At 62.6% G+C, this 55,065-nt stretch carries 53 protein-coding genes and 1 riboswitch (2 of these 54 only partly in view); of the genes, 16 read left to right on the forward strand and 37 right to left on the reverse strand.

The window, feature by feature from the left end:
- The 4 genes in view from ACJJVH_RS16820 to ACJJVH_RS16835 are tightly spaced (at most 46 nt apart) and all read right to left on the reverse strand, a layout consistent with a single transcriptional unit that may run on beyond the window.
- A protein-coding gene (locus ACJJVH_RS16820; protein WP_412064384.1) for an ABC transporter ATP-binding protein crosses the window boundary here: on the reverse strand, positions 1 to 259 show its 5' portion. It extends 800 nt beyond the left edge of the window; 259 of the gene's 1,059 nt are visible here — the first part of the coding sequence; the start codon lies at positions 257 to 259; the stop codon falls past the left edge of the window.
- A 6-nt stretch (positions 260 to 265) separates the two neighbouring features.
- Positions 266 to 1,054, reverse strand: a complete 789-nt coding sequence (locus ACJJVH_RS16825) for an ABC transporter permease (protein WP_112801558.1) — start codon at positions 1,052 to 1,054, stop codon at positions 266 to 268.
- A 1-nt stretch (position 1,055) separates the two neighbouring features.
- A complete protein-coding gene (locus tag ACJJVH_RS16830) occupies positions 1,056 to 1,880 on the reverse strand; it encodes an ABC transporter permease (RefSeq protein ID WP_113356045.1) in 825 nt (274 codons plus the stop codon).
- Between the two features lie 46 nt (positions 1,881 to 1,926).
- Complete coding sequence (locus ACJJVH_RS16835) at positions 1,927 to 2,964, reverse strand: ABC transporter substrate-binding protein (RefSeq protein WP_113356046.1); 1,038 nt, start codon at positions 2,962 to 2,964, stop codon at positions 1,927 to 1,929.
- A gap of 271 nt (positions 2,965 to 3,235) precedes the next feature.
- Between ACJJVH_RS16835 and ACJJVH_RS16840 the strand changes: the two genes are divergently transcribed.
- From ACJJVH_RS16840 to ACJJVH_RS16855, 4 genes are all read left to right on the forward strand, one after another.
- Complete coding sequence (locus ACJJVH_RS16840; RefSeq protein ID WP_412064385.1) at positions 3,236 to 5,113, forward strand: adenine deaminase; 1,878 nt, start codon at positions 3,236 to 3,238, stop codon at positions 5,111 to 5,113.
- Positions 5,114 to 5,332: 219 nt separating this feature from the next.
- Positions 5,333 to 6,181 (forward strand): sugar phosphate isomerase/epimerase family protein, encoded by an 849-nt coding sequence (locus tag ACJJVH_RS16845; RefSeq protein ID WP_412064386.1) that lies wholly within the window; start codon positions 5,333 to 5,335, stop codon positions 6,179 to 6,181.
- Positions 6,182 to 6,504: 323 nt separating this feature from the next.
- Complete coding sequence (locus tag ACJJVH_RS16850; protein WP_412064387.1) at positions 6,505 to 7,293, forward strand: EAL domain-containing protein; 789 nt, start codon at positions 6,505 to 6,507, stop codon at positions 7,291 to 7,293.
- 228 nt (positions 7,294 to 7,521) lie between these two features.
- Positions 7,522 to 7,971, forward strand: coding sequence for a MucR family transcriptional regulator (locus ACJJVH_RS16855; RefSeq protein WP_113392629.1), 450 nt, complete (start codon positions 7,522 to 7,524; stop codon positions 7,969 to 7,971).
- Positions 7,972 to 8,294: 323 nt separating this feature from the next.
- On the opposite strand, the gene ACJJVH_RS16860 is transcribed toward ACJJVH_RS16855, so the two are convergent.
- The gene (locus tag ACJJVH_RS16860; RefSeq protein ID WP_412064388.1) at positions 8,295 to 9,902 is read right to left on the reverse strand and encodes an inorganic phosphate transporter; all 1,608 of its coding nucleotides are present in this window, start codon (positions 9,900 to 9,902) and stop codon (positions 8,295 to 8,297) included.
- 239 nt (positions 9,903 to 10,141) lie between these two features.
- On the opposite strand from ACJJVH_RS16860, the gene ACJJVH_RS16865 reads away from it, so the two are divergent.
- Entirely contained in the window at positions 10,142 to 10,441 is a 300-nt protein-coding gene (locus tag ACJJVH_RS16865) for a GCG_CRPN prefix-to-repeats domain-containing protein (RefSeq protein WP_412064389.1), read from the forward strand.
- Positions 10,442 to 10,622: 181 nt separating this feature from the next.
- Here the strand turns inward: ACJJVH_RS16865 and ACJJVH_RS16870 are convergent, their stop codons facing one another.
- From ACJJVH_RS16870 to ACJJVH_RS16880, 3 genes are read right to left on the reverse strand one after another with little or no spacing between them, the layout of a single operon-like run.
- A complete protein-coding gene (locus tag ACJJVH_RS16870; protein WP_412064390.1) occupies positions 10,623 to 11,249 on the reverse strand; it encodes a hypothetical protein in 627 nt (208 codons plus the stop codon).
- Positions 11,250 to 11,283: 34 nt separating this feature from the next.
- Positions 11,284 to 12,024, reverse strand: a complete 741-nt coding sequence (locus ACJJVH_RS16875) for a CbtA family protein (protein WP_113371823.1) — start codon at positions 12,022 to 12,024, stop codon at positions 11,284 to 11,286.
- 12 nt (positions 12,025 to 12,036) lie between these two features.
- A complete protein-coding gene (locus ACJJVH_RS16880) occupies positions 12,037 to 12,246 on the reverse strand; it encodes a CbtB domain-containing protein (protein WP_112801541.1) in 210 nt (69 codons plus the stop codon).
- A 56-nt stretch (positions 12,247 to 12,302) separates the two neighbouring features.
- A riboswitch (cobalamin riboswitch) is annotated at positions 12,303 to 12,375 on the reverse strand.
- 99 nt (positions 12,376 to 12,474) lie between these two features.
- Here ACJJVH_RS16880 and ACJJVH_RS16885 point away from each other — a divergent pair.
- Positions 12,475 to 13,041, forward strand: a complete 567-nt coding sequence (locus ACJJVH_RS16885) for a histidine phosphatase family protein (RefSeq protein ID WP_113435859.1) — start codon at positions 12,475 to 12,477, stop codon at positions 13,039 to 13,041.
- 3 nt (positions 13,042 to 13,044) lie between these two features.
- Here ACJJVH_RS16885 and ACJJVH_RS16890 read toward each other — a convergent pair whose 3' ends face one another.
- Positions 13,045 to 13,809, reverse strand: coding sequence for an SURF1 family protein (locus ACJJVH_RS16890; protein ID WP_112801537.1), 765 nt, complete (start codon positions 13,807 to 13,809; stop codon positions 13,045 to 13,047).
- On the opposite strand from ACJJVH_RS16890, the gene ACJJVH_RS16895 reads away from it, so the two are divergent.
- Positions 13,808 to 14,059 (forward strand): hypothetical protein, encoded by a 252-nt coding sequence (locus ACJJVH_RS16895; protein WP_162761000.1) that lies wholly within the window; start codon positions 13,808 to 13,810, stop codon positions 14,057 to 14,059. The two genes, ACJJVH_RS16890 and ACJJVH_RS16895, sit on opposite strands and share 2 nt — an antisense overlap.
- Here ACJJVH_RS16895 and cyoD read toward each other — a convergent pair.
- Genes cyoD through cyoA form a run of 4 tightly spaced genes read right to left on the reverse strand, consistent with a single transcriptional unit; the run spans position 14,002 to position 18,219 of the window.
- Entirely contained in the window at positions 14,002 to 14,406 is a 405-nt protein-coding gene (cyoD, locus tag ACJJVH_RS16900) for a cytochrome o ubiquinol oxidase subunit IV (RefSeq protein WP_112801535.1), read from the reverse strand. The two genes, ACJJVH_RS16895 and cyoD, sit on opposite strands and share 58 nt — an antisense overlap.
- A complete protein-coding gene (gene cyoC, locus ACJJVH_RS16905) occupies positions 14,403 to 15,032 on the reverse strand; it encodes a cytochrome o ubiquinol oxidase subunit III (RefSeq protein ID WP_112801533.1) in 630 nt (209 codons plus the stop codon). Before cyoC ends, cyoD begins: the two co-directional genes overlap by 4 nt.
- Positions 15,033 to 15,037: 5 nt before the next feature.
- On the reverse strand, positions 15,038 to 17,041 hold the full coding sequence (gene cyoB / locus ACJJVH_RS16910; RefSeq protein ID WP_112801531.1) for a cytochrome o ubiquinol oxidase subunit I: 2,004 nt from the start codon (positions 17,039 to 17,041) through the stop codon (positions 15,038 to 15,040).
- A gap of 47 nt (positions 17,042 to 17,088) precedes the next feature.
- On the reverse strand, positions 17,089 to 18,219 hold the full coding sequence (gene cyoA, locus ACJJVH_RS16915) for a ubiquinol oxidase subunit II (RefSeq protein WP_112801529.1): 1,131 nt from the start codon (positions 18,217 to 18,219) through the stop codon (positions 17,089 to 17,091).
- 392 nt (positions 18,220 to 18,611) lie between these two features.
- Between cyoA and ACJJVH_RS16920 the strand changes: the two genes are divergently transcribed.
- Positions 18,612 to 19,949: an MFS transporter gene (locus ACJJVH_RS16920; RefSeq protein WP_112801527.1), complete on the forward strand. Its 1,338-nt coding sequence runs from the start codon at positions 18,612 to 18,614 to the stop codon at positions 19,947 to 19,949.
- Between the two features lie 71 nt (positions 19,950 to 20,020).
- Here ACJJVH_RS16920 and ACJJVH_RS16925 read toward each other — a convergent pair whose 3' ends face one another.
- Both ACJJVH_RS16925 and ACJJVH_RS16930 read right to left on the reverse strand, forming a co-directional pair.
- Entirely contained in the window at positions 20,021 to 20,725 is a 705-nt protein-coding gene (locus ACJJVH_RS16925) for an LrgB family protein (RefSeq protein WP_112801525.1), read from the reverse strand.
- Positions 20,712 to 21,119 carry a CidA/LrgA family protein gene (locus ACJJVH_RS16930; protein WP_412064391.1) on the reverse strand — a complete coding sequence of 136 codons (408 nt, stop codon included), beginning with the start codon at positions 21,117 to 21,119 and terminating at the stop codon, positions 20,712 to 20,714. Before ACJJVH_RS16930 ends, ACJJVH_RS16925 begins: the two co-directional genes overlap by 14 nt.
- Before the next feature lie 99 nt (positions 21,120 to 21,218).
- Between ACJJVH_RS16930 and ACJJVH_RS16935 the strand changes: the two genes are divergently transcribed.
- The 5 genes from ACJJVH_RS16935 to ACJJVH_RS16955 all read left to right on the forward strand — a co-directional run bounded on the left by ACJJVH_RS16935 (position 21,219) and on the right by ACJJVH_RS16955 (position 27,314).
- A complete protein-coding gene (locus ACJJVH_RS16935) occupies positions 21,219 to 22,103 on the forward strand; it encodes a LysR family transcriptional regulator (protein ID WP_412064392.1) in 885 nt (294 codons plus the stop codon).
- 118 nt (positions 22,104 to 22,221) lie between these two features.
- A complete protein-coding gene (locus tag ACJJVH_RS16940; RefSeq protein ID WP_112801638.1) occupies positions 22,222 to 23,238 on the forward strand; it encodes an iron ABC transporter substrate-binding protein in 1,017 nt (338 codons plus the stop codon).
- Between the two features lie 88 nt (positions 23,239 to 23,326).
- Positions 23,327 to 25,000, forward strand: a complete 1,674-nt coding sequence (locus ACJJVH_RS16945) for an ABC transporter permease (protein WP_412064393.1) — start codon at positions 23,327 to 23,329, stop codon at positions 24,998 to 25,000.
- Positions 24,997 to 26,058 (forward strand): ABC transporter ATP-binding protein, encoded by a 1,062-nt coding sequence (locus ACJJVH_RS16950; protein ID WP_412064394.1) that lies wholly within the window; start codon positions 24,997 to 24,999, stop codon positions 26,056 to 26,058. The genes ACJJVH_RS16945 and ACJJVH_RS16950 overlap by 4 nt, the downstream gene beginning before the upstream one ends.
- A gap of 80 nt (positions 26,059 to 26,138) precedes the next feature.
- Complete coding sequence (locus tag ACJJVH_RS16955; protein WP_113501956.1) at positions 26,139 to 27,314, forward strand: M20 aminoacylase family protein; 1,176 nt, start codon at positions 26,139 to 26,141, stop codon at positions 27,312 to 27,314.
- An 88-nt stretch (positions 27,315 to 27,402) separates the two neighbouring features.
- On the opposite strand, the gene ACJJVH_RS16960 is transcribed toward ACJJVH_RS16955, so the two are convergent.
- A complete protein-coding gene (locus ACJJVH_RS16960) occupies positions 27,403 to 28,326 on the reverse strand; it encodes a nucleoside hydrolase (protein ID WP_113371830.1) in 924 nt (307 codons plus the stop codon).
- Positions 28,327 to 28,460: 134 nt separating this feature from the next.
- A complete protein-coding gene (locus ACJJVH_RS16965; protein ID WP_412064395.1) occupies positions 28,461 to 29,849 on the reverse strand; it encodes a M20/M25/M40 family metallo-hydrolase in 1,389 nt (462 codons plus the stop codon).
- 199 nt (positions 29,850 to 30,048) lie between these two features.
- Here ACJJVH_RS16965 and ACJJVH_RS16970 point away from each other — a divergent pair, with 199 nt between their 5' ends.
- Positions 30,049 to 32,376, forward strand: coding sequence for an EAL domain-containing protein (locus tag ACJJVH_RS16970; protein WP_412064396.1), 2,328 nt, complete (start codon positions 30,049 to 30,051; stop codon positions 32,374 to 32,376).
- Here the strand turns inward: ACJJVH_RS16970 and ACJJVH_RS16975 are convergent.
- On the reverse strand, positions 32,373 to 32,795 hold the full coding sequence (locus tag ACJJVH_RS16975) for a MarR family transcriptional regulator (protein ID WP_113501953.1): 423 nt from the start codon (positions 32,793 to 32,795) through the stop codon (positions 32,373 to 32,375). The two genes, ACJJVH_RS16970 and ACJJVH_RS16975, sit on opposite strands and share 4 nt — an antisense overlap.
- Positions 32,796 to 33,234: 439 nt before the next feature.
- Here ACJJVH_RS16975 and polA point away from each other — a divergent pair, with 439 nt between their 5' ends.
- Positions 33,235 to 36,237, forward strand: coding sequence for a DNA polymerase I (gene polA, locus ACJJVH_RS16980; protein WP_113385949.1), 3,003 nt, complete (start codon positions 33,235 to 33,237; stop codon positions 36,235 to 36,237).
- A 224-nt stretch (positions 36,238 to 36,461) separates the two neighbouring features.
- Here polA and phnN read toward each other — a convergent pair whose 3' ends face one another.
- The 15 genes from phnN to phnG form a co-directional block, all read right to left on the reverse strand.
- On the reverse strand, positions 36,462 to 37,067 hold the full coding sequence (gene phnN / locus ACJJVH_RS16985) for a phosphonate metabolism protein/1,5-bisphosphokinase (PRPP-forming) PhnN (protein ID WP_412064397.1): 606 nt from the start codon (positions 37,065 to 37,067) through the stop codon (positions 36,462 to 36,464).
- Positions 37,064 to 38,203 carry an alpha-D-ribose 1-methylphosphonate 5-triphosphate diphosphatase gene (locus ACJJVH_RS16990; RefSeq protein ID WP_112801502.1) on the reverse strand — a complete coding sequence of 380 codons (1,140 nt, stop codon included), beginning with the start codon at positions 38,201 to 38,203 and terminating at the stop codon, positions 37,064 to 37,066. Before ACJJVH_RS16990 ends, phnN begins: the two co-directional genes overlap by 4 nt.
- A 13-nt stretch (positions 38,204 to 38,216) precedes the next feature.
- Positions 38,217 to 38,906, reverse strand: a complete 690-nt coding sequence (locus ACJJVH_RS16995; protein ID WP_112801500.1) for a DUF1045 domain-containing protein — start codon at positions 38,904 to 38,906, stop codon at positions 38,217 to 38,219.
- Positions 38,907 to 39,094: 188 nt separating this feature from the next.
- On the reverse strand, positions 39,095 to 40,441 hold the full coding sequence (gene phnE / locus ACJJVH_RS17000) for a phosphonate ABC transporter, permease protein PhnE (RefSeq protein ID WP_412064398.1): 1,347 nt from the start codon (positions 40,439 to 40,441) through the stop codon (positions 39,095 to 39,097).
- Positions 40,442 to 40,449: 8 nt separating this feature from the next.
- A complete protein-coding gene (phnE, locus tag ACJJVH_RS17005) occupies positions 40,450 to 41,430 on the reverse strand; it encodes a phosphonate ABC transporter, permease protein PhnE (RefSeq protein WP_113371834.1) in 981 nt (326 codons plus the stop codon).
- A gap of 65 nt (positions 41,431 to 41,495) precedes the next feature.
- Positions 41,496 to 42,401 carry a phosphonate ABC transporter substrate-binding protein gene (gene phnD, locus ACJJVH_RS17010; protein WP_112801494.1) on the reverse strand — a complete coding sequence of 302 codons (906 nt, stop codon included), beginning with the start codon at positions 42,399 to 42,401 and terminating at the stop codon, positions 41,496 to 41,498.
- Between the two features lie 92 nt (positions 42,402 to 42,493).
- Positions 42,494 to 43,348 (reverse strand): phosphonate ABC transporter ATP-binding protein, encoded by an 855-nt coding sequence (phnC, locus tag ACJJVH_RS17015; RefSeq protein ID WP_412064399.1) that lies wholly within the window; start codon positions 43,346 to 43,348, stop codon positions 42,494 to 42,496.
- Between the two features lie 223 nt (positions 43,349 to 43,571).
- On the reverse strand, positions 43,572 to 44,126 hold the full coding sequence (locus ACJJVH_RS17020) for a pyridoxamine 5'-phosphate oxidase family protein (protein ID WP_113371836.1): 555 nt from the start codon (positions 44,124 to 44,126) through the stop codon (positions 43,572 to 43,574).
- A gap of 93 nt (positions 44,127 to 44,219) precedes the next feature.
- Positions 44,220 to 44,837, reverse strand: a complete 618-nt coding sequence (locus ACJJVH_RS17025; RefSeq protein ID WP_412064400.1) for a DapH/DapD/GlmU-related protein — start codon at positions 44,835 to 44,837, stop codon at positions 44,220 to 44,222.
- Positions 44,834 to 45,541 carry a phosphonate C-P lyase system protein PhnL gene (gene phnL / locus ACJJVH_RS17030; RefSeq protein WP_113356064.1) on the reverse strand — a complete coding sequence of 236 codons (708 nt, stop codon included), beginning with the start codon at positions 45,539 to 45,541 and terminating at the stop codon, positions 44,834 to 44,836. Before phnL ends, ACJJVH_RS17025 begins: the two co-directional genes overlap by 4 nt.
- Before the next feature lie 9 nt (positions 45,542 to 45,550).
- The gene (gene phnK, locus ACJJVH_RS17035; RefSeq protein ID WP_112801483.1) at positions 45,551 to 46,327 is read right to left on the reverse strand and encodes a phosphonate C-P lyase system protein PhnK; all 777 of its coding nucleotides are present in this window, start codon (positions 46,325 to 46,327) and stop codon (positions 45,551 to 45,553) included.
- Positions 46,324 to 47,235, reverse strand: coding sequence for an alpha-D-ribose 1-methylphosphonate 5-phosphate C-P-lyase PhnJ (locus tag ACJJVH_RS17040; RefSeq protein WP_113435866.1), 912 nt, complete (start codon positions 47,233 to 47,235; stop codon positions 46,324 to 46,326). The genes phnK and ACJJVH_RS17040 overlap by 4 nt, the downstream gene beginning before the upstream one ends.
- Positions 47,232 to 48,341 (reverse strand): carbon-phosphorus lyase complex subunit PhnI, encoded by a 1,110-nt coding sequence (locus tag ACJJVH_RS17045; RefSeq protein ID WP_112801479.1) that lies wholly within the window; start codon positions 48,339 to 48,341, stop codon positions 47,232 to 47,234. The genes ACJJVH_RS17040 and ACJJVH_RS17045 overlap by 4 nt, the downstream gene beginning before the upstream one ends.
- A 3-nt stretch (positions 48,342 to 48,344) precedes the next feature.
- The gene (gene phnH / locus ACJJVH_RS17050; RefSeq protein ID WP_412064401.1) at positions 48,345 to 48,971 is read right to left on the reverse strand and encodes a phosphonate C-P lyase system protein PhnH; all 627 of its coding nucleotides are present in this window, start codon (positions 48,969 to 48,971) and stop codon (positions 48,345 to 48,347) included.
- Entirely contained in the window at positions 48,971 to 49,447 is a 477-nt protein-coding gene (gene phnG / locus ACJJVH_RS17055; protein WP_112801634.1) for a phosphonate C-P lyase system protein PhnG, read from the reverse strand. Before phnG ends, phnH begins: the two co-directional genes overlap by 1 nt.
- Positions 49,448 to 49,547: 100 nt before the next feature.
- On the opposite strand from phnG, the gene phnF reads away from it, so the two are divergent.
- Entirely contained in the window at positions 49,548 to 50,282 is a 735-nt protein-coding gene (gene phnF, locus ACJJVH_RS17060) for a phosphonate metabolism transcriptional regulator PhnF (RefSeq protein ID WP_112801475.1), read from the forward strand.
- A 190-nt stretch (positions 50,283 to 50,472) separates the two neighbouring features.
- Here the strand turns inward: phnF and ACJJVH_RS17065 are convergent, their stop codons facing one another.
- The 4 genes from ACJJVH_RS17065 to ACJJVH_RS17080 form a co-directional block, all read right to left on the reverse strand.
- On the reverse strand, positions 50,473 to 51,108 hold the full coding sequence (locus ACJJVH_RS17065) for a 2,3-bisphosphoglycerate-dependent phosphoglycerate mutase (protein ID WP_113371841.1): 636 nt from the start codon (positions 51,106 to 51,108) through the stop codon (positions 50,473 to 50,475).
- 122 nt (positions 51,109 to 51,230) lie between these two features.
- Positions 51,231 to 52,055, reverse strand: a complete 825-nt coding sequence (gene dapB, locus ACJJVH_RS17070) for a 4-hydroxy-tetrahydrodipicolinate reductase (RefSeq protein WP_412064402.1) — start codon at positions 52,053 to 52,055, stop codon at positions 51,231 to 51,233.
- Between the two features lie 14 nt (positions 52,056 to 52,069).
- Positions 52,070 to 53,863 carry an ABC transporter ATP-binding protein gene (locus ACJJVH_RS17075; protein WP_112801469.1) on the reverse strand — a complete coding sequence of 598 codons (1,794 nt, stop codon included), beginning with the start codon at positions 53,861 to 53,863 and terminating at the stop codon, positions 52,070 to 52,072.
- A gap of 210 nt (positions 53,864 to 54,073) precedes the next feature.
- Positions 54,074 to 55,065 carry the 3' portion of a glucokinase gene (locus ACJJVH_RS17080; protein WP_412064403.1) on the reverse strand. Its footprint extends 31 nt past the window's final position, so the window shows 992 of its 1,023 coding nt (coding positions 32-1,023); the start codon falls outside the window, past its right edge — the gene reads right to left on this strand; it ends in the stop codon at positions 54,074 to 54,076.

Genomic DNA, 55,065 nt, shown 5'->3' on the forward strand with positions numbered 1-55,065 from the left:
GCGCATAGTTCTGGAACACCAGGCCGATATCCCTTGCATGCGCCGGCAGCGTCGTCAGGTCACGGTCGCCGAGCTTGATGGTGCCGCTCGTCGGCTGCAGGAAGCCGGCGACGAGCCGCAAGGTCGTCGTCTTGCCGCAACCGCTGGAGCCGAGCAGCGACACGAGCTCGCCGGCCGCGACGGAAAGCGAAAGATCCTGCAGGACGGCCGTCTTGCCGTAATGGGCGCTGATGGAATTGATGGAGAGCGATACGGTCACGGGCAGCTACTTTGTCAGGAAGGTGAGGCCCAGGGTCGCTTCGACGATCGCCATGACGGCGACGGTCACGAGCATCAGCAGCACGGAAACCGAGGCGATGGTCGGGTCGAAGAACTGCTCCATATGGGCAAGAATCTGGATGGGAAGTGTGGAGATGCCGGGTCCCGTCAGGAAGACCGAGACGGACACGTCGTTGATCGAAGTGATGAAGGCAAGGATGAAGGCGGCGATGACGCCGGCGCGGATATTCGGCAGCACCACCGTCAGGAAGGTTTTCAGGGGCGGGCAGCCCAGACTGATCGCAGCTTCCTCGATCGAGAAATCGAAGCTTGCGAGGCTGGCGCTGACGACGCGCACCGAATAGGGCAGCACCAGCAGCGCATGGCCGATCAGGAGGCTGGGGAAGATCGGCAATCCCAGCCCGATGGTGATCGATTTCATCAGCGAGAAGCCGAAGACGATTTCCGGAACGAGGATCGGCAGGACGAAGAGCGTCGAAAGCCAGCGCGGCAGTTCCACCCTGTACCGGCTGATGGCATAGGCGGCGGGAACGCCGATCAGCAGCGACAGGCCCGTTCCGAGAAAGGCGAGTTCCAGGCTGGTGATCGCCGTGGTGCGGAAGGCCTCGATCTGGAAGATGTTCGAGAACCAGTGCAGCGTCAGGCCCTGCGGCGGGAAGGTCAGGTAGGTCGTATCGCTGAAGGCGGCACCGATGATGATGACGAGCGGCGCGAGCAGAAACAGGAAGGTAAGAGCCGTGAAGGCGATGAGGGCGGGGTGGACCGATCTTGCCATGTCACACCGCCATCGGGTTCAGCTGTCGTGCGAGACGACTCATGATTGCTACGATGCCGATCGTCACGACGACCATGATGGCCGCGATCGTCGAGGCGCCGACCCAATCGAAAGTGACCATGGCGCGCTGGTAGAGGAAGGTGCCCATCATCATCTGCTTTTCGCCGCCCAGCAGCTGCGGCGTGGCATAGGAGGTGAAGCTGCCGGTGAAGACAAGCACGGCGCCGACGATAAGGCCCGGCGTGGCAAGCGGCAGGATCACTTGCCGGAACGTCGCGGCCGGCGTGGCGCCCAGAGAGGTCGCCGCCTGAATGAGATCCTGCGGTATGCCTTCGAGCACGCCGACGAGGGTGAGGATCATCAACGGCACGAAAAGATAGACCATCGCGACGATCACCGAACCTTCGGTGTAGAGCATCGAGAGCGGCTCGCCGATCACGCCGACGGACAGCAGGATCGTGTTGAGAATGCCGTTCTTGCCGAGAATGATCAGCCAGGCGAAGGAGCGCACGACGACGCCGGTCAACAGCGGAAAGACGGCGGCGATGATCATCACGCTTTTTGCCCGGCCCGGCATCTGCGCGATCACATAGGCGGCGACGAAGCCGATGATCAGCGAAATCGCCGTCGTGATCAGGGCAATCTCGATCGTCCTGAAGAGCACCGTGCGGCGAAAGCCGCTGGCGAAGAAGGCGACATAGGGGGAAAATACCCCCTTGGCTTCGCCGAAGGTCGCCGCGATCGTAATGATCACGGGAACGAGCAGGAAGAGCGTTACGGCCAGGATCGCCGGCGTCGCCAAACCCCATTTCATCAAATGCTTCATCAACAAAATTCCGTGAGAATGCCGCGGGAATTTGCGGCATGCCCTGTTACATGCCGAAAATCTCGTTCCAGCGGTCGACCCAGTCCGACTGTGCGTCGATCAGCTTTTCGTAGTCGATGCGGCTGAGCTTGCCGATCATCTCGGCGCCATAGGTCCAGAGCTTGGCCTTTTCGGGCGGCAGCACCACCTTGGTCGAAACCGGTGCATCGACGCCCTGTTCGGCTTCCGCCTGCTGCACGTCCTTCGACAGGACGAAGTTGATGAACTGATGCGCAAGCTCGACGTTTTCCGAGCCCTTGGGGATGTTGACCGTATTGAGGACGGCGATATCGCCTTCCTTCAGATCGGCCCAGGCCATCGTCGGAACCGCTGATTGCAGCGATGTCAGAACGAAATCCTGTGTCATCGCCACCTTGGCCTCGCCTGTCGAGATCAGGTTCACCAGCTCGGAGCCGGTGTTATAGTTCTTGGCCACGTTCGGCTTCAGCGCCTCGATGGCTTCAAAGGCTTTGTCGGCATCGGCATAGGGATCGACGCCGGCATGCTTGCCGGCTTCGAGCACGGTCAGCGGTCCGCCAGTCGTGGTGATGCCGGGCAGCGAAACGGCGCCCTTCAGGTCGTCGCGCCAGAGATCGTTCCAGGAGGTGATCGGCGGGTTCACCTTTGCCGTATCGTAGACGATGCCCACGCGGCCGATCGTGTAGGCGGGGCCGTAATTGCCCTGCGGCGCCTTGGCGATATCATAGAGATCGGCAAGGTTCGGGATCTTGCTGCGGTCAATTTCCTGGAAAAGACCCTGCTGGATGCCGAGCTGCGAATAGCTGTCCGTGAGATAGATGACGTCGACGCCCTTGCCGCCGCGCAATTTCAGCTTGTTGAGGCGGTCGGCATTGTTGCCGGTTTCGAAGACGACGTCGCAGCCGCAGAGCTTCTTGAACGGCTCGATGATGTTGGCCTGCATCTTCTCGCCGTTATAGCCCCACCAGGAAATGGTCAGCGTCTTTGCCTGGGCGTAGGCCGGCATGGCGGTTGCCGTGGCAAGGAGAGCAAATCCCGCAGCGCGGACGAGTGTGAGGCCCCTCATTATCGAAATCCTTTTTGGTCAATGAAGTCAGGCATATGCTTCAAGCTTGCAGGGATAGTATTTTTCGAGCAGCGGCTTTACAAGCCCAACGAATGGGCAGGATGGCGGTTTCTGTTTATAGAGCGGTGAATATCTGCGTCGTCACGTTGCATCGGCCTGCCCGGGGCAAACTTCTGAGATTACCCGGCTTCCGGCGAGATCCGGACGGCTTTACACGCGGGTTCGTCATCTCTACCCTCGGCCGATCGAATTTATTGCAGGCATGCTTCTCATGACATCCCCGATAGCAAACCTTCCCGACGATCTGCTTGTCAACGCGGCAGACGAAGTGCTGATCCGTCAGGATCTGACCCTGACGGCGCTCGGTCGCCGCCCTGCCGACCGGCTGCTGCGCGTCGGCCGGTTGCTGGACGTGCATAGCCGCACCTGGCTGGAAGATCAGGAGATCGTCATCAAGGGCAGGCGGATCGCCTATGTCGGCCCGGCCGGCAGCTACAAGGGAGAGGTGAGCGAGCGCGTGCACGAGCCGGACCTTGTCGCCGTCCCGGGCTTCGGCGAGGCGCACAAGCATATCGAAAGCTCGCATCTGACGCCGGAATGGGAAGCGGCCCTGGTCATGCCGCACGGCGTCACCTGGACCTGCGAGGCGAGTCATGAATTTTCCAATGTGAACGGCGCCCGCAATCTGGAATTCTGGCTGGAGGCGCGCCGTCGCGGCTCGCCGATGAAGATTTTTCCCCTGCCGGGATCGGCCGTGCCGCCGACCGCCTACGAATGGGGCGGCGGCCATTTCGGTTATGACGAGCAGAAGTCGTTTCTCGGCGAAAGCCTGATGGTGGCTGGCCTTGACGAGGTCATGGACTGGCCCTCGGTCAGCAATCCGGAGAATCCGGCTTACGATCGTCTGTGGGGCATGATCCGCGCCACGTTCGAGCAGCGCGGCGTCGTCGAGGGGCATGGTGCCGGCCTGCGCGATCTGGCGTCGATCAATGCCTTTGCCGGCGCCGGTCTCGCCTCCGATCACGAAGGCTGGTTCCTGGACGAGATCTGGGAAAAGCTGACACACGGCCTGTTCATCGAATTGAGGCCGCATTCCCTGCCCGAGGTCATCAAGGGGCTGATTGAGAAAGGCTTGTCCGATTGGTCGCAGTTTGCCTTCGTCACCGATGATCGCAGCGCCAGCGATACGCTGAAGATGGGCGCTACGGACTACAATGTCCGGCTTGCGATGGAGAATGGACTGGCACCTGAAATCGCCATCCAGTGCGTGACGATCAATCCCGCCCGGCACATGCGTCTGACGCCCTGGGTCGGCTCGATCGCGCCCGGCCGTTTCGCCGATATCGTGCTGCTGGACGACGTGAAGACGCTGTCGATCGCCAAGGTCTGGGCCGATGGCAGGCCGGCGTCCGAGGGCCAGACTTTCGTCGGCGTCCGGCCCGAGATCGACTGGCCGGACTGGGCGACGAAGACGGTGCGGATCGACAGGGTCGTCACGGCGGAAGATTTTCGCATTGCCGCGCCGGCGGAAACCGCCACGGCAAAGGCGGCGCTGCTGCGGCCGTTCCATTGGGCCGACGATTTCATCACCATGGATCTGCCCGTCAGCAACGGCGCCGTGCAGCGCGATTCCGATCGCAACGTCACGAAATTTGCCATCGTCGATCGCTTTTCCGGCGAAGCCAAGGTCGCTCGCATGTTCTGGCTCGGCACCGGGCCACGCACGCCGGATACCGCGCTTGGCGCCACGCTCGGCCATGACAAGCACAATATCTGGGTCGTGGGTTCCTCCGACGACGCCATGGCGATGGTCGTCAATGCGCTCAAGGAGCAGCAGGGCGGCTGGGTGCTGGTAACGGGCGGCAAGGTCGTCGCCCGCGTTCGCTACGAAGTGGGCGGCCTGATGACGGCGCGATCGGCCGAAGCGCTGGATGCGGAAATGCAGGCGCTCTATCACGCCGGCGCCGAGATCGATTGGATGTACGAGCCGACCTTCTCGCCCCGCTGGTGGCCCGGTTTTCCCGAGCGGCTTTCTTTTGCGACATTGACCTGCGCGCCCTGGCGCTGGGTTCTCGTCGCACCGTCCGACAGGGCGCCAGAAGGCTTCGTCAACGTCGCGACCGGCGAAACGCACCCGATCGTGTGGTAGGGGATATCTCTTTTCTCTTTGAGGATATCCATCCGTTCGATACGGTGATGGCGAATGATCCCGGCTGATGATGCCGCCGGCGCCATCGGCCCTTGACGGCGCTCGCCGGTTCCTTAATTATCCATTTGGTTACTTATGTCGCGGATCGGGCGCCGGCCGGGTGGAGCGTACCCGTCCTCGCGTCGGGCGGCGGCATTGGAAAACCAGGCGGAGGAGGACGTGGTGACTGCCGTTCAGAACGATATGCCCCCGGTGACGTCGGCATTCTCCACACTGGGATGTGCCGATCTCGAATTGGATGAAGCCCTCGGGCTGGCGGCACGCCATGATCTCGACGCCATCGAACTCCGCGCGCTCGGCGGCACGATCGATCTGGTCGCTTATTTCACCGAAAGATTCGGTTCTCCCTCCGGCCTTGCCGAGGCGCTGAAAACCTCTCGGGTAGGGCTGTGCGCCTTCGATACTTCGCTGCGCCTTGTCGGTGCGACACGGCAGGCAAAGGAAGAGTTTTTGCGCTACCTTCCCTGGGCGGAGGCCGCCGGCGTCAAGTCGCTGCGGGTTTTCGACGGCGGCGAGACCGGCGATGACGGCGAGCTGGCCGAAGCGCTGTCGACGCTGGACTGGTGGCGTGAGACGGCCGAGCGTGAGGGGTTCGAAGCCGAGATGGTCATCGAGACGCATGATTTTCTTGCGCTGCCGGATGCCATTCCCCGCTTCATCGAAGCGGCCCCCGGTTGCGCGCTTCTTTGGGACACGCATCACACCTGGCGGAAAGGAGGACAGAACCCCGTCGATACCTGGAAGCAGGTTCGGCGCAATACGCGCCATCTCCATATCAAGGACAGCGTCTCCAGGCCGGGGCCGAGGCTGCCGTACAGCTATGTGGTGCCGGGCAGCGGCGAGTTTCCCATGGCCGCACTCCTCTCCGCACTCGCTGCGGATCGCTATGCCGGCGTCATGAGCCTGGAATGGGAGAAATTGTGGCATACCGAATTGCCGCCGCTGGAGCTGGCTCTTCAGGCGGCTCGGCAAAACGAATGGTGGTCGTTGGCGCGATCTGGCAAATAGCTGTTGAAGCTCCTTTAGCTATATGTGGGGAGGGGATTTGAAGATTGTCTTTTGCAGACGCTCATCAATTAGTGTATTAGCAATATTAAATAATAGTTTTGCCGGCGCATCTGCGCAGGTTGACTATGATCTATGGAGCAATATCTCCAGCTTTATGAAGGGAGACCTCGGCGATACGAGGTTCGAGGGTGTCTAGACGATGGAAGACGTGGATTCCAGGCACCAGAAACCCGATGCTTCGGAGCTATGTACGCGATTTTCATCCCGCGTTTTCAGCGTCCGAAGCTGTATCGGCGGCAAATTCCCTGACGAAGGGAGGTTGGATGAACGGTAGTGCAAGCCGCGGAGAGGAGAGGCACGGCGCGCTGATCTTAAAGGCGATCGCCGAGGGCGGCCTGGGTTTTGCGGCTCAGTGGATCCATGATGCGGGGAATGCCGGCGAGGTATTCTATGCGGAGAGCCTGGCACGCGTCAGGGATTCGGGTGGAACCGTGCATACGGCCGGCACATTCGTTTCGCTGCTTGAGCGGCAGGACCGCTGGTTCGATCTCGATCTGCGCATTCTCGACATGGTGCTGTCGGACCTTGCGGCGGATAAGACGCTTGTCCTCGGCTTCAATCTTTCCGCTACCAGCTTGTCGCGCTCCGAACGGTTCGCCGATGTTTTCGGTCGCATTACCCGTCAGCCGGAGCTTGCATCCCGGCTTATCGTCGAGATCACGGAAAGCTATCCGCTCGTTGGTGCCGCTGTCGAGCGCATAAAGATGATCCGCGCGCTCGGCTGCCGCATCGCCATTGACGATTTCGGAGCCGGTTTTGCCACGCCGGCATCGCTGTTGCAGGTGGCTGCCGATATCGTCAAGATCGACGCAGCCTTCATACGGGACAACCGGCGCAGCCGTGACGGAAGCGACAGCCTTTCCCATCTCGTCGGTTTCGCGGCCTGTTTTGCCCCTTATGTGGTCGTCGAAGGCATCGAAACGAGCGCTCAGCTCGAGGCGGCGCGAGAGGCCGATGCAACGCATGTGCAGGGTTTTCTTCTGTCGAAGCCGGTTTCGCTGGCGCAGCTTCGCCGCCGCAAGGGCAAGATCGTGCTGCGGGGGGTGGGATGAGCATTTCAACCATAGTTCCGCCGAACGCGACCATCGCCTTGATTGGCGTTGGTGACGGGGGCCTGCCGCTTGCATGGCATCATTATAGGTTGCCCTGTCCTTGAATCAGGGTCGAGCGCCGGAGACGGCACGATTTGAAACGGTGTGGCGCCCGGCAACGGACGTCACCCACGATGCTCTTCGAGCGAGGCGGCGCCCGAAGAGCCAAATGAGATCCGGGAAAAGATCATGGATTCTTTCAGCAACAGACCACCACCCGTTTCATCGGGAACGCAATCCCTGCTCGAAGGCTGCGCAAGGATCGTCTCGGCCTATGTCAGTTATAATGCGGTTCCGGCCAGCAGCCTCCCCCGGCTGATCAACGATATTCACGGGGCGCTGCAGGCTTTGGACGAATCCGCGCCTGCCGTCGGCCGCGGCAACCTGGTGCCGGCTGTGGATTTGAAGAAATCGGTGACCAGCGACTACATCGTCTGCCTCGAAGACGGCAAGCGCTTCAAGACCCTGAAACGTCATTTGCGCGTGCACTACGGTATGACGCCGGAGGAATACCGGCAGAAATGGGGGCTGGCGCCGAACTATCCCATGGTTGCCCAGAACTACGCCAACCGGCGTTCGGAACTGGCCAAGCTTTCCGGCCTCGGCGCCAACGGCAGCAAGAAGGAAGACGTTCGCTAGGGCAATTCCAGGAAAAGCGGGTCGTGGTTCTCCGTTCGGAACTGCGTGAAGACGAAAGATAGAACGTTTCCGTGATTCGGGGAAAATCGGAAACGCTCTCTGGAGCTATCCTGCTGCAAGGTGCGCGCGGTACGTTTCGCGTCTGTATGCCCGCTCGTAGGAGGGCGGTCCTAAGCCGCATCCGCGCCGGATATCTTTTGCCGTACCCGTCTATCGCTTCGTTCGCCGGCGGCATGCGCCAGAAAAAATGGCGCCCAGTGAGGGGCGCCATCGTTGTCCGGGAACTTCGAAGGCCGATGTCGGCGTCTCGGCGGACGCCTCCGTCAAAAGACCTGGCGTAGAATGAGGAACAGCACGAATGCCAGCGCGATCGAGGCCGGAAGCGTCAGGATCCAGGCCATCAGCATATTGCGCACTGTCGACCATTGCAGGCCGGAACCGTTCGCCGCCATGGTGCCGGCGACACCGGAGGACAGGACGTGCGTGGTCGAGACCGGCAGGCCGAGATGGTCGGCCGCGCCGATCGTCAGCATGGCGACGACTTCGGCGGCCGCACCCTGGCCATAGGTCAGATGCGTCTTGCCGATCTTTTCGCCGACGGTGACGACGATGCGCTTCCAGCCGACCATGGTGCCGAGGCCGAGCGCCAGCGCGACGGCGACCTTAACCCAGAGCGGGATGAACTTGGTCGCGTGATCGACGGCGGCGTGATAGTTGGTCACGGTCTTCAGGTCGTCGGCGCCCATGGGCAGAAGCTTCTGCTTGTCGATCAGCTTCAGCGATTCACCGATGAGGTAGATGTCGTTGCGGACGTTGCCGACGAGGCCGTTCGGCAGCTTCTCGATGCTCGGATAGGCGGCGATCTCGGCGCTGGTGGCGTGAATATAGGCCTGAAGTGCCGGTGTCGTCGCATCCGTCCAGGTCTTGGTCTTCACCGCATCGCTGACGGCTGCCTTCGCATCGGCCGGCGTCGTGATGCCCGGCTTTACATATTTGCCGAGCACGGTCTCGACCTGCGCCGAGGCGGCCTTGTAGGCTTCGAGATAGTTGACGTCGGGTGTGCGGTTCAGCGCGAAGGCCGTCGGCACGAGGCCGATGAGGATGAGCATGATCAGGCCCATGCCCTTCTGACCGTCATTCGAGCCGTGGGCGAAGCTGACGCCGGTGCAGGTGAAGATCAGCAGGCCGCGGATCCATGCGGGCGGCGGCGCATCGCCCTTCGGTGCTTCGTAGAGTTCCTTGTTGCGGATCAGAACCTTGGCGACCAGCAGCAGGACGGCCGCCATGCCGAAACCGATGATCGGCGACAGTAGCAGCGACATGCCGACGCTGGTTGCCTGCGACCAGTCGACGCCGCTGGTGGCGGAACCGGCGGGCGCCAGGAACTGGTTGGCAAGGCCGACGCCGATGATGGAGCCGACCAGAGTGTGCGAGCTCGAGGCCGGCAGGCCCAGATACCAGGTGCCGAGGTTCCATATGATGGCGGCAATCAGGAGGGCGAAGACCATGGCAAGACCCGAGCCGGAGCCGACCTGCAGGATCAGTTCGACCGGCAGCAGCGCCAGGATGCCGAAGGCGACGGCGCCGGACGAGGTCAATACGCCGAGGAAGTTGAAGAAACCGGACCAGATGACGGCGAATTCGGCCGGCAGCGAGCGGGTGTAGATGACGGTGGCAACGGCGTTGGCGGTATCGTGAAAGCCGTTGACGAATTCGAAACCCAGCGCGATCAGCAGCGCCAGTCCAAGGAGGATCCACGGAACGGTGGCGGCTTCGGCGAGATCGTTGCCGAGGGCGTAGCCGACATAAGCCAGGCCGCCGAGGACGAGAATGCCGAAGATCGGCAGAAACCATTTCGTCGAGCCGCCGGCACCGTGAATCGGGTGATTGGTGTTACCACCCTCCGAGCTGTTTGAAACGAGATCGACCATCCCGAGCTCCCTTATTGCAAATGATATTTCCGGTGTAAGCCTCGTTCATGAAACTCTCGTGACGCGCGAGCAGGTTGCGTTTGTCCGTAAATACCGGCGCCAGCAGCCTTTTCGATCGCAGGTACGCGCATGTGCCCATCTTGATTTCGCCGTCAAAACGCCTTTTTCGGTTCAGCGGGCGTTCATATGTTCAAGGTTTAAATCCTCCTTGTAAGGGACTTGGATAGAGGGCCATCAAAATGAGATCGTCCGTGATTGCCATCGCTGCCTTGCTTGGCAGCCTGGCTGTAACATCGGCAGAGGCCATGCCTCTTCCCGCAGTCGGGACAACGGCCTCCGTGCCGGTCGTGAAAGTTGACTATGCCTGCGGTCGTGGCCGGCATCTGACGCGCTGGGGCGATTGCCGCCCGAACCGCTGGGGCCCCCCGCCCCGGGGCGGAGGGTATTATCGCCCGCCACCGCCGCCGCCATGGGGCTGGCATGGCCATCATCGCCATTGGCGCGATGACGGCTGGCACCACCGCCCGCGCTACTGGTAAGCGGTCGTCCGCGCCAGGGCAATTCCGGGAAACTGCGCAGCGGTTTTCCGTCAGGAGCAGCGGTTTTCCGTCAGGAATCGCGTACAGACAAAGAGACAGAACGGTTCTTCGATTCCACGAAAGGGGGAGCCGCTCTATCGGCAAAATCAAAAACACCGCCGCATCGAGCGGCGGTGTTTTCTTATGATTGCGGCGCTGTCCGCAGGGCGCGTGCGGCGAACCACACGCCTGCGATCATGACGAGCACGGCCGCAAGAATGGTCATGAGGCTTTTCGCATGCATGACGATTTCGGCCGGCCTCGGACGGATGAGATCGGCGGTATTGAAGCTCTCGCCGCTGAATTTGCACAGGATGAGCGAGAGGTTGTTGCGCACGAGCGCCGCATCGATTTCGGAGACGAGGTCGTCGAGGGAGGTTTTTTCCCCCTTCATCGTTCGCATCTGGAGCAGCACGGCTTTCGCTGCGGCAAGATAGGCATGCGAACACTCGTTGAACGGACTTTCCTCGTCGCTGATGCTGCCGGGCATCAGGCCCCATAGGCAATAGGTATGCTGGATCTGCGCGAAATTCAGCAGGCGGCGAAAGGTTTCATCGGTATCCGACACGCTTTCGGCAAGCGAGACGATCCGCCCGTAATAAGGCGCTATCACAGCCATTTCGCCATGGGTAAGGGAGGGTATCGGGATGCCGGCCTGGCTGCCGGAAGAGCTGCCGCCATGGGCGGCTACCGCTGTCGGCCAGCCCGACAGCAAAAGACAGAATATTGCAATCAATGCGCCGCTTGCGCTCAGGCGCTTCCCGCGCATGCAGCCATGCGCGGGTGGTGCTTTGCGTGGCATCTCAGGCCCGGCGCAAGGCCGCATTGCGGTAGCGCAGCTGCGGAAGCTCGCGTTCCGCCCAGGCGCCGAAGCCAAGTCCGAGCGTCGTCCACAGAATGACATGCATTGCGAGCGACGTGACACGAAACTGCCAGAGAACGACTGCCGAGAACTGCTCCGGCACTTCGTTGATCGGCGGAAGCAGATACTGGATCAGCGCCACGAAGACGATATAGCCGATGCCGGCGATGATCGCTCCGTTCCAGGAACCGTAGCGCGCCGCCAGCCGGCGACCGAAGCCGACGGCAACGATCATGCCGACGATGGATGCCAGGATCATGATGAAGAACAGCTCGGTTCTGGCGCCGATCGTATCAGGGTTGCCGACGGCCGGCGGATTTGCCGGATATTTGATGTCGGGAACCAGCGAAATCGTTACGAAAGCGGCGATTGCGAGCAGGGCCGCCGTGCCGCGTGCGCCGAGTGGGCTGATGCGGCCGTAGACGAAGGAGAAGACCAGCGCGAACAAGCCGCCGATCGCCGTCGAATAGACCATGATGCCCGTGAACAGGCCGATGCCTGCCTGCGTGGTGCGGCTGACGATTTCCGGCTCGGATGCCTCGCCGGCAGCCTGCGCCGCCTTTTCTTCAAAGCCGATGGCCCAATCGACCAGCGGTTCGCCGAAGGCATGGGCGAAAGCGAAAATGAGAATACCCGCGAGGGCTCCGACGATCATGCCGCGGAGCAAAAGACGTCCAACCATGTGATTGCTCCCTTAGTGGCAGGGGAAGCCGAGCAGATGGCGGCCGTCATGCACGAATTCGTGCACGTACATGCCCGATATCAGCGACGTCGCGCCTTCCTCGGCGCCGACGAAATAGATCGCCAGCAGCATCAGGAGACCTGCGAAAATGGCCCATGGCAGGATTTGGCCGAGTGGAATCGGCTGCGGGATTGCGGTCGGTGCAAGAGCGGTATCAGACATTGTATTCCCTCATTAAGAAAGGCGCGTTCCATTACGGAAGGGTTCTTACGGGAAGGGTCTGACTCTCTGGGGGCGGTATCCGCCCGTCGATTACAGTGGCGCGACCGCGCCGGGATTTCACCGGCTTCCACACCCGCAAGCCTGAGTTTATATCTGTCTGCAAAGATAGTTGTCAATCAAGCGTCATCATGATGCGAAATCGCGACAGCGACGGAGTTATGAAATCGAATGAAAGCGCGCCTGAGCTGGATTTGCCACGGACCGACGCAGGCCAGCCGCAAGGGTCGCTTCCCGGACGACGAGCCGCTGGAAGCCAGGGCATTGCAGCGCGGCGGGCTGCCGACCTTCAGGCTCGGTGCGATCGACCGCATCTGGACGAGCCCGGCCCTGCGCGCGCGGCAGACGGCCACGGCTCTCGGCCTCGACGCCGTTTCGGACGCTGCCTTGCGCGAATGCGATTATGGCGACTGGCGTGGACGATCGCTCGCCGAACTCCACGAAAGCGATATGGAGTCGCTTGCGCGGTGGATGACGGATCTGTCCGTGGCGCCGCATGGCGGGGAACCGCTGGCGGCAGTCGCAGGGCGAGTGGGCGAGTGGATGGGACGCCGCATCGGGGAAGCCGGTCATGCCGTCGCCATCACCCACGCAACCGTCATCCGGGCTGCCGTTCTGCATGTGCTGCAAGCGCCGCCGGCGGCCTTCTGGGCAATCGACATCGAGCCGTTCGGCATCGTCGAAATGACCAGCGACGGCCGTCGCTGGCAGCTTCGCTTCCCGAAGATGGCGGTTTAGCGATCAGCGGCTCGCCTTCGTCCGCTGCCGTTCGGAACGGACGAGATAGACGGCCATGCCGAGCGTCATGACGGCCAGCCCATACCAGGTGATGGCGTAGACGAGATGGCTGTTGTGGAAGGTGATCTGCGTGAGCCCTCCCACCGGCAATCCGCCCGGGTTCTTCGTGTCGTCCGCATCGATGAAATAGGGTGCGGCGTTCCGCAGCCCGCGGACTTCTGCGATGGCGGCCACGTCGCGCGAATACCAACGCTCCTCCGCCGGCACATTCGAGCGCAGCAGCGTGCCTTTGGGTTCGCTGATCCGCAGCAGGCCGGTCACGGTCGCCGTCTCGATCTGACCTTCCGGACGCGTTGACGGATTGCGTTTCCCGGTCGGCACGAAACCGCGGTTCACGATGATGATCGTGCCGTCGGCAAGCTTCAGGGGCGTCAGCACCCAGTAGCCGGGGCCGAGCTCGGTCGAGGCATAGACCTGCGTTTCCTTGTCGTTGAGGAAGGTGCCGCTTGCCTGCACATGCCTGTATTCGGCGTTTTCGGCGTTGATGCCGGCCCATTGCGCCGGCCCGGGAGCGGGAACGGCCGGGGCATGCACGCGCGCATCGACCCGGGCGATCAGATCCAGCTTCCAGTGCAGACGCTCCACCTGCCAGGTGCCGAGCCCGACGAGGAGGGCGGTCAGGAGCAGAAGCAGGGAGACCCAGATGACAAGCGCAAGCGTCGAGCGCGGCTTGCCGCGGGATGTCGTGGTCGGGGAGAAATCTGTCATGGCGCTGGTCTCCGGGGACGCGCTGCCGCGTGATTTCGGGAAGTCTTCAATTCTCTTTGCTGAAGATCACGCGGGGTCTGGAAAAATCGGCTGCGGCTTCAGGCGTTCGCAAATACGCGCCGCGCAGCGTCCGGCGGCAATCGCGCCGGCGGCAAGAGGGCGGGCCTTCGCCGGAAGGCCCGCCGCTCGATCTTATGGCATGTTGCGCATCATCTCGGGCGACATGGGCATCATGTTCGCGTTGAGGTGATGCATGACCCATAGCGAGCCGGAAAGCGCGATGATGACGATCACGATGGTAAAGATCAGCGCCATCATGTTCCAGCCGCCTTCCGAGCGGGTATTCATGTGCAGGAAGTAGATCATGTGCACGACGATCTGGATCGCGCCGAGGATCATGACGATCACCCCGGTGACGGCCGGATCGGGGATCACCTTGGCCATGACCAGCCAGAAGGGAATGGCGGTCAGGATGACGGAGAGGACGAACCCCGTCATGTAGCTCTTGAAGGTGCCGTGTGCAGCCTCGTGGCCGCCATGGTGGTCATGGCCGTGGGCGTCGGCGGAAGGATGCGAATGATTTGCGTTCGAGCTCATCCGAGAACTCCCATGAGATAGACGAGGGAAAACACGCCGATCCAGACGACGTCCAGAAAGTGCCAGAACATCGAAAGGCACATCAGGCGACGCTTGTTTTCCGGGATCAGGCCGTGGCGGCCAACCTGCGCCATCAGCGTGATCAGCCAGACGATACCGGTGGTGACGTGCAGACCGTGCGTGCCGACCAGCGTGAAGAAGGCGGACAGGAAGGCGCTGCGCTGCGGGCCGGCGCCGTCGAGGATCAGGTGATAGAACTCGTAGAGTTCGAAGAAGATGAAGAGGGCACCGAAGATACCGGTGATCGTCAGCCACATCAGCGTGCCCGACTTGTTCTCCTTCTCCATCGCCAGCATGGCGAAGCCATAGGTGATGGAGGAGAAGAGCAGCATCGCCGTGTTGAGGGCGACCAGCGGCAGCTCGAAGAGGTCGGCCGGCGACGGGCCGGCGGCATAGCTGTGGCCGAGTACGGCGAAGGTGGCGAAGAGGACTGCGAAGATCAGGCAGTCGCTCATGATGTAGATCCAGAAGCCCAGCATGGTGCTGCCTTCGGGATGATGCTCTTCCGTCATGTAGAAGGCGGGCGTTTCGCCATCCTTGGGAGCGTGTGCGGTTTGGGTGGTCATCAGTCTTACACCTGTCCTGCGAGCTGCTTCGTACGCTCGTTCTCGGTCTTGACGACCTCGTCGGCGGGGATGTGGTAGTCGCGCTTGTAGTTGAAGGTATGGCCGATCGTTATGACGATCATCGCGACGAAGGTGATGGCGGCGAGCCACCACATGTACCAGATCATGCCGAATGCGAAGCCGATGGAGAGAACGCCGAGGATGATGCCGGTGCCGGTGTTCTTCGGCATGTGGATCGGGATGAAGCCTTCGGTCGGTCGGACGTAGCCGCGGTTCTTCATGTCCCACCACGCGTCATGATCGTAGACGATCGGCGTGAAGGCGAAGTTGTAGGCCGGCGGCGGCGACGAGGTGGACCATTCCAGCGTGCGGCCGCCCCATGGGTCGCCCGTATGATCGCGAAGCTCTTCGCGCTTCATGAAGCTGACGGCGAGCTGGATGAGGAAGCAGGCGATGCCGATGGCGATGAGGCCGGCGCCGAAGGCCGCGATGATGAACCAGATCTGCAGCGACGGATCGTCGAACTGGCTGACACGGCGGGTGACGCCCATCAGGCCGAGGATGTAGAGCGGCATGAAGGCGAACCAGAAGCCGATCTGCCAGAACCAGAAGCTCATCTTGCCCCAGAAAGGATCGAGCTTGAAGCCGAAGGCCTTCGGGAACCAGTAGTTGACGCCCGCGAACATGCCGAAGAGCACGCCGCCGATGATCACGTTATGGAAGTGGGCGATCAGGAACAGCGAGTTGTGCAGCACGAAATCGGCCGGCGGAACCGCGAGCATGACGCCCGTCATGCCGCCGATGGTGAATGTCACCATGAAGCCGACGGTCCACAGCATCGGCGGCTCGTAGCGGATGCGGCCGTGATACATCGTGAACAGCCAGTTGAAGAGCTTCGCACCCGTCGGGATCGAGATGATCATCGTCGTGATGCCGAAGAAGGAGTTGACGCTGGCGCCCGAGCCCATCGTGAAGAAGTGGTGCAGCCAGACGAGGTACGAGAGGATCATGATCACGCAGGTCGCGTAAACCATCGAGGCGTAGCCGAACAGGCGCTTGCCGCAGAAGGTGGCGACGACTTCCGAGAAGACGCCGAAGGCCGGCAGGATCAGGATGTAGACTTCCGGGTGGCCCCAGATCCAGATGAGGTTGACATACATCATCGGATTGCCGCCGAGGTCATTGGTGAAGAAGTTCGTGCCGGCGTAGCGATCGAGGGTGAGCAGGGCGAGCGTGGCGGTTAGGATCGGGAAGCTCGCGACGATCAGGATGTTGGTGCAGAGCGACGTCCAGGTGAAGACCGGCATTTTCATGAAGGTCATGCCCGGCGCGCGCATCTTGACGATGGTGGCGATCAGGTTGATGCCCGAAAGCGTCGTGCCGATACCCGCGACCTGCAGGCCCCATATGTAATAGTCGACGCCGACGTCGGGGCTGTAGGCGATGCCGGAAAGCGGCGGATAGGCCAGCCAGCCGGTCTTGGCGAATTCGCCGATGAAGAGCGAGATCATGATGATGATCGCGCCGGCCGTGGTCATCCAGAACGAGAAGTTGTTGAGGAAGGGGAAGGACACGTCGCGCGCGCCGATCTGCAGCGGCACGACGAGGTTCATCAGGCCGGTGACGAAGGGCATCGCCACGAAGAAGATCATGATGACGCCATGGGCGGTGAAGATCTGGTCGTAATGATGCGGCGGCAGGTAGCCCTCGGAACCGTTGAAGGCGATTGCCTGCTGCAGGCGCATGAGCAGCGCGTCCGAAAAGCCGCGCAGCAGCATGATCAGCGCCAGCACGACGTACATGATGCCGATCTTCTTGTGGTCGATGCTGGTGAACCATTCCTTCCAGAGGTATCCCCAGAGGCGGAAATAGGTCAGCAGGCCGAGAACGGCGATGCCGCCGATGGCGACGCCGATGAAGGTCGCGACGAGGATAGGCTCGTGATACGGGATGGAGTCGAGCGTCAGCCGACCGAAGATGAATTTATAGAGGTCCGGGTTGGAAAACATGGATTGCCTCTGTCCCTTATGAATGTCTTGTTATTGAGCGCACCGGATCAATGATCCTGATGCTGCGCCGAACCGGTCGACGAATCGGAAGAAGAGCCGTTGCCCATATCCATGCCTTGCATGGAGCCGTGCATGGCGTTGTCGCCGTGCTGCACGGCCTGAGCGGCGGCGCCGTCCACCTTGACGGGCGTGGCTTCGGACGAGTCGCCGTCACGGTTGTCGTAGATCAGCCGCTCGCGGTTTTCCTGGCTCTCCTTGCCGCCGCCGCCCTTGGCGTCGATATGCATCATTTCGCTCATGCACATCTTGCTCGGGTCGGCGCACATGTTGAGGATGGCGTTGTAGAGCCCGTCGTCGACGGCGTTGAAATATTGCACGGGGTTCCGTTCGCTCGGCTTGGCCAGCGCCATGTATTCCTGGCGGCCGAGTGCCGAGCCCTGGCTCTTGGCCTTCTGGACCCACTGGTCGAAATCCGCCTGGGCGAGGCCATGGAATTTGAAGCGCATGTTCGAGAAGCCGGCGCCGCTGTAGTTGGCGGACATGCCCTGGAATTCGCCGGGATGGTTGATGACGGCGTGCAGCTTCGTCTCCATTCCGGGCATGGCATAGATCTGGCCGGCCAGTGCCGGGATGAAGAAGGAGTTCATGACGGCGGAGGCCGTGATCTTGAAGTTGATCGGCCGGTCGACCGGAGCCGCCATTTCGTTCACGGTGGCGATGCCGTATTCCGGATAGAAGAACAGCCATTTCCAGTCGAGCGCCACCACTTCCACCGTCAGCGGCTTCACGTCGGCGCTGAGCGGCTTGTCGGCGGCGATGCGGTCGAGCGGCCGGTATGGATCGAGTTGATGGGTGCTGATCCAGGTCACCGCGCCGAGCGCGATGATGATGGCGAGCGGAGCGGACCAGATGACCAGCTCCAGACGCGTCGAATGATGCCAATCCGGCTCGTAGGTCGCCTCTTTGTTCGACTGGCGGTATCTCCAGGCGAAGAACAGCGTCAGGAAGATCACCGGGATGATGATGATCAGCATCAGCACGACCGAGACGATAATGAGGTCCCGCTGCTGCATGGCGATATCGCCGGAGGGAGCCATCACCACCAGATCGCAGCCCGACAGCAGCAGAAACAGGGGGATGACGGATAAACGGCTGAAAATCTTCGATAGTCTTGGCACGTCTTAAAGCTCTTTTTGTTTCGACCGTACCGCGACTAAAGGACGGCGGTCATGAACGATATGAGGTGTTTCGTCGCACCGCAGCAAGGGCGGGTGCATTGCGGTATGGAATGCTGTCCCACGTATCGGGAAACCCCTGAGAAATCCAGAAGGTTTTCCATCAGGCCATTCGCTTTCGTCGCTGCCAATATACCTGGATCGGAACAAATGACCACGGGTGACAGTTCCTGCATGGTCCGGAATGTGGCGCCACGGCCTGAAAAGTCCGGTTTAATTGCTAATTTGCGAATTATTTCATGCTGGATACTTGATATGTTCGCACGTTTGATCGACATTTTCATCATGCACGAATTCGTGGAGGAATTCGTGCTCGGAGAGGGAGGCTCCCGCGCATGGTCAGCGTTACGCATGAATCATTGAATCCTACATCTTCAACGCTCGAGAGCGACGCCCGAAGCATGCATGCGGGCGGCAGCGTCGCCCCCGGCAACATCGCCATCGGCGTGATCATTGGTCGCACGTCCGAATTCTTCGACTTCTTCGTCTATGCCATTGCGTCGGTCCTGGTCTTCCCGAAGCTGATCTTCCCCTTCGCCGACCCGCTGCATGGCACGCTGCTTTCCTTTCTCGTGTTTTCGCTGGCCTTCATCGCCCGCCCGATCGGCTCGTTCATCTTCATGGCGATCGACCGCAGGTACGGGCGCGGCGTCAAGCTGACGATCGCGCTGTTCCTGCTCGGCGGCTCGACCGCGTCGATGAGCTTCCTGCCCGGCTACTCCGAAGTCGGCGTCTACGCGATCATCCTGCTCGCGATCTTCCGCATCGGCCAGGGGCTTGCGCTCGGCGGTGCCTGGGACGGCCTGGCGTCGTTGCTGGCGTTGAATGCACCCACCAACCATCGCGGCTGGTATGCGATGATCCCGCAGCTCGGCGCCCCGATCGGCTTCATGCTGGCAAGCGCCCTGTTCGCCTATTTCGTCACGAGCCTCAACACCGCGGACTTCCTGGACTGGGGCTGGCGTTATCCGTTCTTCTGCGCTTTCGCGGTCAACGTCGTCGCCCTCTTTGCCCGTCTGCGCCTGGTCGCCACCGAGGAATTCGGCACCCTGCTGGAGCGCCATGAGCTCGAGCCCGTCAAAATGACGGAGCTGCTGCGCGTGCACGGCCGCGATGTCCTGATCGGCGCCTTCGTGCCGCTGGCAAGCTTTGCGACCTTCCATCTGGTCACGGTCTTTCCGCTTGGCTGGGTAACGCTCTATAGCGAGCAGAGCCCCGGTTCGTTCCTGCTGATGGAGTTCCTCGGCGCGATCTGCGGCATTCTCGCCATCATCTGTTCCGGGATGTTGGCCGACCGGATCGGCCGGCGCAATCAGCTTGCCATCGGTGCCGTCCTGCTCGCCTGCTTCGCCTTCATCGCGCCCTGGCTGCTCGATGGCGGCGTGACCGGCCGTCATATCTACGTGGTTCTCGGTTTCACGCTTCTCGGCCTCTCCTTCGGGCAGGCAGCCGGTGCCAGCGCTTCGCGCTTCACCCAGAACTATCGCTACAGCGGCTCGGCTCTCGTGTCGGATCTGTCCTGGCTGATCGGCGCCGGCTTTGCGCCGTTCGTGGCGCTCGCCCTCTCCAGCCAGTTCGGCCTCGTCTATACCAGCCTCTATCTGCTGTCGGGCGTCGTCTGCACGCTGGTTGCCATCTTTTTCAGCAAGACGCTGGAGACGCGTGACAACTGAGCTGTATCTTCGAACGAAAAAGGCCGCGGCATCTTCATGCCGCGGCCCTTTTCTTTTATTCGGCTTTTCGTTCATGCGGAATGCATGAGCCAGGCGATCAGCGGTGCCGCCAGAACATTCGTCAATCCCACCAGCACCATGACGAGGCCGGCGATCGATCCTTCTTCCCGGCCGATCTCATGCGCCTTGGCGACGCCGATACCATGCGCGCCCATGCCGTAAAGGGCGCCGCGCGCCATGCCCGATTGCAGCGGCAGCAGCCGCAGCAGCGCTTGCCCGGCGACGGCGCCGAACAGGCCGGTGATGACGACGAAGACGGCGGTCAGGTTGGGCACGCCGCCGATATCGCCCGAAACCACCATGGCGAAAGGCGTGCTGATCGAACGCGGCATCAGGCTGAGCCGCAGGCTTTCGTCGAGGCCGAGCAGGCTCGCCAGCCCCCAGGCCGAAACCATGGCCGTCGTGCTGCCGACCGTCACCCCGAACAGAAGGATCGGCCAATAGCGCCTGATCAGCGCGCGTTGCTCGTAGATCGGCACGGCAAAGGCGACGGTCGCCGGTCCGAGCAGGGCAAGCAGCCAGCGGCTGTCATGCATGTAGTCCTGGTAGCTGGCATGCAGCAGGAGCGCGACGGCGATCAGGACTGCGGGTGCCGCCACCAGCGGCGACAGCCAGATCGAGGGCCAGCGCCGGTAGAGCGCCTTGGAAAGATAATAGAGGCCGATCGTCGCCAGCGGCCAGAACAGCCCGGCCGCGGCGCTTTCAATGGTAGACATGGCGGGATGCTCCTGGGTGCATCATCAGGCGAAAGCCGATGTCGATGGCCATAGCGGTAACGCCCATGACGATGATGGTGCCGGCGAAGATGACCGCAAGCACCTTCAGCCCGACGATGCCGATGAATTCGCCGTGATCGAGCAGGGCAAGCACCGCCGGCACGAAGAACAGCAGCATCTCGGCGAGAAACCACTCCGCGCCGCGCTTCATGCTCGTCATGCTGACCTTGCCGCTGGCAAACAGCGCCAGCACCAAGAGCATGCCGGCAATGGCGCCGGGTATCGGCAGATGCGCGAGGCGCACGATGGCCTCGCCCGCCTGCCAGAAGGCCAGCAGCAGCAGGATCTGGGCCAGGCGGTTCAGTTTCGGATGATTCTTCAGGTCGACGGACATGGAAAAACTCGGGAAAATTGGATGCCCGGAAGATAGGTCTTTTCCGGTTATGAATAAAACGAATTGATTTCATAGAATTTAGTCCTGTATGGAATAGATATGGAGTTTCGAACGCTGAGAGCCTTTGTCGAGGTGGTGCGCCAGGGCGGCTTTTCCGAAGCCGCCAAGGTGGTGTTTGCAACGCAATCCGCCGTGAGCAAGGCGGTGCGGCAGCTCGAAGACGAGCTCGGCCTGCCGCTGCTCAACCGCATCGGCCATCGCACGACGCTGACCGATGCCGGCGAAGTGGTCTATCGCCGGGCGGTGGCGATCCTTGCCGGACGTGACGATCTGCTCGCCGAACTGGCGGAATTGCGGGGTCTGGCACGCGGTACGCTGCGCCTCGGCCTGCCGCCGATCGGCAACGACGCGCTGTTCGCACCGGTATTTGCCGTCTTTCGCAACCGGTATCCCGGCATCGAGATCAGGCTGGTGGAGCAGGGCGCGAAACGGTTGGAGGAAATGGTTCTCGCCGACGAGGTCGATCTCGGCGCCTCGCTCCTTCCGACGCTCGATGCTTTCGAGTGGCAGAGCGTGCGTTGCGAACCCATGCACGTCCTTCTGCCGTCGGCGCATCCGCTCGCCGGCAGCCGGGCCGTGCCGCTGGCGGCGTTGAAGGGCAATCCATTCCTTCTGTTCGAAACCGGCTTCGCGCTCAACGGCATCATTCTGGATGCCTGCCGTACGGCAGGCTTCGCGCCCGACATCGCCGCCCGGTCGAGCCAGATCAATTTCATCGTCGAACTGGTTGCCGCCGGCCTCGGCGTCGGCTTCCTGCCGCGGCTGATCGCGGAACAGCGCCGCAGGCCCGGCATCGGCCATGCCCTCGTGATCGAGCCCGGAATGGAGTGGCACATGGCATGGATCTGGCGGCGCGGCGGCTATCTCTCCCATGCCGGCCGTGCGTGGCTCGACCTTGCTGCGGAGACGGCGGCGAAATCTTGACTCTTTTCTCAAGCTTTTGTGATAGAGGGGTGTGACTGTAAACTTGAAAACGCCGCTCAGGAAAAATATAGGCTATCGCATTGCTGCCGTTGGCGGCGACTTCAAAGCGAGGGAATTTATGACTTTTTCCTTTTCTCATCTCACCAGTGCGCTCGCGCTTGCCGCAGGTCTCGCCGTTGCTCCGATGATGGCGAACGCCGCCGACTCCGAGGGCATCGTCGTCTATAACGCTCAGCACGAAGCGCTGACGCAGGCCTGGGCGGATGGCTTCACCAAGGAAACCGGCATCAAGGTCACGATCCGCAACGGCAGCGACATGCAGTTCGCCAACCAGATCATTCAGGAAGGCGCAGCCTCCCCCGCGGATGTCTACCTGACGGAAAACTCGCCTGGCATGACGCTGGTCGACGCCAACAAGCTTTTTGCCCCGGTCGATGCCGATACGCTGGCCCAGGTGCCGGAAACCTTCAAGGCCGCCGACGGCAACTGGATCGGCGTTGCCGCCCGCTCCACGGTTTTCGCCTATGACAAGACCAAGCTGAAGGAAGCCGACCTGCCGAAGTCGCTGCTGGATCTGGCCGATCCCAAGTGGAAAGGCCGCTGGGGCGGCGCCCCGGCCGGCGCCGATTTCCAGGCGATCGTCAGCGCGCTTCTGGAGCTGAAGGGCGAGGACGCGACCCGCGCCTGGCTGAAGGCGATGAAGGAAAACGCCAGCTTCTACAAGGGCAACAGCGTCGCCATGAAGGCGGTCAATGCCGGCGAGATCGAAGGCGCGGTGATCTATCACTACTACTGGTTCGGCGATCAGGCGAAGACGGCTGAAAACAGCAAGAACGTCGCCCTGCATTATTTCAAGAACCAGGACCCGGGCGCTTTCGTCAGCATCTCCGGCGGCGGCATCCTTGCCTCCAGCCAGCACCAGAAGGAAGCCCAGGCGTTCCTGAAGTGGATCACCGGCAAGGGCGGCCAGGCCGTTCTGCGCGACGGCGACTCCTTCGAATATGCCGTCGGCAACGGAGAAGCTTCCAATCCGAAGCTGGTGCCGCTGAACGACCTGCAGGCGCCGAAGGTCGAGCCTTCGAAGCTGAACAGCAAGAAAGTCACCGATCTGATGACCGAGGCCGGGCTGATCTAAGGCGAAAGCCGGTGCTGCGGCGCGTTTCGAGCGCTGCCGCCGGCTTTGCTCTTGCGTCACTGTCGCATGCCCTGCTAGGGGCATAGGAATGGCCTTGGGGCCGATCGACCGGCAATCGCCGCAAGCGGCGGTTGCCTTCCTGTTTCAGGGCGTGAAAGGCAGCTCGGATTTGCTGCAGAAGAACACATATGCCGGCGAGCCTGCCGCCATGCGAATGCCCCGGTTGACGGCTGCTCCGCGCAGCCGCGTTCGGCATGCCTCCGTCGTTGCCCTTGCTTCCGTCGTCGCGCTTTTGAGCCTGGTGCCGCTCGGCTTCATCGTCTGGGTCACGATCGATACGGGCTGGACCGAGGTGATCGCGCTGATCTTCCGCAACCGTGTCGGCGAACTGCTCGTCAATACCGTCCTGCTCGAAGTCTGCACCATCCCGCTTTCCATCCTTCTTGCGGTGACGCTCGCCTGGCTGACGGAGCGCACCGATATCCCCGGCGCGCGCATCTGGTCCTGGCTGGCCGTTGCGCCGCTTGCGGTGCCTGCTTTCGTGCACAGCTACGCCTGGGTCAGCCTCGTGCCGAGCATGCGCGGGCTGTGGAGCGGCGTGCTGGTGTCGGTGCTTGCCTATTTTCCCTTTCTCTACCTGCCGGTCGCCGCGACCTTGCGCCGGCTGGACCCCGCGATCGAGGATGCCGCCGCCTCGCTCGGGCTTGGCCCCTGGCGCGTCTTCTTCCGTGCGATCCTGCCGCAGCTTCGCCTTGCCATCTGTGGGGGATCGCTGCTGATCGGCCTGCATCTCCTGGCGGAGTACGGTCTCTACGTGATGATCCGCTTCGACACCTTCTCGACTGCGATCGTCGACCAGTTCCAATCGGCCTATAACAGCCCCGCCGCCAATATGCTCGGCGGCGTTCTCGTTTTCTGTTGCCTGCTGCTATTGGGAATAGAGGTGCTGGTGCGTGGCAACGAGCGCTATGCCCGCATCGGTTCGGGAGCCGCCCGCCCGACCTCCCGCCGTCGTCTCGGCTGGTTCGCTGCTCCCGCCATCGCGCTGCCTGTGGTGACGGCGGTGCTGACGCTCGGCATTCCCTTCGTAACGCTCGCACGCTGGCTTTACCTCGGCGGCGCGGGCATCTGGCGGATCGATACGGTCGGTTACGCCCTGCTGCAGACCATCGTTCTCGCGATAGCCGGCGGTCTGCTCACCACCATTGCCGCGGCGCCCATGGCCTGGCTGTCGGTGCGCGCTCCGGGCCGGCTGCAGCGCGTTCTCGAGGCCTGCCATTACTATGTCGGCTCGCTGCCGGGCGTGGTCGTCGCGCTGGCGCTGGTGTCGATCACCGTCCGGCTGATCCTGCCGCTCTACCAGACCTTCGCCACGCTGCTGCTCGCCTATGTCCTGCTCTTCCTGCCGCGCGCCATGGTCGGCCTGCGTGCCAGCATCGCGCAGGCGCCCGTCGAGCTCGAACGCGCCGCCATGGCGCTCGGGCGCACCCCGGCGCAGGCCGTTCGGCAGATCACCATGCGCCTTGCCGCCCCCGGCTTTGCCGCCAGCGTGGCGCTCGTCGCGCTCGGCATCACCAACGAGCTGACGGCAACGCTGATGCTCTCTCCCAACGGCACGGAAACGCTGGCGACGAAATTCTGGTCGCTGACCAGCGAGATCGATTATGTTTCGGCTGCGCCCTACGCCTTCATGATGGTCGTGCTGTCGTTGCCGCTCACCCTTCTCCTTTATGTGCAATCCAAGCGAACGGCCGGACAATGACCTTTCTGGCGATCAGGAATATCAGCAAGCGCTATGGCCCCGTGCATGCGTTGAACAATATCGATCTGACGGTCGCCGCCGGCAGCCGTACGGCCATCGTCGGCCCATCCGGTTCCGGCAAGACGACGCTGCTGCGCATCATCGCCGGTTTCGAAGTTCCGGATGCGGGGCAGATCGTGCTTCAGGGCGAAACCCTGGCGGATGGCGAGGCCATCGTGCCGGCGCATCGCCGCGGCATCGGCATCGTCTCGCAGGACGGCGCGCTGTTTCCGCATCTGAGCGTGGCCGAGAATATCGGTTTCGGCATGGAGCGCGGCGCGCGCGACCGTGACCAGCGCATCAACGCTCTCATCGATATGGTCGAACTCGACCGCCGCATGCTGGATCGCCGTCCGCATCAGCTTTCCGGCGGCCAGCAGCAGCGCGTGGCGCTGGCCCGCGCCCTCGGCCGCAAGCCGAGATTGATGCTGCTCGACGAGCCTTTTTCCGCCCTCGATACGGGCTTGCGCGAAAACATGCGGAAAGCGGTCGCCCGCGTGCTGCAGATTGCCGGCATCACGGCGGTTCTGGTGACTCACGACCAGGCGGAAGCCTTGTCCTTCGCAGATCAGGTCGCCGTATTGCGCGAGGGCGCGCTGATACAGGCGGGGACGCCGCAGGCCCTTTACCTCAGCCCGAAGGATCGTGAAACCGCGCTCTTCCTCGGCGATGCCATCGTATTGCCCGCCGATCTCGACAATGGGTCTGCCAGATGTGTCCTCGGGCACATTCCGGTCGATGCCGGGAGCCGGCAGGGGCGCACCGACATCATGCTGCGGCCCGAGCAGTTGCGCCTGGGAGCCGTCGACGATGCCGGCGCGAAAGCGGCCTGCATCGGCAAAGTGACCGATATCGAATTCGGCGGCGCCATCTGCGCGGTGACGGTCGTCCTGTCCGATGCCGGCGGTTCGGAAACGTTGAACATCAAAAGCTCCGGCGTCGGCCTGCCCGAAGTCGGCAGCATGGTTTCGGTGAGCGTTGTCGGAAAGGCACATGTTCTGGGCAAGCCCGATGCCTGAGCGTCATTTGAGTTGAAGCCGGCGTTGCTTTGCGCAAGATAGGGCGAGCCGTTATCGTGCCCCACGCCGAAGGAATATCCATGTCTTTGCCTGACGAGATCGCCCAGGATCTCCCTTTCCTCACATCGCTTCGTCACAACCTCCATGCCTATCCCGAACTCGGCTTCGAGGAGGAGCGCACCAGCGGCATCGTCGCAACCCTGCTGGAGGAGGCCGGGCTGACGGTGCATCGCGGCCTCGGCAAGACCGGCGTGGTCGGTACGCTGCAGGTCGGCAACGGCACGCGCCGCATCGGCCTGCGTGCCGATATGGATGCGCTTGCCATGCCGGAAAAAGCCAATCGGTCCTACAAATCCACCATTCCGGGCAAGATGCACGCCTGCGGTCACGACGGTCACACGACCATGCTGATCGGTGCGGCGCGGCACCTGGCCGCCAAGCGCGGCTTTTCCGGGACGGTGCATTTCATCTTCCAGCCCGCCGAGGAAGGCCGCGGCGGCGCGCAGCGCATGGTGGAAGAGGGCCTTTTCGACCTGTTTCCCTGCGATGCCGTGTACGGGCTGCACAATATGCCCGGTCTCGCGGTCGATGAGATGGCTGTCGTCGAAGGGCCGCAGCTTGCCTCGTCGGATAGCTGGCGCATTACTTTCCGTGGCACGGGAACCCACGGCGCCAAGCCGCATCTCGGCAAGGACCCGATTACGGCGGCAGCGACTTTCCTGTCTTCGCTGCAGACCATCGTCGGGCGCGTGGTCGATCCGTTGCAGCCGGCCGTCGTCAGCGCCTGCTCGCTGCGGGCGGGCGATCCCGAGGCGCTGAACGTCATTCCCGACACGGTCGACATCGGCGGCACTGCGCGCGCCTATACGCCCAGGGTCCGCGATCAGCTGGAAGAAGAAATCGGGCGGCTGGCGCATGGCACGGCCGCCATGTTCGGCATTGCGGTCGACTACCGGTTCGAACGCCGCATTCCGCCTGTGGTCAACGACGCCGATGCCACGGCCCGGGCGCTGAAAGCTGCGGCTACGGTCTTTGGCGAGAACGTGCAGACCCGCTTTCCGCCATCGACCGCAGGCGACGATTTCGCGTTTTTCGGCCAGAAGGCTCCGGGCTGTTACGTCTGGCTCGGCAACGGGCCGGCCGTCGACGGCGCCCTGCACCACAACACGGCCTATGACTTCAACGACGATGCGATTGCCTCGGGCGTGGCCTTCTGGACGACCCTGGTCGAGCAGGAACTGGGGGAGGCGGGCTGAAGCAGCGGTGATCGTGGCATCCTGCCTTACCCCGCACCGCATCCCACATCCGAAACGCTGAGAGGCGCCGGTTCGCCGGAGCGTCTTTTCAGCGGCCGGCCTCTCGAAGCAGCGCATCGAAGATGATCCGGCGTGCCTCTTCCGCATCGATTTCAGCGGCGAAATGGGCGTTGAATTGCGCATGCGAAGCGCGGGTTTCGACCACGGTGCGCCCGCGCGTATGCTGCCCCTGCAATTCGGCATCGATCCGTGCGTGGCGAAGGGTGGCGATCTTCGGCTCGACGAAAATGGCGGCCGCCGTCGGGTCGTAGATGGCCATGGCCGGCCGGCCGCGGCTGATGGCGATGTTGACGTAGCCTTCCAGCAGGTCGGCGAGCAGCTGCGCCTTTTCGCCGTCAATCCCGCGGATACGTGCGACATCCTCGGGCCAGGCCAGCACCTTCCGGCAGATATCGAGATCGATCATGCGCAACGGCAGCTCATGCGCCAGCACGATCGCAAGCGCCTCCGGATCGGCAAAGGCATTGAATTCCGCCGACGCCGTATGGTTGCCCGACGTGACGCCCCCGCCCATCCAGGTCAGCTCGTCGATGCGGGCGGCAAGGTCCGGGCGTGCCAGCGCCAGGGCCGCGATGTTCGTGAGCGGCCCGAGCGCCAGAATGCGTTTCGGCCCTTTGCCGTCGGAAAGCCAATCGCAGAGCGCAGCAAAGGCATCGCTTACCGGAAGCGGATCGGCCGGCGGCAGGCTCCGGCCCGTGGTGGGAATGCCGGTCTGGCCGAGAATGCTCTGCGCCGTTTCCAGTTTGCACAGAACGGGCAGTTCGCGACCGGTGTGGATGGGAAACGTCCAGCCGAAGACTGCGGCCGCGCTCGCCGCATTGGCCTGGACATGGGACAGGGGCGCGTTGCCGCTGACGAGCGAAACGCCGTCTATGGCAAGCTCCGAATGCGCCACCACCAGTATGGCGGCAATATCATCGAACCCCATGTCGGTGTCGATCCAGATTCCCATATCTTATCTCATCGGTCGCAATAAAATGATACGGCGGCAGCCCTGGCCGCTTGGCGCGGACGATGGCAGGTCTTGCCGTCCCGGCGGGATCGTTTGCGGGACGCGCGAGAAGGCTTGCGCATCCCGCAGGCCGCTTAGCCGGCGAGCGCGTCGAGCACGCGGATCCAGGAGCGAATGCCCTTGTGGTAGGATCGCAGCTCGTATTTCTCGTTCGGCGAATGGATGCGGTCGTCGGAGAGGGCAAAGCCGATGAGCAGCGATTCCATGCCGAGCATTCTCTGGAAATCGCCGACGATCGGGATCGAGCCGCCCATGCCTATCGCGATGGCGGGCTTCGGCCATTCGTTGGAAAGCGCCGTCTTCGTCTTGGTCAGGGCCGGCGAATCGTAGGCGAGCTGAATGGCCGGCGAGCTGCCGTGCTCATGGAACTCCACCGAGCAATCCGCCGGTATCTTCGAGCGCACATAGGCGCGGAAGCTCTCGCGGATCGCCGCCGGATTCTGCTTGCCGACGAGGCGGAAGGAAACCTTCGCCGATGCCTTGGCCGCGATCACGGTCTTGAAGCCGGCGCCGGTATAGCCGCCCGTAATGCCGTTGACTTCGGCCGTCGGCCGCGCCCAGGTCAGCTCCATCACCGAGCGGCCCTTCTCGCCCGAGGGGATCGAGAGGCCCACGTCGCCGAGGAATTTTTCGGCTGTCAGCCCGAGCTTCTCCCAGGAGGCCTTGATGTTGGCGGGTGTTTCCTCGACGCCGTCGTAGAAGCCGGAAAGCGTCACGCGTCCCGTCTCGTCATGCAGGCCGGCCAGGATGTCGGCCAGGATGTGGATCGGGTTGGCGGCCGCGCCGCCGAAGACACCCGAATGCAGGTCGCGGTCGGCTGCGGTGATGACGATTTCGTCGCCCACCAGCCCGCGCAGGCCGACAGAGATCGCCGGCGTTTCCCCGTCCCACATGCCGGTATCGCAGACCAGGGCGAAATCCGCCTTCAGCTCGGCGGTATTGGCTTCGAGGAACGGCTTGAGGGAGGGGGAGCCGGATTCCTCCTCGCCTTCGAACAGGATGGTGATGCGTATGGGAAGCGTGCCCCTGGTCTCCTTGTAGGCGCGCACCGCCTCGACGAAGGTCATCAGCTGGCCCTTGTCGTCCGAGGTGCCTCGGCCGGTCAGGATCTTGCGGCCATTGCCCATGTCCTTGATCTCCGGGGAAAAAGGATCGTTTTCCCAGAGCTCGATCGGATCGACCGGCTGCACGTCGTAGTGACCGTAGAAAAGCACATGCGGCGCATCGGCGCTGCCGGCATCGTGATGGGCGACCACCATCGGATGGCCGGGCGTGTCGCGCACGGATGCGGTGAAGCCGAGGGAGTTCAGATAGGCAGTCAGCCATTCCGCCGCCTTGCGGCACTCCGCCTTGAAGCTCGGATCCGTCGAGATGGATTTGATGCGCAGCAGTTCGAACAGATTGTCGAGGCTGGAGGGGAGGTTCTCATCGGCGCGATCGAGAACGGGCGATAGATCGGTCATATCCGACTCCTTACATGAATTCGGAGGGACGATAGACCAAAGCCCGGCGGCTTTCGAGGTGCCAAAACCAAAAAATTACCGTAGCTTGGCACCGAAGGAGCTGGTCGCGTTCTTATGTGAATATATGCGAATGTAGTTTAAAAGTTTTTTAGAGTATTGGAAATAACTTCAATCCAGAGGGGTATTCTGGAGACGCGTAATGTTTTCAGTGATTGCATGCATTCGCGACGATCATGACAACCGGCTCGTGCTCGTCGCTGCGGTCATCTGCTTCATCGGCAACCTTGCCACCATGCTTCTTTTTTCCCGTGCGCAGGAGTGCCGCTCGCATCAGCGCCGCCACTGGATCGCCGCTGCGGCCTTTGCCAGCGGCATCGGTATCTGGGCGACGCATTTCATCGCCATGCTGGCCTATGAGGGCAGGCTTCCCATCTCCTACGGCCCTTCGCTGACCATGTTTTCGGCGATCATCGCGATCATCGGCTCCTGGCTTGCCATCGCGGTGGCCTTCCAGCGCGATAGCGGCGCCTCGTTCGCCGTTGGCGGCGCGCTGATGGCATTCGGTATCGCAGCCATGCATTTTATCAGCATGCAAGCCATCGAGGGTCCGGCGCAGCTCTCCTACAGCATGCCGCGCGTGTTCGCCTCCATCGTCACAGGGGCTGGCCTTTCGTCGCTGGCCTTCCTCGCCTTTCGCTGTCTCGATGGCGTAAAGCGCATCTACGCCGGCGCCCTTCTGCTTCTGCTTGCGATATGCTCCTTGCATTTCATCGCCATGAGCGGTGTCATGCTGACACCTGAGTCAGACGGGTCGGCAGCCGCCCTCTCCATCGACAGAGGCATTCTTGCCGGCATCGTCACGGCCGCTGCAATGGGCCTGATCCTCGTCGCTCTCGGCGCCATCTTCATCGACCGCCACCTGACCGACCTTCGCGGCTTCGCCAATGCCTCGCTCGAGGGGTTGCTCATCTTGCGCGATGGCCGTGTCATCGATGCGAACGAGCGGTTTTTCGATATTTCCGGATGGCCCGCCCATCAGGTGATCGGCATGGCGCCGGAAACCTTCCTGACGATAGACATGGATGCCGACGCCGCCACACCGCTTGAGACGACGCTTTCGGGCAGGGATGGCAAGGCCATACCCGTGGAGACGGTACAGCGTTCCATCACCTATCGCGGTCATGAATGCAGCGTGCTCGTCGTACGCGATCTGACGGAGCGGCATCGGGCGCAACAGATGATCGAGCATCTGGCGCATCACGACATCCTGACGGACCTGCCCAATCGCTCGCTGTTCGAGCAGCGCATGCGCCAGGCGCTGCAGACGGTCAACCGGAAGGGCGGCGAGGTCGCGATCCTCTGCCTGGATCTGGATCGCTTCAAGGCGATCAACGACGTGTTCGGCCATGCCGAAGGCGATCGCATCCTCTGCAAGGTTGCCTGCATTCTCCAGCGCACGATCGAGGAAGGCGATACGGTGGCAAGGCTGGGCGGCGACGAGTTCGCCATCATCCAGCCAAGACGCCGGCAGCCGGAAGGCGCCAGGCATCTTGCCGAGCGCATCCTCGCGGCGTTCGCCACGGAGATGGACATGGCGCGCGATCCGACGGCTGTCGGCGTCAGTCTCGGTATCGCCATCTATCCGCGCGACTGCGCGAGCGCCGAACAGCTCTATACCAACGCGGACACCGCCCTTTACCGTGCCAAGCGTGCAGGCCGCGGCCATGCGTGCTTTTTCGATGCCGAAATGGACAAGTCCGTGCGCACCCGCCGCCAGCTCGAGAACGATCTGCGCCAGGCCATTCTCCGCAAACAGCTCTATCTCGAATATCAGCCGATCTTCGACGTCGGGAGCCAGAACGTCAGCGGTTACGAGGCGCTGCTGCGCTGGGCCCATCCGGAGCGAGGGGTCATCGAGCCGGAAGTTTTCATTCCCATTGCCGAGGAGAGCGGCTCCATCGCCGCGATCGGCGAATGGGTGCTGGAGCAGGCATGCGAGGAGGCGGCGCGCTGGCACGAGCCCGCCAATGTCGCCGTAAACCTTTCACCGCTGCAATTCATGATTCCCACCCTCTACGATCAGATCGAGCGAATTCTGCGCAAAACCAGCCTCGATCCGCGGCGTCTCGAGCTGGAAATCACCGAAGCAGCGCTGATGCGGGAGCGCGCCGCTGTCATTGCCACCTTGCAGCGGCTGCACCGTCTCGGCGTCCGGGTGGTGATGGATGACTTCGGAACCGGCTTCTCCTCGCTCAGCAACCTGCGCGCCTTCCCCTTCGACAAGATCAAGGTCGACCGCAGCTTCACCGGGGCGCTGGAGCATGATCCGGCGGCGCGCTCCATCGTCCGCGCCATTATCGGCCTTGGGAACAGCCTGAACATGCCTGTCGTGACGGAAGGCGTGGAAACGGAGCTTCAGCGCCGAATCGTCGTCGAGGAGGGCTGCGCGCAGCTTCAGGGAATGTTCTTCGGCAAGCCGGATATCGGCCCCAGCCAATATTTCATTTTCGACAAGGCCGCGGGCTAAACCTGGAGGTTCCTCGCATTCTCCAGCACGCGCCGGATATATTCCAGCAGCAGTTCGCGCTCGAACTGGCGGAAGTCCTTCAGAAGATCCGTATCCGTGGCCATGGCCGCCTCGATGGCCTCGGCCTGCATGGCGACGGCCCTGCTCGTCAGGAAAATCTGCTGCGCCCGCTTGTCCGAGGGATGCGGGCGACGTTCCACCAGCCCGTCGCGCGCCATGCGCGACAGCGTATTGGCCATCGTCGCCTGTTCTATGTCGACGCGTTCCAGCAACTGCTTCTGCGTGAGCCCGTCCTCCGACCACAGTTCCAGCAGGATCGGAAACTGACCGGGGGAAAATCCGAGCTTGGCCGCGCGCTGCTGTAACGAGCGAGCGAATCCTTTTGCCATCTGGCTGGCAAGGTAGGCGGCGGAGTCCATCCGATTAAATCCCATGATTGCAAATATGCCGACAATTCAAAGCCAAGACAATCAGCAATTCTTGGGTAGAAGGCGCTCTGAAATCGGCAATTTCAGCGAATTTTATTACAATCAAAAATTGTAGATCGCGACACGAAAAAGCCGCCATGGCCTGGAGGTTCGCCATGGCGGCTCGTAAAAGGGGGGACAAAGGCCCGGAGAGGGGATAGGCCTTTGTCCAAGTCTGACGTGGCGGGGGACAGGCCGGTTGTCAGACCCTCGGCGTATCAATCGCCGGTGAGTATGATTTGTGGTTCCAAATGTGGTTTTTCAAGGGAATGCGCAGATTAGATTGATTAAAACTTAGTAACGTTTCGGTGAGAGATTCGGCCGTCTCGCCGGCCTGCAAAAGCAGAACTTTATATGGACGTTGGAGGTGCGCCACGCTATCCATGCTTCCATGAAAAAAGGTGATCATCTCTTCCTCGTCGACGGCTCCGGTTTCATTTTCCGGGCCTTTCACGCCCTGCCGCCGCTGACGCGCAAGTCCGACGGATTGCCTGTCGGCGCGGTCTCCGGCTTCTGCAACATGCTGTGGAAGCTTCTGACCTCGGCGCGCGACACTTCGGTCGGGGTGACGCCGACGCACTTCGCCGTCATCTTCGACTATTCCTCGAAGACCTTCCGCAAGGAGATCTTCCCGGAATACAAGGCGAACCGCTCAGCCCCGCCGGAAGAGCTGATCCCGCAATTCGGTCTCATCCGCGAGGCGACCCGCGCCTTCAATCTGCCCTGCATCGAGACCGATGGCTTCGAGGCGGACGACATCATCGCCACCTATGCCCGCCAGGCCGAGGCGGCCGGCGCCGATGTGACGATCATCTCTTCCGACAAGGACCTGATGCAGCTCGTCACGCCGGCGGTCCACATGTATGACAGCATGAAGGACAAGCAGATCGGCATTCCCGACGTCATCGAGAAATGGGGCGTGCCGCCCGAAAAGATGATCGACCTGCAGGCCATGACCGGGGATTCCGTCGACAACGTCCCCGGCATTCCCGGCATCGGCCCGAAGACGGCGGCGCAGCTGCTGGAGGAATTCGGCGATCTCGATACCCTGCTTGCCCGCGCAGGCGAGATCAAGCAGCAGAAGCGCCGCGAAAACATCATCGCCAATGCCGAGCTGGCGCGGATTTCCCGCCAGCTGGTGGCGCTTAGGACCGATGTGCCGCTGGAACTGGCGCTCGATGCGCTGGTGCTCGACCCGCAGGACGGCCCGAAGCTGATCGGTTTCCTCAAGGCCATGGAGTTTACCTCGCTGACGCGACGGGTGGCCGACGCCTGCGATTGCGACGCGGCGGCGATCGAGCCGTCCGCCGTCAAGATCGAGTGGGGCGAGGGCGCACACGGCCCCGATCTGGATGTCGGGGAGAATGTCGACCTCGTCGCGGGCAGCGTTGTCGAGGCCGAAGGAGCGAGCGTGCCGGCACCGTCGGCAAAGGCGCGTCTGGCCCTGGATGGCACCGCTGAGCCAGAAGATCTTGCCAGGGCTCGCGCCGCCAGCTTCGCGAGTGCGCCCATCGACCATTCGAAATATGTGACCATTCGCGATATCGCCACGCTCGATCAGTGGATTGCGGATGCGCGCGAAACCGGCATCGTCGCTTTCGACACCGAGACGACGTCGCTCGATGTGATGCAGGCGGAGATCGTCGGATTTTCGCTGGCGATCGCCGACAATCGCGACGATCCGACGGGCGCCTCCATCCGCGCCGCCTATGTTCCGATCAACCACAGGACCGGTGTCGGCGATCTGCTCGGCGGCGGCCTGGCCGAAAACCAGATTCCGCTGCGCGACGCCCTGTCGAGGTTGAAGGAGCTGCTGGAGGATGCCTCCATCCTCAAGATCGCGCAGAACCTGAAATACGACTACCTGCTGATGAAGCGCTACGGCATCGAGACGAAGTCGTTCGACGATACGATGCTGTTGTCCTACGTGCTCGATGGCGGCTCCAACGCCCTTCACGGCATGGACAGCCTCTCCGAGCGCTGGCTCGGCCACAAGCCGATCGCCTACAAGGACGTGGCCGGCAGCGGCAAATCCAACGTCACCTTCGATCTCGTCGATATCGACCGCGCCACGGCCTATGCCGCCGAGGACGCCGACGTGACCCTGCGCCTCTGGCTGGTGCTGAAGCCGCGGCTCGCGGCGGAAAAGCTTTCCGCGGTTTACGAGCGTCTGGAGCGGCCTCTGGTGCCGGTACTCGCCCATATGGAGCAACGCGGCATCACCATCGACCGGCAGATCCTGTCGCGCCTTTCCGGCGAACTGGCCCAGGGGGCCGCTCGGCTGGAAGACGAGATCTATACGCTCGCCGGCGAACGTTTCAACATCGGCTCGCCGAAACAGCTCGGCGATATCCTCTTCGGAAAGATGGGATTGGCCGGCGGTAGCAAGACCAAGACCGGCCAGTGGTCGACCTCCGCGCAGGTGCTGGAAGACTTGGCTGCCGCCGGATTCGAGCTGCCGCGCAAGATTGTCGACTGGCGTCAGCTCACCAAGCTGAAATCGACCTATACCGACGCTTTGCCGGGCTATGTCCATCCGGAGACGAAGCGCGTCCACACTTCCTATTCGCTGGCATCGACCACTACCGGGCGCCTGTCCTCTTCCGAGCCGAACCTTCAGAATATTCCGGTGCGCACGGCGGAAGGCCGCAAGATCCGCACGGCCTTCATTTCAACGCCCGGCCACAAGCTGGTGTCGGCCGACTACAGTCAGATCGAGCTGCGCGTGCTGGCGCATGTCGCCAATATTCCGCAGCTCAAGCAGGCTTTCGCGGATGGTATCGACATTCACGCCATGACGGCGTCGGAGATGTTCGGCGTGCCGGTGGACGGCATGCCGAGCGAGGTGCGCCGCCGTGCCAAGGCGATCAACTTCGGCATCATCTACGGCATCTCCGCCTTCGGCCTCGCCAACCAGCTCTCCATCGAGCGTTCGGAGGCCGGCGATTACATCAAGAAGTATTTCGAGCGCTTCCCCGGCATCCGCGATTACATGGACAGCACCAAGCAGACCGCGCGCGACAAGGGCTATGTCGAGACGATCTTCGGCCGCCGCATCCATTTCCCGGAAATCCGGTCGTCCAACCCCTCCGTCCGCGCCTTCAACGAGCGCGCCTCGATCAACGCGCCGATCCAGGGCTCGGCCGCCGACGTCATCCGGCGGGCGATGATCAAGATGGAGCCGGCGCTGGATTCAGCCGGGCTCGGCGAGCGCGTGCGCATGCTGCTGCAGGTGCACGACGAACTGATCTTCGAAGTCGAGGATGCCGATGTCGAGCGCACGACCCCGATCGTCGTCTCGGTCATGGAAAATGCCGCCATGCCGGCGGTGAATATGGCGGTGCCGCTGAAGGTGGACGCGCGCTCTGCCGATAATTGGGACGAGGCGCACTGAGTCTGCATCGGGCATAGCGAGGAGATCAGTCCTCATGGTGAGGTGCGGAGGCCTGGAAGGCCGAAGCCTCGAACCACGGGGGCGGGTGGCGTATTCTACCGGGCCACCTCGTACTTCGAGGCCTTGACGCTAGCGCGCCAAGGCACCTCAGCATGAGGTGGGGAGAGTTCACGACCCAGCGTAGCTACGAATTCGCTGCGATGATCCGGGCGTGCCGCAAACGCTTATTTCCCAATCAGCGTTTCCAGCGCGGAGATGATTGCCTGTTCGGCTTTTTCGAGCGTGCCGCTATTGTCGATATCAGTCACGTCGTAGCTGCCTTGAACGGTCAGCGCACTGCGATCCAGACGCTTCAACACGTCTTCACGGCTCTCGCGTCCGCGCGCCATCAGCCGCTCGGCAAGCACCTCGCGCCGCGCCGTTATGTTGATGACCTTCAGTCGTGGGAATGCGGTCTGGAAATGATGCAGCGCCGAACGCGAGCCATTGGCGATCACCAGATTGCCGCGCGCAAGCTCGTCGGCGGCGTCGGCGGGAATGCCGTACTTCAGGCCATGCGCCTCCCATGAGACGGCGAAGCTGCCGGCCTTTTTCATGGCCTCGAAATCCGCTTCGGAAACGCTTCTGTGGTCTTCGTTGCCGGCATCTCCGTCGCGCGTGATGACGCGGCGGACGAAATGGACATCCGGCCGGCCGGCAAAATACCGCGCGGCGAGGTTCATCAGCGTATCCTTGCCGGCGCCGCTCGGGCCGACGACGACAGCCATGATGCCTGCCGTTGCGTCCGATACGCCTTCGTTAGTCGGCTTTCTATCGGCGTCGGGGCTCATGCAACCCGCCGTCCTTCCCGCCAGGCGGACCGTGTAACCGGCACGCCATGATCGCGGCGAACGCGCACCAGATCGGCGCGCAGGCCCTCGGCAATGCGCCCGCGGTCGTTCAGGCTGACGGTTCTTGCCGGCGTTGCCGTGACCATGGCGATCGCCTGCGGCAGCGAAATGCCCTCGACTTCATCTGCGAGAATGAAGGGCGCATGCAGCAGGCTGAGCGGCACGTAGTCGGAGGAAAGCACGTCCAGAACGCCGAGTTCGGCAAGATCGCGGGCTGCGATGTTGCCCGAATGCGACTTGCCGCGCACGATGTTCGGCGCGCCCATCAGCACGCTCATGCCGGCCCCATGCGAGGCCTTCGCGGCGTCGATGCTGGTCGGGAATTCCGCCAGCCGGACGCCGTAATTGATGGCTTCGTCGACATGGGCGAGCGTTGCGTCGTCATGGCTGGCGATGGTGATGCCGCGTTCCGAGCAGACCTTTGAGATCGCGTCGCGGTTGGGTGTGGCATAACGCGCCGATTCCTCCTGGCGCTTGGCAACGAACTTGGCAAAGGCCTCGTCGCTGAGGCCGCGCTTCTTCTGATAGTAGAAGATGTACTGATCCATGGTCTGGAACTGGCGCTGGCCCGGTGCGTGATCCATCAGGGATACGAGGCGGACGTACGGGTCTTTCTCGAAATCCTGGAAATGATCGAGAACGTTGTCGGAGGAGACCTCGCAGCGCAGATGGATCAGGTGATCGGCGCGCAGCCGATCTTCGCGCTGGGCCGCCTGAATGGCGTCGGCCATGTCGCGCATCTCGCCCTTTTCGAAGCCGCCGTCTTCATCCGAGCCCATGCGCAGGCAGTCGAATACGGTGGTGATGCCCGAGGTGACGATCTGGGCGTCATGTGCCTGGATCGCGGCGGTCTTGTTCCAGCGGACACCGGGACGTGGGGAATAATGCGCTTCCAGATGGTCGGTGTGCAGTTCGACCAGACCGGGAATGAGATAATCGCCCTCGAAATCCTCGCCGATGGCGGACCTGCCTTCGGAAATGCCGGCAATGCGACCGTCACGGATCAGCACGGAGCCTTCGACGATCTTGTCTTCGAGGACGATGCGGGCGTTAGAAAGGACGGTTTCTTTGGTCATGTCAGGTCTTTCACTATTGGGCGCCGGTCAGCGGCAGCCAGGAACGGACGGTAAAGGGGGCGCCGCGCTCTTCCTCGATAAAGATGGCGAGGCCGGAAACGTCGAGCGGCTTGCCGGTATGGCCGGCGAAACGCTCGCGCAGGACGTCGTGCATCTCGGCTTGACGCTCGGCCGGGACGCGTCCCGTCAAGGTCATATGGAAACGAAACTCGTCATTGACGTAAGGATAGCCCCAGCGGAACAGGTTTGCTCGATGCGGCTCGGTCATTGCTTCCGGGTTTCGCCGGGCGATATCGTGCTGCGAAAGCGGTGCGCGGAACGGCTCGAAGGTCTTGACGACGCGGGAGGCGAAATCCTGTAGCGGCTGGTGGAGCGAGCCCGGAACGAGGGCGAAGAAATGACCGAGCTGGCCGAGTACCAGCTCCGGAATGGTGAAAGCCTTTGTCCGCGAGGCGAATTCGGCAGCGACTTCGAATAGGTCGCGTTCGGTCACAGAGCCGGCAAGCTCGAACGGCGCCTTCAGCGTGGCGTGAAAGCCGTAGCGGCGCGGGTCGGCCGTGAGTTCGGCGTGACCTTCCGGAACAGGGCCGATGGCCTTGTCGGAAAAAATCTCGTCGGAGAATGCGTCGCGGCCCAGCCAGCGCGCGGCAAGCGACGTCAACGGATGATCTTTGGGCGGTGTAAAATAGAGAGCATAGCGCAAGGCTGCATTCCTTGGAAAAATCGGCTGCGCGGGACACTGTTGGGTGATTTGCGACAAACCGCAAGAGCAGCAAGGCGGCAACGAATCGAATCCGGCTAAATCCGGCTCGGCCGATGCAGTCTTGCCGGGCCTGCGCTACCGGATTCCCGTGACAGAATGATGATGCGCGGCGATTTTTCTCACCGCTTTCATCTGACCCGCGCGCCCATGAGCCGTGAACGCAACGCGTTGGACGCGGCGTCGAACAGGAATACGACGATCAGGATCAGCAGCACCATGTAGGCGACGTTTTCCCAGTTGGCGTTGGTGCGCATCGCCTCCCAGAGCTTCAGGCCGATGCCGCCCGCGCCGACCGCGCCGATGATGGTCGCACCGCGCACGTTGGATTCCCACTGGTAAAGCGTCTGGCTGACGATCACGGGCACGATCTGCGGCATGATGCCGTAGCGATGCACGAGGATCGTCGACGAGCCGGTGGATTTCACGCCCTCGCGCGGCTTGTTGTCGATGTTTTCCAGGCCCTCGGAATAGAGCTTGCCGAGCGTGCCGGTCTCGGTGAGGAAGATCGCGCCGCTGCCGGCGAGCGGGCCGGGACCGAAGGCGCGCGTCAGGAACAGCGCCCAGATCAGCATGTCGACGGAACGCAGGAAGTCGAAGAAACGCTTCAGCACCTGATTGAGCAGCCGGTTCGGCGTGATGTTGCGGGCGGCCAGGAAGGCGAGCGGGAATGCGGCGAGCGAGCCGAGCAAAGTGCCGAGGAAGGCCATGACGATGGTCTGGAACAGCTTGGTCCAGACATCGCCGTGCTGCCAGGCGCCATTGTTCCAGATATTGTCGAAGGCGAGCGAGAGGTTGGATTGCGTGGGGTCGAGCCGCGGCCCCGAGACGATCAGGCCGATCACTTCGCCCGCCGGCTTGTCGAAGAAGGGCGAGTGCGTGTCGAAGACGAAATTGGCCCAGCCGAGGAAGCGCTTGCGGATCTTCACGCGGTCCGTGGAAATGCTGACGTCGCCGGCAAAGCCCATATTGGCGAGGATGTTGTCGTCATAGACGGTCATCCAGCTCGGCACCGGCTCGGAGCCGACGATCTTCGGCACGTCGCCGCTGATGTCGATGGGGATCGTGACGCCGTGGGCCGTCAGGATGGCCTGCGTCTTGGTGATCGTCACCGCGCGGCTCGTGCCGCTGACGGAGACTGTCAGGCTGCCGTCAGGCGCGGCCTTCACCCAATCCGGGTTCGGATTGTCGCCCAGCGGCGAGAAGCGCGGATATTTGATGCTGATCTTGTCGCCGGAAATGCGGAATTCCGGCTGCACGTCGTAGCTGATCCACTCGCTCAGATAGATCCCGACACGCTCCCAATGCGCTTCCGAGATGACTTTCGGCAGGTTGAAGAACCATACGGCATAAAAGCCGTAGAGGATGACGCCGATGAAGATCATGAGAGCGCCATAGCGCTGGCGGAAGGATCGATGAAAGACCTCCGGATAGCGCGCTTCGATTTCCTGCATACGGCCGGCGTCGATGACGGACATGGTCAACCTCAATGCTGCAAGAGAAAGGCATGCTCGCCGACGAGGCGGCGGCGGAGCCATGCGGAAAACTGGTCGACGGCGATGATCGTCACGAAGAGCAGCAGCACCAGCGCCATCGTCTTGGCGCCGAAACCGCGCGAGATCGAAAGCTTCAGCTCCTCGCCGATACCGCCACCGCCGACGGCGCCGATGATAGTGGAGGCGCGAACGTTGATTTCGAGGCGCAGCAGCGCGTAGGACATGAAGTTCGGCAACACCTGCGGCAGCGCGGCAAAACGGACGCGTTCCGTCCAGCTCGCACCGACGGCGCGCATGCCCTCGTCGGGCTTCATGTCGATATTCTCGACGACCTCGTAGAACAGCTTGCCGAGTGCGCCGATCGTGTGCAGGCCGACCGCGATGATGGCGGCGATCGGGCCGATCGACAGGATCGCCGAAAACAGGCCGGCGATGACGATTTCCGGGAAGGCGCGCAGCAGTTCCATGATGCGCTTCGTCACCAGCCGGATTGGATTGGCAGGCGACATGTTGCGCGCGGCAAAGAAGCTCAAGGGCACGGCGAAGACGAAGCCGACGATGGTCGATACCAGCGCCACGTTGATCGTGATGATCATCAGCTCGAAATATTCGGGGATGTAGAAGTCGCCCCAGACATAGACGCGGCCGAGCGGGAAGTTGAATTCCTCGCCGCCCATGCCATTCGCGCCGTTCGGGCTCGGCAGGTCGAAAAGAGCCCGGTAGACGTCGGCCCAGTCCTTGGGGATCAGCCAGCCCAGAAAGTCGAAGAGATGCGGCAGGCGTTCGAAGAAGTGGCCGGCATTGCTGTCGTCGGCGAAGCGGACGGAGCTTACGAAGGCGACAAGCAGGATGATGAGGCCGATGCCGGTATAGAGGCGGCGTCTGGCCACCATCCTGCCCCAGGCGTTACCGATATCCCTCGCGCTTTGCGGCGCGCCCTGCATCTTCAGCTGCGTATCGGCAATCGTCATGAAATCCTGCCCTTGTGATAGCAAAAGGGCGGCCGTTGCCGGCCGCCCAGTCATCGGAATGCGGATCAGCCGCCGATCGCGGCCTTACGAACGTCGATGACGGCGTTATAGAAGTCCGGAGTAACCTTGACGTAGCCCTTGAAGTCGCCGCCTTCGATGGCGTTGAAGCACTTGGCGTCGGCAGTCGGCAGCTTCATGAAGAAGTCCGTCAGCTTGGTCTGCCATTCGGTGCCGAGCGCGTTGCGAACGACGAGCGGGCCGTTCGGGATCAGCGGCGAGCGCCAGACTTCGACGAGCTTGTTCGGGTCTACGGCGCCCTTGTCGACTTCCTTGCGGAAGGTGCCGGAGGTGAAGCCGTCCTTGAAGTCGCCGATGCCCGAGGAGTCGTCGACAGCGACGTCGACCTTGCCGTCATAAGCGGCAAGCAGGTTGTTCTCGTGGCCGCCGTTGAACTGGGTCGAGGCGAAGAACTTGTCGTTCGGCATGCCCGTGTCCTTCGGGATCTGTGTCAGCGGAACGAGATAGCCCGAGGTGGAGTCCGGATCGGCGTAACCGAGCTTCTTGCCCTTGGCGTCCTTGATGGTTTTGATGCCGGAGGACTTGAGGGCGAGACCGATCGAGTAGTAGCCGGTCGAGCCGTCTTCCTGCTGGGTGGTCAGGATCGGGGTAACGGCCTTCGGGTCCTTGATGGCGACGGCCGCATAGCCGGAAGCGCCGAGTTCAGCGAAGTCGAGCGTGCCGCCGAGCAGGCCCTGGATCACGCCGTCGTAGTCGGCGGCCGGGAACAGCGAAACCTTCTCGAAACCGAATTCCTTCTTCAGGTGGTCGGAGAGGCAGGCATAGTTGCGCAGGCGGTCGGCTTCGTTTTCGCCACCGAGAATGCCGACGCGAAATTCCTTGATGTCTTGAGCGCTTGCGCCGCCGACGAGCGCGAGAAGCGCCGTAGCCGCAAGAAGGGTCTTCTTCAACATGGGTTCGTCTCCTGATTAACCGGTGTCCCCGGATGCCTTCGGTCTAGAAGAAATGTGCCCTTGACGCGGGCTCTCGATCCCGGCTGTCCCTCTCAGAGACCGGCCAGTGCCAGCGGTTGCGGGCCGGCAGATTCCGTTGCCGCGGCTTGCGCGGCCGGATCGGCAATGGTGATGGAGGTCGACGTCATGCTTTCGTCGATGCCGGCGCCGTCCTTGTCGGTGCCGTAGATTTCCTTGACGGCGGCAGCCGTCAGATCGGCCGGCTTGCCGTCGAAGACGACGCGCCCGGCAGCCATGCCGATGATGCGTTCGCAATAGTTGCGGGCCGTATCCAGCGTATGGAGGTTGGTGATGACGGTGATGCCTTCGCGTTCGTTGATGTCGCGCAGCGCGTCCATGACGATCTTGGCGTTCAGCGGATCGAGCGAGGCGATCGGCTCGTCGGCCAGCATCATCTTCGGCTGCTGCATCAGGGCGCGGCAGATGGCGACGCGCTGCTGCTGGCCGCCGGAAAGCGTGCCGGCCATCTGAAGGGCCGTCTGCTCGATGCCGAGGCGCTCAAGCGCGGCAATCGCTTCGATGCGCTCCTCGCCGGTGAAGACCGAGAGGAGGCTCATGACGGTGGACCGCTGGTTCAGCCGGCCGAGCATGACGTTGGTGAGCACGTCGAGGCGCGGCACGAGATTGAACTGCTGGAAGATCATGGCGCAATCGCGCTGCCAGCTGCGCAGCGCCCGGCCGCTGAGCTTGGAAACCTCGATGCCGGAGAAATGGATGGAGCCGGAGCTCGGATCGGCGAGACGGTTGATCATGCGCAGCAGCGTCGACTTGCCGGCGCCGGAGCGGCCAATGACGCCGACCATCTGTCCCTGCGGTATGTCCAAAGTCACGGAATCGACTGCAAGCTTGTTTCCAAACCGGCGCGAGACATTCCTGAGTTCGAACATAGTGCTTCCCTTTCGCGGCTGCCGGGCTGCAAAAATTTCAGCGATACCGGTGCTAGAATGGGCGCGTACCCCAGCCTCGAAGGAAATTTCGAAGGGGGCGGGCGCCAACCACAAGGCAACCGATTAGTCCCGCTTCATGAAGCTCCAATGTCAGTTTTATGTAACTGCTGTTACAATTCCCGGCGATTTTGCGAGATTAGCCGGCTGAGGTCTTTGCTGTTGATTAGCCGTCAAACATGCCTGTCGGCAGGCCGTCCATGCTGAAGGCGTTCTTCTCGCGCCTGTATTCCTCAATGCCTTCGGGCCCCTTCGCCTTCGCCCATTGATCGAGGCTCGGCCTTTCCCCTTCATAGGCGAAGAGCGGCACGCCGAAGCCGCAGGAGGTCTGCACGAGATCGAAATCCAGCCGCACGATCTGCCGTGCGCCCAGCGGCTCCTCGCCTGCATAGTGGTCGTGCAGCAATTCCCGATACTCAGGGGACGATCGGTGGATGATCCGGCCGCGGCCGTAGAGGCGCAGGATCATCGGCGGCCCGGCGACGGCGCAGAACATGATCGTCAGCCGGCCATCGGCCTTCATATGGGCGGAAGTCTCGTTGCCGCTGCCGGTGCGGTCGAGATAGATGGCGGTATTCGGGGAGACGATGCGCAGGCAGAGCGTTTCGCGGGGCGAAACATTGACGCGGGAATCGGCGGTGGCGGATGCCGTGAAGAAGATGTGTTGCCGCGCGATGAAGTCGCGCAGCCGGTCGTCGAGACTGGAAAACTGCTTTGCCATGAAGACTCCTCCCGATCCTGCGCTTGCAAGGATCGCCTGAAAGCTGGATCGCCCGCCGGCGCCTTGCAAGCCTGGTGTGGGCGGAAACGGTCCTCAGGCGTCGTAGCGATCCAGAAAATCCTCTGCCGAAAGGGCGCGGAAGTCCGCGAGCGCCGTGCGCAGGCGGTCGTGATCCCAATCCCACCAGGCAAGCTTGTCCATGCGGGCGCCGACTTCCGCGGTGAAGCGTTCGCGGATCAGCTTTGCCGGCACGCCGCCGACGATCGCGTAGGGTGCTACATCCCTGGAGACGACCGCGCCCGCGCCGATGACGGCGCCATTGCCGACCGTAACGCCGGGCAAGACAGTGGCGCCGTGACCGATCCAGACGTCATGACCGATCACCACGCGGTTGTCGCGCCGCCAGGTGAAGAAATCGGTCTCCATATCGGCATCCGGCCAGTAATCGGTGGCGCGATAGGTGAAGTGATGCAGCGTGGCGCGCCATGTCGGATGGTTTGTGGCGTTGATGCGCACGGCGGCGGCGATGTTGACGAACTTGCCGATCGTCGCGCACCAGACCGCGCCATCCTGCATGATATAGGAATAGTCGCCGATCTCGGCTTCGTCGATGCGGCAGCGGTCGGAGACTTCGGTATAGCGGCCGAGCGTCGAATTGTTGACGCTGGCCGTGGGGCTGATGAAAGGCATTTCGCCCAGTTTGCGGCTCATGCGGCGGCCTTTCGCGGCGAAAATTGCGAGACGTCGAGAATACGGCTGCCGACGGCCTCGCGCACTTCTTCGTCGTGGAAGATGCCGAGCAGCGCGACGCCGGCTGCCTTCTTCTGTTCGATCATGTCGACGACGACGGCCCGGTTGCGGGCATCGAGCGACGCCGTGGGCTCGTCGAGCAGAAGGATGGCGTGATCGGTGATGAAGCCGCGCGCGATGTTGACGCGCTGCTGCTCTCCGCCGGAGAAGGTGGCGGGCGGCAGTTGCCAGAGTTCCTGCGGCAGGTTCAGCTGTGCCAGCAGCTCGGCTGCCCTCTCGCGGGCATCGGCGACGGTCACGCCGCGCGCGAGCAGCGGCTCGGCAACCACATCGATGGCGGCGACGCGCGGCACGGTGCGCAGGAACTGGCTGACATAGCCCATGGTCTGCCGGCGCACCTCGAGCACGGTGCGCGGGTCGGCCGTGGCGAGATCGACGATCCTGCCCTTGTGGGTGACGAGAATCTGGCCGCTGTCGACGGCATAATTGCCATAGATCATCTTCAGCAGCGAGCTCTTGCCGATGCCCGACGGGCCGCCGAGCACGACGCATTCGCCCGCGGCGACGGAGAAGGAGACATCGGCGACGACGGGCAGGCGAATGCCGTCGCGCAGGTGCATGGTGAAGCTTTTGAAGACTTCGGAAACGACGAGTGGGGTTGCCATGTTTCTTCCTCAGACCTGCAGGATCGAAGAGACCAGCAGTTGCGTATAGGGTTCGCGCGGATCGTCGAGCACGCGGTCGGTGAGACCGTGCTCGATGACGTATCCATCCTTCATCACCATCATGCGATGCGACAGCAGGCGGGCAACGGCGAGGTCGTGCGTGACGATGATGGCCGACAGGCCGAGATCGTTGACGAGACCGCGCACCAGATCGAGCAGACGTGCCTGCACCGAAACGTCGAGGCCGCCGGTCGGCTCGTCCATGAAGACGAGGCGGGGGCCGGTCACGAGGTTACGGGCGATCTGCAGGCGCTGGCGCATGCCGCCGGAAAAGGCGCGCGGCTGGTCGTCGATGCGGTCGGCATCGATTTCGACCCGCTCCAGCCAGTCGATGGCCGTGTTGCGGATATTGCCGTAATGACGGTTGCCGATCGCCATCAGCCGCTCGCCGACATTGGCGCCGGCCGAAACCGTCATGCGCAGGCCGTCGGCCGGATTCTGATGCACGAAGCCCCAGTCGGTGCGCATCAGGAAGCGGCGTTCCGCTTCGTTCATGCGGAACAGGTCGCGGTAGGTCTCGTCGCGCATGTGGTATTCGACACTGCCCGTCGTCGGCAGCAGCCGCGTCGAGATGCAGTTGAGCAGCGTCGTCTTGCCGGAGCCGGATTCGCCGACGATGGCCAGCACTTCGCCGGGCCAGAGTTCGAAGGACACGTCGCGGCAGCCGATGCGGCTGCCGTAGAATTTCGAGATGTCCTTGACCTTGAGAAGGGGTAAGTCGCTCATTCGGCAGCCTCCTTGCCACCCGGCAGTCCATCGGATGCGAGCCCATTTGACGCGAGCATGGGGCCGGCATGGCCGTGGGCGCGACGGTCTTCGCAGAAATCGGTGTCGGAGCAGACGAACATGCGGCCGCCCTTGTCGTCGAGGATCACCTCGTCGAGATAGACCTGCTCGGCGCCGCAGAGCGCGCAGGGCTTGTCGAAGCGCTGCACTTCGAACGGATGATCCTCGAAGTCGAGGCTGACGACTTCCGTGTAGGGCGGCACGGCATAGATGCGCTTCTCGCGGCCGGCGCCGAACAGCTGCAGCGCGTCGGAAAGGTGCATTTTCGGATTGTCGAACTTCGGCGTCGGCGAAGGATCCATGACGTAGCGACCGGCGACCTTGACCGGATAGGCATAGGTCGTGGCGATACGGCCGTTGCGAGCGATATCCTCGTAGAGCTTCACATGCATGAGGCCGTATTCCTCGAGCGCGTGCATCTTGCGCGTCTCGGTCTCGCGCGGCTCCAGGAAGCGTAAGGGTTCCGGGATCGGCACCTGGTAGACCAGTACCTGGTTGGGGCCGAGCTTGGTTTCCGGAATGCGGTGGCGCGTCTGGATGATCGTCGCCTCGTCGGTGCGGGTCGTGACCGCGACATTGGCGACCTTCTGGAAGAAGGCGCGGATGGAGACGGCATTGGTCGTGTCGTCCGCACCCTGGTCGATGACCTTCAGCACGTCTCGCGGGCCGATGATCGCCGCCGTCAGCTGCACGCCGCCGGTGCCCCAGCCGTAAGGCATCGGCATTTCGCGCGAGGCGAAAGGCACTTGATAGCCGGGTATGGAAATCGCCTTGAGGATGGCGCGGCGGATCATCCGCTTGGTCTGCTCGTCGAGATAGGCGAAGTTGTAGGTGGCAAGTTCGGTCATTCGGCTGCCTCCGTCATGGGGTCCATGCCGCGTTCGCGAGCGGCCTCGAAATCGCGGCGCATGCGCCGCACCAGGTCGAGTTCGGCCTGGAAGTCGACATAGTGCGGCAGCTTCAGATGTTCGACGAAGCCGGTTGCCTGCACGTTGTCGGAGTGGGAGATGACGAATTCCTCGTCCTGGGCCGGTGCGACGATATCCTCGCCGAGTTCTTCGGCGCGCAGCGCGCGGTCGACCAGCGACATGGCCATGGCCTTGCGCTCGCTCTGGCCGAAGACCAGCCCGTAACCGCGGGTAAACTGCGGCGGCGCCTTGGCCGAGCCCTTGAACTGGTTGACCATCTGGCATTCCGTCACCTGGATGCGGCCGAGCGAGACGGCGAAACCGAGTTCCGGCACATCGAATTCGACCTCCACTTCGCCGATGCGGATTTCGCCGGTGAAGGGATGGTTGCGGCCATAGCCGCGCTGGGTCGAATAGCCGAGCGCCAGCAGGAAGCCCTCGTCGCCGCGGGCGAGCGCCTGCAGGCGAAGATCGCGGGTCATCGGGAATTCCATCGGCTCGCGCGTCAGGTCGCCGATCTCGTGGTCGACCGGAAGCGTGCCGTCGCCTTCGATAAGACCTTCCTGAGCGAGGATTTCGGAAACACGCATGACCCGGCCGTCTTCGGCGGGACGCTGCATCGGCTCATCGACGGCCTCGTCGGTCAGCAGGCTCGGGTCGAGCAGGCGGTGCGTATAGTCGAAGGTCGGGCCGAGAAGCTGGCCGCCGGGCAGGTCCTTGTAGGTCGCGGAGATGCGGCGCTCGATCTTCATCGCCGATGTGTCGAGCGGCTGGGAGTAGCCGAAGCGCGGCAGCGTGGTGCGGTAGGCGCGCAGCAGGAAGATCGCCTCGATCATGTCGCCGCGCGCCTGGCGGACGGCAAGGGCTGCCAGCGTGCGGTCGTAGAGCGAGGCTTCGGCCATGACGCGGTCGACGGCGAGCGCCAGCTGCGCGACGATCTGATCGATGCCGAGCGCCGGCAGCGAGCGGTCGCCGCGGCGACGGTCGGCCAGCAGCCGGTGAGCATTGGCGATGGCGGCTTCGCCGCCCTTAACGGCAACATACATATGTCACATCTCCGTCGCGATGATCTTGGTGGTGCGCGGCAGGCAAAGGAATTGCCGGCCGGCCGTCAGGACGAGATCGACGCCGCGCGGGAAGAGCGCGCGATTGTCGTTCCAGATGCGCAGCAGCGCATCCGGCAGGCCGACCGGGGCGATCATGGTCACGTCCTTGATGCCGGGGCCGGAAAGCGCCAGTTGCTTGCCGCCCTCAAGGCTTTCGATCTCCAGTACGATGGTCGTCGAACGATCGGGATATTCCTGCGTGCCCACGCCGAACTGGCTGAACGAGGAAAGCGCCATGCCTGCCTCGACAAAGGCGAAATGCGCCTCCAGCCGCTCGGTGACGACGGGCGCGCCGGTGTGGAAGCCCAGCCATTCCGAAAGGCTCGATCGCGTAAGACCGTTGGAGAGCCAGACCGGCGTATCATGGTCGCAGAGCGTCAGGCCGATGGCGCCGGCGGCAATGCCGAGCGGCGGCGGCGGCGCGATGTCGGCGGTCACGGTCTGCAGGGTGCCCGGACGCGCCATGGCGTCCATCGTCATCTTGAAAACGCTTTGCGCGTCGAAAACCGGATCGCTGAAGCCGCCGGTCAGGGCCTCGTTGCCGAAGGTCGGGGTGTTGAACAGGCTCATCAATCCTCTCCGCGAACCATGGTGAAGAAATCGACGCGGGTCGCCGCCGTCTCTTCGGCGCGCTTGCGGTCATAGCTTGCGATGCGCCCGGCAACCGGCTGAAGGATGGCCTTCTCGACGAATTCCCGCGTGGCCGATTGCTGCCAGAGGGCGTCGAAGATGGCCGAAAGGCGTGCCTTTTCGCGATCGGTGCCGAGGGCGTGCGCATGGCCGATGGTGCCCGAGGCCAGCCGTATGGTGGCGCGGGTCATCGTGACCTCGCCGAGATTGAAGGGGGAACCGCCGCCGCCGATGCGGCCGCGGACCATGACGAGCCCGGTCTCGGGGCCGCGCACCGGCTGTGCCGCCGGCTTGCTCGGCAAAGCTTCCCAGGCCGTTTCCAGCTCGTCGCGCTCTGCCTGCGCCAGAAGGTCGGCAACGCGCTTGCGTTCCCGACGCTCCTGCGCGGCCGCTTCCTGCCTTTGTGCTGAATTCATCGCGCTTTCCTTTAAATGTCTATTGATATAGACAACCATACAAGATAGTTTTATATGTATTAGCGAGTCGTGACAAGCGTGTGACAGGCGAGCGGGCGAGATGGCAGGGCAGAAGATCCAGAGACAGACGGGCGTGGCGCTGTGGCGGCAGATCGCCGACCGCATTCGCACGTCGATCAACCACGGAGATTTCGACGAGACGGGAATGGTGCCGCCGGAAACGACGCTGGCGCTGCAATTCGGCGTCAACCGCCACACGATCCGAAGCGCTCTTGCCGCACTGGCGCAGGAAGGGATTGTCAGGGCCGTGCAGGGGCGAGGAACGCTGATCGAACGCAAGGAACGGCTGAGCTTTCCCATTTCGAAGCGGACGCGTTTCTCGCAAGGGATCGGCGATCAGGTGCGCGAGACCCGCAGCGTATTGCTGGCATCGGTCGAAGAGGCCGCAAACGCGGAGCTGGCCAGGCAGCTCAAGCTTGAGACCGGCACACCGCTGATCCGGCTCGAAACGCTCGGTCAGGCGGATCATCGCCCGGTATCGCGCGCCACCAGCTGGTTTCCGGCCGATCGCTTCGGGAATATCGCCGAAATCTACCAGGCGACCGGATCGATCACCAAGGCGTTCAAGGAGCTCGGCGTGCCGGATTACGTGCGCGTCGTCACCGAAATCACCGCGACGCATGCAGACGACGGCGATCTCACCGATCTGCAATTATCGCCCGGCGCCATCGTCCTCATCACACAGGCGCTGAACTCAGATCTCGACAATGTGCCGGTGCAATATTCAATCTCGCGCTTCGCCGCCGACAGGGTGCGCTTCACCGTCGAGAATTGATGGTAGGGGGTCGCCCCTCATCCGGCCTGTCGGCCACCTTCCCCCGCAGGCGGGGAGAAGGAGAAAGACGTGCTCTCCGTCGCATCGCAATCCCATAGGAATCGAGAGTATTGGAAAGGGTAGTCCCCTCTCTCCGTAAAACGGGGAGAGGGCTAGGGTGAGGGGCCTTTTGGCCCTAATGGCTTGACACTCAATGCGCGCCGGACATGTCGCCGAGGACTTCTTTCGAGGCGACGGTGGAATCGGCCTTGAGCTTGTAGACCATCGGCACGCCGGTCGCGAGGTTGAGTTCCAGGATCTGCGCCTTGCTCAGCCGGTCGAGAACCATGACGAGCGAGCGTAGCGAATTGCCGTGGGCGGCGACCAATACGTTCTGGCCGGCGAGAACGCGCGGCAGGATTTCCGTCAGGTAATAGGGCCAGACGCGGGCGCCGGTATCGCGCAGGCTTTCGCCGCCGGGCGGCGGAACGTCGTAGGAGCGGCGCCAGATGTGAACCTGCTCCTCGCCCCACTTGGCGCGGGCGTCGTCCTTGTTGAGGCCGGAGAGATCGCCGTAGTCGCGCTCGTTCAGCGCCTGGTCCTTGATGGTTTCGAGCCCCGGCTGGCCGATTTCATCGAGGATGATCTTCAGCGTGTGCTGGGCGCGCGTCAGGGCCGAGGTGAAGGCGATGTCGTACTTGAGGCCGTAATCGGCGAGCGCCTTGCCGCCCGTCTTGGCTTCCTCGATGCCGAGCGCGGTCAGATCGGGGTCCTTCCAGCCGGTGAAGAGATTCTTCAAATTCCAGTCGCTCTGCCCATGGCGAACGAGAACGAGAGTGCCGCTCATAAAATTTCTCCTTGATAGGGCAATTCCAGGAAAGCTGCGTGGCGGTTTTCCGTCAGGAATTGCGGGACAATAAATGGCTGGAGTGGGTCAGCGGTTTCATGCCGCCCCGCCCCGGGATCGCATCAGCGTGTGGAGAGCCCGAGAACATCGAGCATGGAATAGAAGCCGGGTTTCTTGTCACGCGCCCAGAGTGCCGCCTGCAGCGCGCCGCGCGCAAACAGCGAACGGTCGCCGGCATTGTGCGATAGCGTCAGCCGCTCGCTCTCGCTGGCGAAGATGACGGAGTGATCGCCCACCACGCCGCCGCCGCGCAAGGTCGCAAAGCCGATCGTGCCCGCCGGGCGCGGGCCGGTGTGGCCGTCGCGCACGCGCACGGACTTGTCGTTGAGGTCGATGCCGCGGCCCTTCGCCGCCGCCTGGCCGAGCAGGAGCGCGGTGCCCGAGGGCGCGTCGACCTTGTGGCGATGATGCATCTCCAGCACCTCGATATCCCAGTCGTTCGAGGGGAGCGCGCGCGCGGCCTGCTCCACGAGCACGCTCAAGAGGTTGATGCCGAGGCCCATATTGCCCGATTTGACGATGCGGGCATGGCGCGCGGCCGCCTTGAACTTCGCCTCGTCCTCGTCCGAGCAGCCGGTGGTGCCGATGATGTGGACGATGCGCGCCTGCGCGGCGAGGCCGGCAAAGGTGACGCTGGTTGCCGGCGTCGTGAAATCGATGACGCCTTCGGCATGGAGGAAGGTGGCGAGCGGATCGTCGGTGACGGAAACGCCGATCGGCCCCAGCCCGGCGATCTCGCCGGCATCCTTGCCGACGAAGGCGGAGCCGGAACGGGCGACTGCGGCATGCAGGGTTACGCCGTCGGTGGCGTGGATGAGACGGATCAGAGCCTGTCCCATGCGGCCTGCCGCGCCCACCACCACCAGCTTCATCGCATCGTCGCTCATGTCGTCTCTATCGTCTATTTGCGGGAATTGCTCGATATGGCCGGTAGCTGCAGGTTGTTGAGCCGAGCGTAGAGGCCATTGTCGGCGGTCGCAAGCGTCTCGTGATTGCCTTCCTCGACAACTCGGCCGTTCTGCATGACGACGATTTTCTCGGCCCGCACCACCGTCGACAGGCGGTGGGCGATGACGACGACGGTGCGGCCGCTCATCGCTTCTTCCAGAGCCTTCTGCACGGCCGCTTCGGATTCGGTGTCGAGCGCGGAGGTCGCCTCGTCCAGAAGCAGGATCGGCGCATTGCGCACCAGCGCGCGGGCTATGGACAGGCGCTGCCTCTGGCCGCCGGAAAGCGTCACGCCGTTTTCGCCGACGGGCGTATCGTAGCCCATCGACTGCGCCTCGATGAAATCATGCGCATAGGCAAGGCGTGCCGCTTCCTCGATCTCGGCATCGGTCGCGTTCGGTCGTCCGTAGCGGATGTTGTCGCGGATCGTGCCTTCGAAGAGATAGGGCTGCTGCGAAACATAGGCGAGCTGCTCCCGCAGCGACTGCTTCGTCACATGGGCGATATCCTGCCCGTCGATGAAGATGCTGCCGGCCTTCGGATCGTAGAAGCGCGGGATCAGGTTGATGACGGTGGACTTGCCGGCACCGGAAGGGCCGACGAGCGCCGTCGTCTGTCCGCCCTCGGCGGTGAAATTGACGCCGGACAGGACAGCTTCGTCGCCATAGGCGAAATGAACGTCGCGGAATTCGATGCGGGCGTCCGTCACGGCGAGCGGCTTGGCATCCGGCAGGTCGCGCTGGCGCGGCTCCATGTCGAGCAGCTCGTAGATCATCCGCGCATTGACGACCGCACGCTCCAGCTGCGTCTGCAATTTGGCAAGGCGGCGGGCCGGATCATAAGCCAGAAGCAGCGATACGATGAAGGAAAATACCGCGCCTGGCGGTACGTTTGCATAAATCGAACGATAGGCGGCATAGGCAAAAACGCCTGCGACGGCAAAGCCGGCAACCGTTTCGATCAGCGGGCCGTTACGCTCGGAAATGCGGACGATCCGGTTTTGCCGGTTCTCGGCTGCGGTAATCAGCTTGTCGATCTTGCGGTCGAGTTCGCGCTCCATCGTAAACGCCTTGACGATGGAAATGCCTTGGATTGTTTCCTGCATCGCGCCGAGCACGCGGCTGTTGAGAACCACCGCCTCGCGTGTGACGGCGCGCAGGCGCTTGGAAATATGGCGCAACGCCAGAAACACGGGCGGGGCGATGACGAAGAAGATAAGGCTCAGCAACGGATCCTGATAGATCATGTTGCCGAGCAGAAAGATGAATGACAGAAAATCGCGCGCCGTGGACGTAATGACGAGGTTCATCACGTCGCGGATGCCGGACACGTTCTGGCTCACCCGCGCGGCAATCTGTGCCGAGCGGGCTTCACTGAAAAAACCGACCGACAGCGTCATCAGATGCGCATAGAGGCGCCGCTGATAGCGGGCAATGATGTCATTGCCGATCTTGGACAGAATAACCGATTGGAAATAGCCGGCAAAGCCCCGCGCCACGAAAGCGGCAAGAATCGCAAGGCAAATCAGCCACATGACCTCGGCGCGGCGCTCGTAGAAAGCGCCGTTGACGATCGGCCGCATGACAAAGGCCATCGTCGCCGTGGATGCTGCCACGACGATGAGGCAAAAGATTGCGATCGAATAACCCCAGATATGAGCGCGACCGTTTTCAGCAATGATACGCTTCAGTACAACGGTGATCGTTTCACTGTCGACATCGGTCTTTTTCGGATCTGGCGACTTCAATAATCGGCTTCCTGTTTTGAACCAAGCGAGCCACATGTGCTGCGTGCTTTCGCGGCTCTATAAAGAGTTAGCGCGGCTTTGGCTAGGGATGGCCTGCCGCACTGGTTAAGGCCGATCACGGAGCCGGGTCCACTATAGAGGAAGGCGGCGCATTCAAAAAGGCTTGACGCGCCGCATGTTTCGGCGCGCCATCGATTGTTTGGCGAGGGGTTAACGCCGCCAGCGGCGGCCGTCCGTCGCAAGGCCGAAGCTCGCCGGCTTGCGGGCATAGGTCGCAAGGCCGGAAAGGGCGGCCAGCGGATGCGTCACCACATGCGTCGGGATCGTCCTCATCATTTCGGTATGCGGCGCCTTGTCCTCGAAAGCTGCGCGAAATTCCGGCTTTTGCAGCGCCGGCAGGATTTTCTGCGGGATGCCGCCGGAAAGATAGACGCCGCCGCGCGCCATGAAGATCATCGCTATATCGCCGGCCACACGGCCAAGATAGGTAACGAACAGCGTCAGGGTCTCCTCGGCTTGCGCATTGGTGCCGGCAAGCGCGTGGGTGGTGATGTCAGCCGGCTCCTTCAGGCTCGGCTCGACACCATCGACGGCGCAGATGGCGTGGTAGAGGTTCTGCAGGCCGCGGCCGCAGATGACCTGCTCGGCCGAGATGCGGCCTTCGATGGGTTCCAGATGTGGCCAGATCTGCAGGTCGCGTTCCGAGCGCGGCCCGAGGTCGATATGGCCGCCTTCGCCGGGCACCGGTATCCATTGATGCTGTGCATGGACGAGGCCGGCGACGCCAAGGCCGGTGCCCGGTCCGAGAACGGCGCGCGAAGCGGTCATGTTGCCGGACGTTTCACCGATGGTTTCGCGATGTTCGTCGGCAATCTCGGCGATCGCCAGAGCCTGCGCCTCGAAATCGTTGATGACGAGCACGTCCTCGATGCCGAGATTGGCGATCATCGTTTTCGGTCGGATCACCCAGTCGCAATTGGTCAGCGGAATTTCATCGCCCCGCACGGGCCCGGCCATGGCAAGGATCGCCGCGCGCGGCTGCACCTTGCTCTTCTCGAGCGTCAGCTTGATCGCATCGTCGATCGTCTCGAAATTCGCCGTCTGCACGACCGGAAAATGCTCCTGCTCGGAGTCCGCGTCGGCAAGGATCGAGAAACGCGCATTGGTGCCGCCGATATCGCCGATCAGGATGGGAAAAGGCA

This window comes from Rhizobium sp. SYY.PMSO, assembly GCF_046840415.1.
GTDB lineage: Bacteria > Pseudomonadota > Alphaproteobacteria > Rhizobiales > Rhizobiaceae > Rhizobium.

What these genes read in the sequence shown, in the direction of transcription:
- ACJJVH_RS16825 (WP_112801558.1), bottom strand. Translation starts at nt 1,054, where the DNA reads ATGGCAAGATCGGTCCACCCCGCCCTCATCGCCTTCACGGCTCTTACC.
- ACJJVH_RS16830 (WP_113356045.1), bottom strand. Translation starts at nt 1,880, where the DNA reads ATGAAGCATTTGATGAAATGGGGTTTGGCGACGCCGGCGATCCTGGCC.
- ACJJVH_RS16835 (WP_113356046.1), bottom strand. Translation starts at nt 2,964, where the DNA reads ATGAGGGGCCTCACACTCGTCCGCGCTGCGGGATTTGCTCTCCTTGCC.
- ACJJVH_RS16840 (WP_412064385.1), top strand. Translation starts at nt 3,236, where the DNA reads ATGACATCCCCGATAGCAAACCTTCCCGACGATCTGCTTGTCAACGCG.
- ACJJVH_RS16850 (WP_412064387.1), top strand. Translation starts at nt 6,505, where the DNA reads ATGAACGGTAGTGCAAGCCGCGGAGAGGAGAGGCACGGCGCGCTGATC.
- ACJJVH_RS16855 (WP_113392629.1), top strand. Translation starts at nt 7,522, where the DNA reads ATGGATTCTTTCAGCAACAGACCACCACCCGTTTCATCGGGAACGCAA.
- ACJJVH_RS16860 (WP_412064388.1), bottom strand. Translation starts at nt 9,902, where the DNA reads ATGGTCGATCTCGTTTCAAACAGCTCGGAGGGTGGTAACACCAATCAC.
- ACJJVH_RS16865 (WP_412064389.1), top strand. Translation starts at nt 10,142, where the DNA reads ATGAGATCGTCCGTGATTGCCATCGCTGCCTTGCTTGGCAGCCTGGCT.
- ACJJVH_RS16870 (WP_412064390.1), bottom strand. Translation starts at nt 11,249, where the DNA reads ATGCGCGGGAAGCGCCTGAGCGCAAGCGGCGCATTGATTGCAATATTC.
- ACJJVH_RS16875 (WP_113371823.1), bottom strand. Translation starts at nt 12,024, where the DNA reads ATGGTTGGACGTCTTTTGCTCCGCGGCATGATCGTCGGAGCCCTCGCG.
- ACJJVH_RS16880 (WP_112801541.1), bottom strand. Translation starts at nt 12,246, where the DNA reads ATGTCTGATACCGCTCTTGCACCGACCGCAATCCCGCAGCCGATTCCA.
- ACJJVH_RS16885 (WP_113435859.1), top strand. Translation starts at nt 12,475, where the DNA reads ATGAAAGCGCGCCTGAGCTGGATTTGCCACGGACCGACGCAGGCCAGC.
- ACJJVH_RS16895 (WP_162761000.1), top strand. Translation starts at nt 13,808, where the DNA reads ATGGCGCTGGTCTCCGGGGACGCGCTGCCGCGTGATTTCGGGAAGTCT.
- ACJJVH_RS16890 (WP_112801537.1), bottom strand. Translation starts at nt 13,809, where the DNA reads ATGACAGATTTCTCCCCGACCACGACATCCCGCGGCAAGCCGCGCTCG.
- cyoD (WP_112801535.1), bottom strand. Translation starts at nt 14,406, where the DNA reads ATGAGCTCGAACGCAAATCATTCGCATCCTTCCGCCGACGCCCACGGC.
- cyoC (WP_112801533.1), bottom strand. Translation starts at nt 15,032, where the DNA reads ATGACCACCCAAACCGCACACGCTCCCAAGGATGGCGAAACGCCCGCC.
- cyoB (WP_112801531.1), bottom strand. Translation starts at nt 17,041, where the DNA reads ATGTTTTCCAACCCGGACCTCTATAAATTCATCTTCGGTCGGCTGACG.
- ACJJVH_RS16920 (WP_112801527.1), top strand. Translation starts at nt 18,612, where the DNA reads ATGGTCAGCGTTACGCATGAATCATTGAATCCTACATCTTCAACGCTC.
- ACJJVH_RS16925 (WP_112801525.1), bottom strand. Translation starts at nt 20,725, where the DNA reads ATGTCTACCATTGAAAGCGCCGCGGCCGGGCTGTTCTGGCCGCTGGCG.
- ACJJVH_RS16930 (WP_412064391.1), bottom strand. Translation starts at nt 21,119, where the DNA reads ATGTCCGTCGACCTGAAGAATCATCCGAAACTGAACCGCCTGGCCCAG.
- ACJJVH_RS16935 (WP_412064392.1), top strand. Translation starts at nt 21,219, where the DNA reads ATGGAGTTTCGAACGCTGAGAGCCTTTGTCGAGGTGGTGCGCCAGGGC.
- ACJJVH_RS16940 (WP_112801638.1), top strand. Translation starts at nt 22,222, where the DNA reads ATGACTTTTTCCTTTTCTCATCTCACCAGTGCGCTCGCGCTTGCCGCA.
- ACJJVH_RS16945 (WP_412064393.1), top strand. Translation starts at nt 23,327, where the DNA reads ATGGCCTTGGGGCCGATCGACCGGCAATCGCCGCAAGCGGCGGTTGCC.
- ACJJVH_RS16950 (WP_412064394.1), top strand. Translation starts at nt 24,997, where the DNA reads ATGACCTTTCTGGCGATCAGGAATATCAGCAAGCGCTATGGCCCCGTG.
- ACJJVH_RS16955 (WP_113501956.1), top strand. Translation starts at nt 26,139, where the DNA reads ATGTCTTTGCCTGACGAGATCGCCCAGGATCTCCCTTTCCTCACATCG.
- ACJJVH_RS16960 (WP_113371830.1), bottom strand. Translation starts at nt 28,326, where the DNA reads ATGGGAATCTGGATCGACACCGACATGGGGTTCGATGATATTGCCGCC.
- ACJJVH_RS16965 (WP_412064395.1), bottom strand. Translation starts at nt 29,849, where the DNA reads ATGACCGATCTATCGCCCGTTCTCGATCGCGCCGATGAGAACCTCCCC.
- ACJJVH_RS16970 (WP_412064396.1), top strand. Translation starts at nt 30,049, where the DNA reads ATGTTTTCAGTGATTGCATGCATTCGCGACGATCATGACAACCGGCTC.
- ACJJVH_RS16975 (WP_113501953.1), bottom strand. Translation starts at nt 32,795, where the DNA reads ATGGACTCCGCCGCCTACCTTGCCAGCCAGATGGCAAAAGGATTCGCT.
- polA (WP_113385949.1), top strand. Translation starts at nt 33,235, where the DNA reads ATGAAAAAAGGTGATCATCTCTTCCTCGTCGACGGCTCCGGTTTCATT.
- phnN (WP_412064397.1), bottom strand. Translation starts at nt 37,067, where the DNA reads ATGAGCCCCGACGCCGATAGAAAGCCGACTAACGAAGGCGTATCGGAC.
- ACJJVH_RS16990 (WP_112801502.1), bottom strand. Translation starts at nt 38,203, where the DNA reads ATGACCAAAGAAACCGTCCTTTCTAACGCCCGCATCGTCCTCGAAGAC.
- phnE (WP_412064398.1), bottom strand. Translation starts at nt 40,441, where the DNA reads ATGTCCGTCATCGACGCCGGCCGTATGCAGGAAATCGAAGCGCGCTAT.
- phnE (WP_113371834.1), bottom strand. Translation starts at nt 41,430, where the DNA reads ATGACGATTGCCGATACGCAGCTGAAGATGCAGGGCGCGCCGCAAAGC.
- phnD (WP_112801494.1), bottom strand. Translation starts at nt 42,401, where the DNA reads ATGTTGAAGAAGACCCTTCTTGCGGCTACGGCGCTTCTCGCGCTCGTC.
- phnC (WP_412064399.1), bottom strand. Translation starts at nt 43,348, where the DNA reads ATGTTCGAACTCAGGAATGTCTCGCGCCGGTTTGGAAACAAGCTTGCA.
- ACJJVH_RS17020 (WP_113371836.1), bottom strand. Translation starts at nt 44,126, where the DNA reads ATGGCAAAGCAGTTTTCCAGTCTCGACGACCGGCTGCGCGACTTCATC.
- ACJJVH_RS17025 (WP_412064400.1), bottom strand. Translation starts at nt 44,837, where the DNA reads ATGAGCCGCAAACTGGGCGAAATGCCTTTCATCAGCCCCACGGCCAGC.
- phnL (WP_113356064.1), bottom strand. Translation starts at nt 45,541, where the DNA reads ATGGCAACCCCACTCGTCGTTTCCGAAGTCTTCAAAAGCTTCACCATG.
- phnK (WP_112801483.1), bottom strand. Translation starts at nt 46,327, where the DNA reads ATGAGCGACTTACCCCTTCTCAAGGTCAAGGACATCTCGAAATTCTAC.
- ACJJVH_RS17040 (WP_113435866.1), bottom strand. Translation starts at nt 47,235, where the DNA reads ATGACCGAACTTGCCACCTACAACTTCGCCTATCTCGACGAGCAGACC.
- ACJJVH_RS17045 (WP_112801479.1), bottom strand. Translation starts at nt 48,341, where the DNA reads ATGTATGTTGCCGTTAAGGGCGGCGAAGCCGCCATCGCCAATGCTCAC.
- phnH (WP_412064401.1), bottom strand. Translation starts at nt 48,971, where the DNA reads ATGAGCCTGTTCAACACCCCGACCTTCGGCAACGAGGCCCTGACCGGC.
- phnG (WP_112801634.1), bottom strand. Translation starts at nt 49,447, where the DNA reads ATGAATTCAGCACAAAGGCAGGAAGCGGCCGCGCAGGAGCGTCGGGAA.
- phnF (WP_112801475.1), top strand. Translation starts at nt 49,548, where the DNA reads ATGGCAGGGCAGAAGATCCAGAGACAGACGGGCGTGGCGCTGTGGCGG.
- ACJJVH_RS17065 (WP_113371841.1), bottom strand. Translation starts at nt 51,108, where the DNA reads ATGAGCGGCACTCTCGTTCTCGTTCGCCATGGGCAGAGCGACTGGAAT.
- dapB (WP_412064402.1), bottom strand. Translation starts at nt 52,055, where the DNA reads ATGAGCGACGATGCGATGAAGCTGGTGGTGGTGGGCGCGGCAGGCCGC.